This window comes from Bacillus paramycoides (assembly GCF_001884235.1).
Taxonomy (GTDB): domain Bacteria; phylum Bacillota; class Bacilli; order Bacillales; family Bacillaceae_G; genus Bacillus_A; species Bacillus_A paramycoides.
Genome location: NZ_MAOI01000023.1, coordinates 57,246 through 114,357, shown reverse-complemented (window position 1 = coordinate 114,357; position 57,112 = coordinate 57,246). Strand labels below are relative to the sequence as shown.

General features: G+C 36.0%; 64 protein-coding genes and 3 riboswitches (2 of these 67 only partly in view). Of the genes, 41 read left to right on the top strand and 23 right to left on the bottom strand.

Annotation, left to right across the window (positions count from 1 at the left end):
- From BAU28_RS04035 to kdpDN, 15 genes are all read left to right on the top strand, one after another.
- Positions 1-983, top strand: partial view of an ABC transporter substrate-binding protein gene (locus BAU28_RS04035; protein ID WP_071717824.1) — the 3' portion only. The gene continues 19 nt to the left of window position 1, outside the view; the window shows 983 of its 1,002 coding nt (coding positions 20-1,002); its start codon lies beyond the left edge, outside the window; its stop codon occupies positions 981-983.
- A gap of 10 nt (positions 984-993) precedes the next feature.
- Positions 994-1,614 carry a thiazole tautomerase TenI gene (gene tenI / locus BAU28_RS04030; protein WP_071717823.1) on the top strand — a complete coding sequence of 207 codons (621 nt, stop codon included), beginning with the start codon at positions 994-996 and terminating at the stop codon, positions 1,612-1,614.
- Positions 1,607-2,716, top strand: coding sequence for a glycine oxidase ThiO (gene thiO / locus BAU28_RS04025; RefSeq protein ID WP_071717822.1), 1,110 nt, complete (start codon positions 1,607-1,609; stop codon positions 2,714-2,716). The genes tenI and thiO overlap by 8 nt, the downstream gene beginning before the upstream one ends.
- A gap of 15 nt (positions 2,717-2,731) precedes the next feature.
- Positions 2,732-2,935: a sulfur carrier protein ThiS gene (gene thiS / locus BAU28_RS04020; RefSeq protein WP_002170446.1), complete on the top strand. Its 204-nt coding sequence runs from the start codon at positions 2,732-2,734 to the stop codon at positions 2,933-2,935.
- Positions 2,936-2,937: 2 nt separating this feature from the next.
- Complete coding sequence (thiG, locus tag BAU28_RS04015; RefSeq protein WP_071717821.1) at positions 2,938-3,708, top strand: thiazole synthase; 771 nt, start codon at positions 2,938-2,940, stop codon at positions 3,706-3,708.
- Positions 3,701-4,720, top strand: a complete 1,020-nt coding sequence (locus tag BAU28_RS04010) for a thiazole biosynthesis adenylyltransferase ThiF (protein ID WP_071717820.1) — start codon at positions 3,701-3,703, stop codon at positions 4,718-4,720. The genes thiG and BAU28_RS04010 overlap by 8 nt, the downstream gene beginning before the upstream one ends.
- A gap of 6 nt (positions 4,721-4,726) precedes the next feature.
- Complete coding sequence (gene thiD / locus BAU28_RS04005) at positions 4,727-5,548, top strand: bifunctional hydroxymethylpyrimidine kinase/phosphomethylpyrimidine kinase (protein ID WP_116500284.1); 822 nt, start codon at positions 4,727-4,729, stop codon at positions 5,546-5,548.
- Positions 5,549-5,632: 84 nt separating this feature from the next.
- Positions 5,633-5,780: riboswitch (cyclic di-AMP (ydaO/yuaA leader) on the top strand.
- A gap of 93 nt (positions 5,781-5,873) precedes the next feature.
- The gene (locus tag BAU28_RS04000; protein WP_048373688.1) at positions 5,874-6,260 is read left to right on the top strand and encodes a hypothetical protein; all 387 of its coding nucleotides are present in this window, start codon (positions 5,874-5,876) and stop codon (positions 6,258-6,260) included.
- Between the two features lie 17 nt (positions 6,261-6,277).
- Complete coding sequence (locus BAU28_RS03995) at positions 6,278-6,508, top strand: hypothetical protein (RefSeq protein ID WP_025150201.1); 231 nt, start codon at positions 6,278-6,280, stop codon at positions 6,506-6,508.
- A gap of 258 nt (positions 6,509-6,766) precedes the next feature.
- Positions 6,767-6,912, top strand: a riboswitch (cyclic di-AMP (ydaO/yuaA leader).
- A 99-nt stretch (positions 6,913-7,011) separates the two neighbouring features.
- Positions 7,012-7,116: a SipW-dependent-type signal peptide-containing protein gene (locus tag BAU28_RS03990; RefSeq protein ID WP_002170453.1), complete on the top strand. Its 105-nt coding sequence runs from the start codon at positions 7,012-7,014 to the stop codon at positions 7,114-7,116.
- Positions 7,113-7,193: a K(+)-transporting ATPase subunit F gene (kdpF, locus tag BAU28_RS03985; protein ID WP_000972378.1), complete on the top strand. Its 81-nt coding sequence runs from the start codon at positions 7,113-7,115 to the stop codon at positions 7,191-7,193. Before BAU28_RS03990 ends, kdpF begins: the two co-directional genes overlap by 4 nt.
- Before the next feature lie 19 nt (positions 7,194-7,212).
- Positions 7,213-8,880 (top strand): potassium-transporting ATPase subunit KdpA, encoded by a 1,668-nt coding sequence (gene kdpA, locus BAU28_RS03980; protein ID WP_071717818.1) that lies wholly within the window; start codon positions 7,213-7,215, stop codon positions 8,878-8,880.
- Between the two features lie 13 nt (positions 8,881-8,893).
- Entirely contained in the window at positions 8,894-10,984 is a 2,091-nt protein-coding gene (gene kdpB, locus BAU28_RS03975) for a potassium-transporting ATPase subunit KdpB (RefSeq protein WP_071717817.1), read from the top strand.
- A 17-nt stretch (positions 10,985-11,001) separates the two neighbouring features.
- A complete protein-coding gene (gene kdpC / locus BAU28_RS03970) occupies positions 11,002-11,583 on the top strand; it encodes a K(+)-transporting ATPase subunit C (RefSeq protein WP_002170456.1) in 582 nt (193 codons plus the stop codon).
- A 56-nt stretch (positions 11,584-11,639) separates the two neighbouring features.
- A complete protein-coding gene (gene kdpDN / locus BAU28_RS03965; protein ID WP_081806860.1) occupies positions 11,640-12,794 on the top strand; it encodes a KdpD-like non-kinase potassium sensor in 1,155 nt (384 codons plus the stop codon).
- A gap of 187 nt (positions 12,795-12,981) precedes the next feature.
- On the opposite strand, the gene BAU28_RS03960 is transcribed toward kdpDN, so the two are convergent.
- Positions 12,982-13,869, bottom strand: coding sequence for a DMT family transporter (locus tag BAU28_RS03960; protein WP_025150205.1), 888 nt, complete (start codon positions 13,867-13,869; stop codon positions 12,982-12,984).
- A 301-nt stretch (positions 13,870-14,170) separates the two neighbouring features.
- Between BAU28_RS03960 and BAU28_RS03955 the strand changes: the two genes are divergently transcribed.
- From BAU28_RS03955 to BAU28_RS03945, 3 genes are all read left to right on the top strand, one after another.
- Positions 14,171-15,025, top strand: a complete 855-nt coding sequence (locus BAU28_RS03955; protein WP_071717816.1) for a patatin-like phospholipase family protein — start codon at positions 14,171-14,173, stop codon at positions 15,023-15,025.
- Positions 15,026-15,206: 181 nt separating this feature from the next.
- Positions 15,207-15,419, top strand: a complete 213-nt coding sequence (locus BAU28_RS03950; protein WP_116500290.1) for a hypothetical protein — start codon at positions 15,207-15,209, stop codon at positions 15,417-15,419.
- A 75-nt stretch (positions 15,420-15,494) separates the two neighbouring features.
- Entirely contained in the window at positions 15,495-15,767 is a 273-nt protein-coding gene (locus BAU28_RS03945) for a sugar ABC transporter ATPase (protein WP_071717815.1), read from the top strand.
- Positions 15,768-15,794: 27 nt separating this feature from the next.
- On the opposite strand, the gene BAU28_RS03940 is transcribed toward BAU28_RS03945, so the two are convergent.
- The 4 genes from BAU28_RS03940 to BAU28_RS03925 form a co-directional block, all read right to left on the bottom strand.
- Positions 15,795-16,790: an ABC transporter permease gene (locus tag BAU28_RS03940; protein WP_071717814.1), complete on the bottom strand. Its 996-nt coding sequence runs from the start codon at positions 16,788-16,790 to the stop codon at positions 15,795-15,797.
- Positions 16,774-18,261 (bottom strand): sugar ABC transporter ATP-binding protein, encoded by a 1,488-nt coding sequence (locus BAU28_RS03935; protein WP_071717838.1) that lies wholly within the window; start codon positions 18,259-18,261, stop codon positions 16,774-16,776. The genes BAU28_RS03940 and BAU28_RS03935 overlap by 17 nt, the downstream gene beginning before the upstream one ends.
- The gene (locus BAU28_RS03930; protein ID WP_071717813.1) at positions 18,258-19,370 is read right to left on the bottom strand and encodes a sugar ABC transporter substrate-binding protein; all 1,113 of its coding nucleotides are present in this window, start codon (positions 19,368-19,370) and stop codon (positions 18,258-18,260) included. Before BAU28_RS03930 ends, BAU28_RS03935 begins: the two co-directional genes overlap by 4 nt.
- Before the next feature lie 88 nt (positions 19,371-19,458).
- Positions 19,459-19,564, bottom strand: a riboswitch (SAM riboswitch).
- A gap of 93 nt (positions 19,565-19,657) precedes the next feature.
- Positions 19,658-20,959 carry an NCS2 family permease gene (locus BAU28_RS03925; RefSeq protein WP_002170465.1) on the bottom strand — a complete coding sequence of 434 codons (1,302 nt, stop codon included), beginning with the start codon at positions 20,957-20,959 and terminating at the stop codon, positions 19,658-19,660.
- A gap of 223 nt (positions 20,960-21,182) precedes the next feature.
- Between BAU28_RS03925 and BAU28_RS03920 the strand changes: the two genes are divergently transcribed.
- From BAU28_RS03920 to BAU28_RS03910, 3 genes are all read left to right on the top strand, one after another.
- Positions 21,183-22,049 (top strand): SDR family oxidoreductase, encoded by an 867-nt coding sequence (locus tag BAU28_RS03920; RefSeq protein ID WP_071717812.1) that lies wholly within the window; start codon positions 21,183-21,185, stop codon positions 22,047-22,049.
- A 68-nt stretch (positions 22,050-22,117) separates the two neighbouring features.
- On the top strand, positions 22,118-22,879 hold the full coding sequence (locus BAU28_RS03915; protein ID WP_071717811.1) for a L,D-transpeptidase: 762 nt from the start codon (positions 22,118-22,120) through the stop codon (positions 22,877-22,879).
- A 102-nt stretch (positions 22,880-22,981) separates the two neighbouring features.
- A complete protein-coding gene (locus BAU28_RS03910) occupies positions 22,982-23,233 on the top strand; it encodes a hypothetical protein (protein WP_071717810.1) in 252 nt (83 codons plus the stop codon).
- A 32-nt stretch (positions 23,234-23,265) separates the two neighbouring features.
- On the opposite strand, the gene BAU28_RS03905 is transcribed toward BAU28_RS03910, so the two are convergent.
- The 9 genes from BAU28_RS03905 to BAU28_RS03865 form a co-directional block, all read right to left on the bottom strand.
- Positions 23,266-23,481 (bottom strand): DUF1540 domain-containing protein, encoded by a 216-nt coding sequence (locus BAU28_RS03905; protein ID WP_002170469.1) that lies wholly within the window; start codon positions 23,479-23,481, stop codon positions 23,266-23,268.
- 63 nt (positions 23,482-23,544) lie between these two features.
- Positions 23,545-24,003: a thioredoxin family protein gene (locus tag BAU28_RS03900; RefSeq protein ID WP_071717809.1), complete on the bottom strand. Its 459-nt coding sequence runs from the start codon at positions 24,001-24,003 to the stop codon at positions 23,545-23,547.
- Positions 24,004-24,015: 12 nt separating this feature from the next.
- Positions 24,016-24,435 (bottom strand): disulfide formation protein C, encoded by a 420-nt coding sequence (locus BAU28_RS03895; RefSeq protein ID WP_025150219.1) that lies wholly within the window; start codon positions 24,433-24,435, stop codon positions 24,016-24,018.
- A 166-nt stretch (positions 24,436-24,601) separates the two neighbouring features.
- Positions 24,602-24,850: a YhdB family protein gene (locus BAU28_RS03890; RefSeq protein WP_001195459.1), complete on the bottom strand. Its 249-nt coding sequence runs from the start codon at positions 24,848-24,850 to the stop codon at positions 24,602-24,604.
- A gap of 120 nt (positions 24,851-24,970) precedes the next feature.
- On the bottom strand, positions 24,971-25,480 hold the full coding sequence (locus tag BAU28_RS03885; RefSeq protein ID WP_071717808.1) for a PCYCGC domain-containing protein: 510 nt from the start codon (positions 25,478-25,480) through the stop codon (positions 24,971-24,973).
- A 54-nt stretch (positions 25,481-25,534) separates the two neighbouring features.
- Entirely contained in the window at positions 25,535-26,635 is a 1,101-nt protein-coding gene (locus BAU28_RS03880; protein ID WP_071717807.1) for a GerAB/ArcD/ProY family transporter, read from the bottom strand.
- Between the two features lie 12 nt (positions 26,636-26,647).
- Positions 26,648-27,730, bottom strand: coding sequence for a spore germination protein GerYC (gerYC, locus tag BAU28_RS03875; protein WP_071717806.1), 1,083 nt, complete (start codon positions 27,728-27,730; stop codon positions 26,648-26,650).
- The gene (locus BAU28_RS03870; protein WP_071717805.1) at positions 27,727-29,232 is read right to left on the bottom strand and encodes a spore germination protein; all 1,506 of its coding nucleotides are present in this window, start codon (positions 29,230-29,232) and stop codon (positions 27,727-27,729) included. The genes gerYC and BAU28_RS03870 overlap by 4 nt, the downstream gene beginning before the upstream one ends.
- A gap of 146 nt (positions 29,233-29,378) precedes the next feature.
- Complete coding sequence (locus tag BAU28_RS03865) at positions 29,379-29,984, bottom strand: hypothetical protein (protein ID WP_071717804.1); 606 nt, start codon at positions 29,982-29,984, stop codon at positions 29,379-29,381.
- 232 nt (positions 29,985-30,216) lie between these two features.
- Between BAU28_RS03865 and BAU28_RS03860 the strand changes: the two genes are divergently transcribed.
- Together BAU28_RS03860 and spoVR are read left to right on the top strand one after the other, a co-directional pair.
- Positions 30,217-30,777, top strand: coding sequence for a nitroreductase family protein (locus BAU28_RS03860; RefSeq protein ID WP_048373653.1), 561 nt, complete (start codon positions 30,217-30,219; stop codon positions 30,775-30,777).
- 116 nt (positions 30,778-30,893) lie between these two features.
- Positions 30,894-32,309, top strand: coding sequence for a stage V sporulation protein SpoVR (spoVR, locus tag BAU28_RS03855; protein ID WP_071717803.1), 1,416 nt, complete (start codon positions 30,894-30,896; stop codon positions 32,307-32,309).
- A gap of 60 nt (positions 32,310-32,369) precedes the next feature.
- On the opposite strand, the gene BAU28_RS03850 is transcribed toward spoVR, so the two are convergent.
- Positions 32,370-32,843, bottom strand: a complete 474-nt coding sequence (locus tag BAU28_RS03850) for a MarR family winged helix-turn-helix transcriptional regulator (protein WP_071717802.1) — start codon at positions 32,841-32,843, stop codon at positions 32,370-32,372.
- Positions 32,844-32,939: 96 nt separating this feature from the next.
- Between BAU28_RS03850 and BAU28_RS03845 the strand changes: the two genes are divergently transcribed.
- From BAU28_RS03845 to BAU28_RS03780, 14 genes are all read left to right on the top strand, one after another.
- Positions 32,940-33,524: a DUF3238 domain-containing protein gene (locus tag BAU28_RS03845; protein WP_071717801.1), complete on the top strand. Its 585-nt coding sequence runs from the start codon at positions 32,940-32,942 to the stop codon at positions 33,522-33,524.
- A gap of 135 nt (positions 33,525-33,659) precedes the next feature.
- Positions 33,660-34,244 carry a DUF3238 domain-containing protein gene (locus BAU28_RS03840; protein WP_048373637.1) on the top strand — a complete coding sequence of 195 codons (585 nt, stop codon included), beginning with the start codon at positions 33,660-33,662 and terminating at the stop codon, positions 34,242-34,244.
- Between the two features lie 310 nt (positions 34,245-34,554).
- Positions 34,555-35,055 (top strand): GNAT family N-acetyltransferase, encoded by a 501-nt coding sequence (locus tag BAU28_RS03835; protein WP_071717800.1) that lies wholly within the window; start codon positions 34,555-34,557, stop codon positions 35,053-35,055.
- Positions 35,056-35,409: 354 nt separating this feature from the next.
- Entirely contained in the window at positions 35,410-37,074 is a 1,665-nt protein-coding gene (gene cdr, locus BAU28_RS03830; protein ID WP_071717799.1) for a CoA-disulfide reductase, read from the top strand.
- 258 nt (positions 37,075-37,332) lie between these two features.
- On the top strand, positions 37,333-37,596 hold the full coding sequence (locus BAU28_RS03825) for a metal-sensitive transcriptional regulator (RefSeq protein WP_002170484.1): 264 nt from the start codon (positions 37,333-37,335) through the stop codon (positions 37,594-37,596).
- Between the two features lie 90 nt (positions 37,597-37,686).
- Positions 37,687-38,256 carry a sulfurtransferase TusA family protein gene (locus BAU28_RS03820; RefSeq protein ID WP_071717798.1) on the top strand — a complete coding sequence of 190 codons (570 nt, stop codon included), beginning with the start codon at positions 37,687-37,689 and terminating at the stop codon, positions 38,254-38,256.
- Between the two features lie 43 nt (positions 38,257-38,299).
- Positions 38,300-39,430 (top strand): MBL fold metallo-hydrolase, encoded by a 1,131-nt coding sequence (locus BAU28_RS03815; RefSeq protein ID WP_071717797.1) that lies wholly within the window; start codon positions 38,300-38,302, stop codon positions 39,428-39,430.
- Between the two features lie 38 nt (positions 39,431-39,468).
- The gene (locus tag BAU28_RS03810; protein WP_048373627.1) at positions 39,469-39,696 is read left to right on the top strand and encodes a sulfurtransferase TusA family protein; all 228 of its coding nucleotides are present in this window, start codon (positions 39,469-39,471) and stop codon (positions 39,694-39,696) included.
- A gap of 26 nt (positions 39,697-39,722) precedes the next feature.
- A complete protein-coding gene (locus tag BAU28_RS03805; protein WP_025150236.1) occupies positions 39,723-39,950 on the top strand; it encodes a sulfurtransferase TusA family protein in 228 nt (75 codons plus the stop codon).
- A 63-nt stretch (positions 39,951-40,013) separates the two neighbouring features.
- Positions 40,014-40,361, top strand: a complete 348-nt coding sequence (locus tag BAU28_RS03800) for a sulfurtransferase (protein WP_071717796.1) — start codon at positions 40,014-40,016, stop codon at positions 40,359-40,361.
- A 153-nt stretch (positions 40,362-40,514) separates the two neighbouring features.
- The gene (locus BAU28_RS03795; RefSeq protein WP_048373624.1) at positions 40,515-40,883 is read left to right on the top strand and encodes a rhodanese-like domain-containing protein; all 369 of its coding nucleotides are present in this window, start codon (positions 40,515-40,517) and stop codon (positions 40,881-40,883) included.
- Positions 40,884-40,899: 16 nt separating this feature from the next.
- Entirely contained in the window at positions 40,900-41,196 is a 297-nt protein-coding gene (locus tag BAU28_RS03790; RefSeq protein WP_002170491.1) for a rhodanese-like domain-containing protein, read from the top strand.
- Between the two features lie 66 nt (positions 41,197-41,262).
- On the top strand, positions 41,263-41,742 hold the full coding sequence (locus BAU28_RS03785; RefSeq protein ID WP_071717795.1) for a DsrE/DsrF/DrsH-like family protein: 480 nt from the start codon (positions 41,263-41,265) through the stop codon (positions 41,740-41,742).
- 33 nt (positions 41,743-41,775) lie between these two features.
- The gene (locus BAU28_RS03780; RefSeq protein WP_071717794.1) at positions 41,776-42,549 is read left to right on the top strand and encodes a sulfite exporter TauE/SafE family protein; all 774 of its coding nucleotides are present in this window, start codon (positions 41,776-41,778) and stop codon (positions 42,547-42,549) included.
- 187 nt (positions 42,550-42,736) lie between these two features.
- On the opposite strand, the gene BAU28_RS03775 is transcribed toward BAU28_RS03780, so the two are convergent.
- Positions 42,737-43,177 (bottom strand): hypothetical protein, encoded by a 441-nt coding sequence (locus tag BAU28_RS03775; RefSeq protein ID WP_000642362.1) that lies wholly within the window; start codon positions 43,175-43,177, stop codon positions 42,737-42,739.
- 139 nt (positions 43,178-43,316) lie between these two features.
- On the bottom strand, positions 43,317-44,606 hold the full coding sequence (locus BAU28_RS03770) for an LCP family protein (protein WP_071717837.1): 1,290 nt from the start codon (positions 44,604-44,606) through the stop codon (positions 43,317-43,319).
- Between the two features lie 227 nt (positions 44,607-44,833).
- Here BAU28_RS03770 and BAU28_RS03765 point away from each other — a divergent pair, with 227 nt between their 5' ends.
- Complete coding sequence (locus tag BAU28_RS03765) at positions 44,834-45,919, top strand: YhdH/YhfP family quinone oxidoreductase (protein WP_116500288.1); 1,086 nt, start codon at positions 44,834-44,836, stop codon at positions 45,917-45,919.
- A gap of 35 nt (positions 45,920-45,954) precedes the next feature.
- Here the strand turns inward: BAU28_RS03765 and BAU28_RS03760 are convergent, their stop codons facing one another.
- Together BAU28_RS03760 and BAU28_RS03755 are read right to left on the bottom strand one after the other, a co-directional pair.
- Complete coding sequence (locus BAU28_RS03760; RefSeq protein WP_071717792.1) at positions 45,955-47,610, bottom strand: Na/Pi cotransporter family protein; 1,656 nt, start codon at positions 47,608-47,610, stop codon at positions 45,955-45,957.
- 327 nt (positions 47,611-47,937) lie between these two features.
- A complete protein-coding gene (locus tag BAU28_RS03755; RefSeq protein WP_025150244.1) occupies positions 47,938-49,140 on the bottom strand; it encodes an MFS transporter in 1,203 nt (400 codons plus the stop codon).
- A gap of 320 nt (positions 49,141-49,460) precedes the next feature.
- On the opposite strand from BAU28_RS03755, the gene BAU28_RS03750 reads away from it, so the two are divergent.
- Positions 49,461-50,549 carry a DUF871 domain-containing protein gene (locus BAU28_RS03750; protein WP_071717791.1) on the top strand — a complete coding sequence of 363 codons (1,089 nt, stop codon included), beginning with the start codon at positions 49,461-49,463 and terminating at the stop codon, positions 50,547-50,549.
- A 193-nt stretch (positions 50,550-50,742) separates the two neighbouring features.
- Here the strand turns inward: BAU28_RS03750 and entC are convergent, their stop codons facing one another.
- The 4 genes from entC to BAU28_RS03730 all read right to left on the bottom strand — a co-directional run bounded on the left by entC (position 50,743) and on the right by BAU28_RS03730 (position 55,637).
- The gene (gene entC / locus BAU28_RS03745) at positions 50,743-52,122 is read right to left on the bottom strand and encodes a cell wall-binding protein EntC (protein ID WP_071717790.1); all 1,380 of its coding nucleotides are present in this window, start codon (positions 52,120-52,122) and stop codon (positions 50,743-50,745) included.
- 562 nt (positions 52,123-52,684) lie between these two features.
- Entirely contained in the window at positions 52,685-53,836 is a 1,152-nt protein-coding gene (locus tag BAU28_RS03740; RefSeq protein ID WP_420271350.1) for an ABC transporter permease, read from the bottom strand.
- Positions 53,837-53,862: 26 nt separating this feature from the next.
- Complete coding sequence (locus BAU28_RS03735) at positions 53,863-54,537, bottom strand: ABC transporter ATP-binding protein (protein ID WP_000609103.1); 675 nt, start codon at positions 54,535-54,537, stop codon at positions 53,863-53,865.
- The gene (locus BAU28_RS03730) at positions 54,534-55,637 is read right to left on the bottom strand and encodes an efflux RND transporter periplasmic adaptor subunit (RefSeq protein WP_071717788.1); all 1,104 of its coding nucleotides are present in this window, start codon (positions 55,635-55,637) and stop codon (positions 54,534-54,536) included. Before BAU28_RS03730 ends, BAU28_RS03735 begins: the two co-directional genes overlap by 4 nt.
- 211 nt (positions 55,638-55,848) lie before the next feature.
- On the opposite strand from BAU28_RS03730, the gene BAU28_RS03725 reads away from it, so the two are divergent.
- Both BAU28_RS03725 and BAU28_RS03720 read left to right on the top strand, forming a co-directional pair.
- Complete coding sequence (locus BAU28_RS03725; RefSeq protein WP_071717787.1) at positions 55,849-56,583, top strand: YwaF family protein; 735 nt, start codon at positions 55,849-55,851, stop codon at positions 56,581-56,583.
- 86 nt (positions 56,584-56,669) lie between these two features.
- A protein-coding gene (locus BAU28_RS03720; protein ID WP_071717786.1) for an ABC transporter permease subunit crosses the window boundary here: on the top strand, positions 56,670-57,112 show its 5' portion. 424 nt of this gene lie beyond the right edge of the window; only the first 443 of its 867 coding nucleotides appear in the window; the start codon lies at positions 56,670-56,672; its stop codon lies beyond the right edge, outside the window.

Sequence of the window (57,112 nt, the reverse complement as noted above, 5' to 3'; positions counted from 1 at the left end):
TCTTTGTGTTTACATTATTAGTTGCAATGATTGCAGGATGTTCGAGTAATTCAGCATCAAATAAGAGTAAAAAAGAGAAAGAAATAACAGTAATGCTGGATTGGTATCCGAATGCGGTACATAGCTTTATTTATGCCGCAATTGAAAAAGGATACTTTAAAGAAGAAGGAGTAAAGGTGAATATTAAATTCCCTTCTAATCCGACTGATCCATTAACATTAGCAGCTGCCGGAAAAGTGACAGTTGGTTTGTATTATCAGCCAGATGTTGTGATTGCAAGAGCAAATGAAAACATTCCAGTGAAATCAATTGGAGCTGTCGTGCGTTCGCCGTTAAATCATGTTGTATCGCTGAAATCAGCAGGTATTCAGTCACCTAAAGACTTAGAAGGAAAAACAGTTGGATATTCTGGAACACCTTTAAGTGAAATGTATTTAAAAACGATGGTAAAAGAAGATGGTGGTAATCCAGATACAGTGAAAGTAGTCGATGTTGGATTCGATTTAGTACCAGCATTAATTACGAAAAAAGTAGATGCTGTAACAGGGGCATACATTAACCATGAAGTTCCTGTTATGCGTCATGAAGGTCATGAACCAGCTTACTTTAATCCAGCTGACTACGGGGTGCCGAATTATCATGAGCTTGTATTTGTAACAGGTGATAAAACTTTGAAAAAGGATAAGGAAGCGTTGCAAGCCTTTTTACGTGGGGCGAAAAAAGGCTATGATTTTATGAAGAAAAATCCAGATGAAGCATTAAATATTTTATTAAATCACCAAGAAAAAGAAAACTTCCCACTTGTACCAGAAGTTGAAAAAGAAAGTATGAAAATTTTATTAGAGAAGATGGAAACGAAAGATGAGCCATTCTTATCGGATTCAAAAGAATCATGGGAGAAACAAAATAAATGGCTGAAGGATAAAGGAATGACTAAAGAAATCGTTCCGGCCGATGAATTATTCGAAAACATTTTAAAGTAGGCGAATGAATATGAAAAATGAGCTTCATGTAATCTCAAATGGTCACATGTCATTCGAAGAGTTAGTGCATGTAGCGATGCAAATTGAGAGTGAGATTGATTATTTGCATATTCGTGAGCGTGAGAAAAGTACGAAGGAATTGTATGAAGGTGTGGAAAGCCTTTTGAAGAAAGGCTTTCCGGCATCAAAAATAGTGATAAATGATCGAATTGATATTGCTATTCTATTAAATATTCCACGTGTTCAGCTAGGATATCGAAGCGCAGATGTAAGGTCAGTGAAAGAAAAGTTTTCTTATTTGCATGTTGGTTATTCAGTACATTCTTTAGATGAAGCGATAGTGGCATTTAAAAATGGAGCGGATTCGCTCGTTTACGGTCATGTATTTCCAACGGCTTGTAAAAAGGGTGTGCCAGCAAGAGGATTAGAAGAAATTGCTCATATGGCAAGGTGTTTATCAATACCAATCACTGCAATTGGTGGAATCACTCCTGAAAATACAAGTGATGTTCTTGCAAATGGTATAAGTGGCATTGCTGTTATGTCTGGGATTATAAGCAGTAGTAATCCGTATAGCAAGGCGAAATCTTATAAGGAATCAATAAGAAAGTGGGCGGAAAAGCATGTGTAAGAAGTATGATGTAGCGATTATTGGCGGAGGTGTAATTGGTAGTTCAGTTGCACACTTCCTAGCAGAAAGAGGATATAAAGTAGCGATTGTAGAGAAGCAAAGAATTGCATCTGAAGCTTCGAAAGCAGCTGCTGGTTTGCTCGGTGTTCAGGCAGAATGGGATGAATATGATCCGTTGTTTGAGCTTGCTAGAGAAAGCCGTGCTATATTTCCACAACTTGCAGAAGTTTTACGTGAAAAAACAGGCATCGATATTGGGTATGAAGAAAAGGGCATTTATCGCATTGCCCAAAATGAAGATGAGAAGGAAAGAATTCTTCATATTATGGATTGGCAACAGAAAACAGGCGAAGATTCCTACTTTCTAACAGGGGAGCATTTGCGGAAAAAAGAGCCATTTCTTTCCGAGTCAATTATAGGGGCGGTATATTACCCAAAAGACGGTCATGTTATTGCACCAGAGCTTACGAAAGCATTCGCACATTCCGCGGCATTTTCTGGAGCTGATATATATGAACAGATAGAAGTGTTTGATATTCAAATTGAAAACAATACGGTGACTGGAATTGTTACAAGCGAAGGTGTAATCATATGTGAAAAAGTCGTTATCGCTGGAGGTTCATGGAGTACGAAATTACTACATTATTTCCAAAGTGATTGGGGTACATATCCAGTTAAAGGAGAAGTTGTTGCAGTAAGAAGCAGGAAACCTCTCTTGAAGGCTCCTATTTTCCAAGAGCGGTTTTATATTACGCCAAAGCGCGGTGGCCGTTATGTAATTGGGGCAACGATGAATCCTCATACGTTTAATAAAGCTGTGCAGCCAGAAAGCATAACTTCTATATTAGAGCGTGCTTACACGATATTACCTGCTTTAAAAGAAGCTGAGTGGGAAAGTACGTGGGCTGGGTTAAGACCGCAGTCTAATCATGGAGCTCCTTATATGGGAGAGCATGAAGAAATAAAGGGTTTATATGCTTGTACTGGGCATTATCGAAACGGTATTTTATTAAGTCCTGTTTCCGGTCAGTATATGGCTGATTTAATAGAAGGAAAGCGCGAAAATCATTTGCTAGATTCATTGCTTTCTAAATCGGTTTAGAAAGGGGATGGAAGTTTGAATTTAAAAATTAATGGTAAGCAAATTGAAATACCAGCGAGTGTAAAAACAGTAGCTGAGCTACTTACACATTTAGAATTAGATAAGAGAATCGTTGTAGTGGAGCGTAATAAAGATATTTTACAAAAAGATGATCATAAGGATACATCTGTTTTTGATGGAGACCAAATTGAGATTGTAACTTTCGTAGGAGGCGGTTGATTATGTTAAACATTGGACCATTTTCATTTCATTCTAGACTTTTATTAGGAACAGGGAAATTCTCTGATTTTGATGTGCAGCAAAAGGCAATTGACGTTTCTGAAGCTGAAATTTTAACATTCGCAGTACGTCGTATGGATATATTTGATGCGAAGCAACCTAATTTATTAGAGAAACTTGATGTGAAAAAATATACGTTACTACCAAATACAGCGGGAGCAAAAAATGCTGAAGAAGCTGTTCGAATTGCAAAATTAGCAAAAGCTTCTGGACTTTGTGACATGGTAAAAGTAGAAGTTATTGGTGATGATAAAACGTTATTACCTGATCCAGTAGAAACATTGAAGGCATCTGAAATGTTATTGGAAGAAGGATTTATCGTTCTTCCATATACATCTGATGATGTTGTATTAGCACGTAAATTACAAGAACTTGGCGTACACGCGATTATGCCGGGAGCATCACCAATTGGCTCAGGACTTGGTATTGTAAATCCATTAAATTTAAGTTTCATTATTGAACAAGCGACAGTACCAGTTATCGTTGACGCTGGTATTGGTAGCCCAGCTGATGCGGCATTTGCAATGGAATTAGGGGCAGATGGTGTGTTATTAAATACAGCAGTTTCTGGAGCAAAAGACCCTATTAAGATGGCACAGGCAATGAAGTTAGGTATTGAGGCAGGGCGCTTAGGCTTTGAAGCGGGTCGTATTGCACGTAAGCGTTGTGCAACAGCAAGTAGTCCTTTAGAAGGAATGAGCGTAGTTGAATAATCGATATTCTCGCCAAGAGCTATATTCTCCAATTGGAGAAGAGGGACAACAAAAGATAGGGGAAAAGCATGTACTTATTATCGGTGCAGGCGCACTAGGTAGTGCAAATGCAGAGATGTTTGTAAGGGCTGGTGTTGGTAAGGTGACAATTGTTGACCGCGATTATGTGGATTGGAGTAATTTACAAAGGCAGCAATTGTACGCGGAGCCTGATGTAGAGAATAATCTTCCGAAGGCTATAGCGGCAAAAAAACGTCTAGAAGAGATTAATAGTGAAGTAAGAGTCGAAGCTCTCGTTCAAGATGTAACGGCTGAAGAATTAGAAGAACTCGTTACAAATGTTGATGTAATAATTGATGCAACTGATAATTTTGAAACACGTTTTATTGCGAATGATATATCGCAAAAATATTCTATTCCGTGGATTTACGGAGCGTGTGTAGGTAGTTACGGTCTTTCTTACACAATTCTTCCTGGTAAAACGCCATGTTTATCTTGTTTATTACAATCGATTCCGCTTGGCGGGGCGACATGTGATACAGCGGGGATTATATCACCTGCTGTATCTCTTGTCGTTTCTCATCAAGTAACAGAAACACTAAAACTGTTAGTAGAAGATTATGAATCACTTCGAAATGGACTTGTGTCGTTTGATGTATGGAAAAATGAATATTCATGTATGAATGTGCAAAAGCTTCGGAAACATAATTGTCCTTCATGTGGTGAGGATGCATTATATCCGTATTTAAATAAAGAAAACACTTCAAAAACAGCAGTTTTATGCGGGAGAAATACAGTTCAAATTAGACCACCTCATAAAGAAGAAATGGATTTTGAACAATATAAAGAATTGCTGAATGATCGCGTGAATGATTTGAATGTAAATCCGTATTTATTATCATTTTCTGTTGGAGAAAAGAGATTAGTTGCCTTCAAAGATGGCCGTGTACTTGTGCATGGAACGAAAGATATAAGTGAAGCAAAAACAATTTATCATCGCTATTTTGGATAGAAAAGGATGAGTGAGATGAAAGTAAATAAAGCTTTAACGATTGCAGGATCTGATAGCGGAGGCGGCGCTGGAATTCAAGCAGATTTAAAAACTTTTCAAGAGCTTGGTGTGTATGGAATGACAGCTATTACAGCAATTACTGCTCAAAATACGCTTGGCGTTCAAGGGGTATATCCTGTTTCTTTAGAAGGAATTACGGAACAGCTGAATTCAATTGGTATGGATTTAACACCAGATGCTGTGAAACTAGGAATGCTATTTAGCAGTGAAATTATTCAAATTGTGGCAGAACACATTAAGAAATTTGGCTGGAATAATATTGTGCTAGACCCTGTTATGATTGCAAAAGGTGGGGCTTCATTATTACAACAAGAAGCAGTACACGCATTAAAAGAATATTTATTGCCATTAGCTACTGTTGTAACGCCGAATGTTCCTGAAGCAGAAGTGTTAACAGGTCTAGAGATTCATAATATAGAAGATAGCAAAAAAGCTGCGAAAGCATTGCATGAATTAGGAGCTAAATATGTTCTTATGAAGGGCGGGCATGCAGAATACCAAGGTAATGAAGTAATCGATTTGCTCTTTGATGGTGAGCAGTTTATCGAATTTAGAAGTGAACGAATTCCTTCGAAGCAAACGCACGGGAGCGGGTGTACATTCGCATCTGCAGTTACGGCAGGGCTTGCGAAAGGATACTCAATTGAAGAGGCAGTTCAAGAAGCAAAACGATTTATTAGTATAGCAATTGAAGAGCCATTGAATATTGGTAGTGGTCATGGACCAACGAATCATTTTGCATATAAGTTGAATAAAACAAGAGCATAGAAAAAGAAAAGCTAGTTTTATAACTGGCTTTTTTTCTGTTTACTTTTTCCAAATACAGGAGTAATATATCAGCCAGAATACATTTTTTGTAATACGCTGAGTCCAGATTTATGGAGCGGAGGAACCAATTTGTGCGTCGTCACTAGGGGTGAATCTTTCAATTTTGAAAGTAGGGCTACTCTCAAAGCCCGAATCCGACAGCTAACTTCGTAAGCGTCTTGAGAGAGGACGGTGCCATGATGGATACATCACTTCATCGGTCTGATTAGTATAGGAGAATATCAATCTATGTTTAGATTCTTTTATGCTAAGGAGGATGAGGTATATGGAATTAACGCTTATTTGTGTTGGAGAAGAAAATAAAGTAAAGAGTTTAAGAGAGCTAGTAGCATTTCAGCATGAGTTAATTATTTTTACAGCAAATGAAGAGATAGCAGCTGAAGTTAGAAACTATGGATTTGATTCGACTTATAGCTGTAATAAGGAGCAGGATTTTACTAGTATTTGCGAGTGTATTAAGAAGGTGATTTTGCTCGGAGATGAGCTTTCAATAGTTAGTTTCTTCACAGAACGTATTCGTTTTTCTTTTCAAGCGCCTATTACTGTTGTCACAAGAAATAAACGATATCCGGCCAGGCTCTATGAAACAATTGGAGCTAAATTTGTCGTGTTTACAAACTGTGATAACATTTCGTTTTTATTTTTTGAATAGGGCGGGAGGAAGCGAAGATGAAAGTATTACTACTTGGAGATATAGCGAATCGTTGGGCGGTATCGGTAGAGCGAGTTCAAGAATTGGTAGTGCTCGATCCGATTTTTCCGAGGCCATATATAATATTGCCATCGAAAGATGCTTTATATTTAAAAACAGATATTATCGAATATGAGCAGCTACATGCAGAATTGTCACAAGTTTATATTCGCGGGAGAAATTTACGTGCATTTTTACGAGGAGATTAAGCATTGAATAAAAGAGCGAATGCTGAGTGCAACAAGCTATGCACTTCATGTAATTCGCTCTTTTTATTTCATATTTAAAAGATCATTTCTATGAAAAAGAAAGAAAAGACAAGAAAATAGATGAAAGAACATTAATAACGTGTAATGTAAGCGTTTAAATAATAAAATATTTTCTTATTTAAAGTAATTTGCCTCTTTACAAGTTAAATATAGAGGAGTATATTTACTCTCATAAATCATTCATAAAATTTCCAAAAAAACCTAAAATCGCTGAGTTCCAGAAATGGAGCGGGGGAACCAATTTTGTGCATCGTCACTTGGGGTGAATCTTTCAGTTTTGAAAGTAGGGCTACTCTTTAGGCCCGAATCCGACAGCTAACCTCGTAAGCGTTTAGAGAGGAGGTTTACTTTTTGTTGTTCATTTTTTGAACACTGAGTAGAGCTCAGTGTTCTTTTTTAATATTTTGATGGTAAATTTTTACAAAAAGAAGTGGGGGATAGCTATGTTAGATGTTGTAATGGTCGGGATATTTGTTGTATTAGTTGCATCGATGGCAAGCCTGGCAAGTTGGTCAGATAAAGTTGTGAAAGAAGGGAAGCAATCATGATGATTGCCTTATCGGTTATTGTTGCAGCGATTACGGTGTACTTAGTGTACGCATTATTAAATCCAGAAAAGTTTTAATTAGGGGGAATCATTCATTATGATTTGGGTTGCAGTTGTTATTACAATGCTCTTGTTTATTTTAGTAGCAAAGCCAATGGGGATTTATTTAGAGAAAGCCTTTCAAGGTAGCAAGACGCTAGATAAAGTATTCGGGCCTTTTGAAAAACTTATTTTTAAAATTACGGGTGTAAAAGCATACAATCAAACTTGGAAACAGTACGCATTATCATTAGTATTACTCAATGGATTTATGATTGTCGTTGTATATTTCATTTTCAGATTACAAGGTGTGCTGCCGCTAAATCCAGCGCATATTGCAGGGATGGAGCCTACGCTCGCGTTTAATACAGCAATTAGTTTTATGGCCGATACAAACTTACAGCATTATAGCGGTGAAAATGGTTTGTCTTATTTATCACAATTAATCGCCATTACGTTTTTAATGTTTGCAGCACCAGCAACGACTTTAGCGATTGTTATGGCATTTATAAGAGGGCTTGCTGGAAAAGAACTTGGGAACTTCTTCGTTGATTTTACGAGAGCTTTAACGAGAGTTTTTCTTCCAATTGCATTTGTTGCGGCGTTAGTCTTTGTCGCACTTGGTGTACCACAAACGTTAGACGGGGCAGTTACAGCACATACGATTGAAGGGGCAAAACAAAGTATATTACGTGGACCAGTTGCATCATTCGTTTCAATTAAGGAGCTTGGGAATAATGGTGGTGGTTTCTTCGGAGCAAACTCAGCGCATCCATTTGAAAATCCAGGTCAAATCAGTAATATTTTACAAATGATGCTTATGATGTTACTGCCAACAGCACTGCCATTTACGTACGGACGAATGGTAGGAAATAAAAAGCAAGGACGTATCCTTTTTGTGTCGCTGTTCATGGTCTTTTTACTAGGGTTTATAACGATTACGACATCCGAATTACATGGGAATCCAGTGTTGAACCAAATGGGTATTGAACATGTGCAAGGAAGCACAGAAGGAAAAGAAGTACGATTTGGAACCGTATTTTCTTCACTTTATGCGACAGTAACGACAGCTGCTGAAACAGGGGCGGTTGATACGATGCATGATACGTTAACACCAATTGGTGGTTTAGTTCCACTCGTAAATATGATGTTGAATACAGTGTATGGCGGCGTTGGAGCAGGCTTTATCAATATTATCATGTATGCAATTATTGCAGTCTTTATATCTGGATTAATGGTCGGACGGACACCAGAGTTTTTAGGTAAAAAGATTGAAGGTAAGGAAATGAAATTAATTGCAGTAACGATATTATTTCATCCATTGCTCATTTTAGGATTTTCAGCATTAGCTCTTTCAACAAGCTTAGGAACGGATGCCATTTCTCATTCAGGTTTCCATGGTTTAACGCAAGTTGTATATGAGTATACATCGTCAGCTGCGAATAACGGATCTGGATTTGAAGGCTTAGGGGATAATACACCGTTTTGGAATATTACGACTGGTTTAGTTATGTTTTTAGGACGCTATTTCAGCTTAATTACGATGCTAGCTGTTTCTGCTTCACTGAAGGAGAAAACGGTCGTACCAGAAACAGTCGGAACGTTCCGTACGGATAATAGTTTATTTGGTGGTATCTTCATCGGAACGATTGTAATCGTCGGTGCGTTAACATTCTTCCCGATGTTAGTATTAGGCCCAATTGCAGAATTTCTTACATTGAAGTAATGGAGGGTAAATGATGAAGCCGGTAGTAGTAAAAGAAAAGCAAGTGAACGAGTCACAAATACATGTTATAGAAGATGAGGTTAGACAAGCGAAAACGCTGGATCGTGATATCGTGACGCATGCGATGAAACAATCCTTTGCGAAATTGAATCCGAAAGTAATGATAAAGAATCCTATTATGTTCATTGTAGAAATTGGATTTATAATTACGTTACTTTTATCCTTTCTTCCAAGTAGTTCGAGTAGCGTACCAGGGTGGTTTAATATAACAGTTTCTCTCATTCTATTATTTACAGTTTTATTTGCTAACTTTGCAGAAGCGTTAGCAGAAGGGCGTGGTAAAGCGCAAGCCGATTCTTTAAAACAATCGAAGAAAGATGTGTTTGCAAATGTTGTAAAAGAAAATGGAGACATCGTTCAAGTTTCAGCAACTGAGCTGAGAAAAGGTGACGTTGTTATTGTAAAACAAGGAGAAATGATTCCAAATGATGGTGAAGTAATTAAAGGATTAGCGTCTGTAGATGAATCTGCAATTACAGGGGAGTCAGCTCCTGTTATAAAAGAAGCAGGTGGCGATTTTTGTTCAGTAACAGGCGGAACGATGGTCGTAAGTGATGAGATTACAATTGTAATTACAAGTAATCCTGGTGAATCATTTATTGATAAAATGATTTCTTTAGTAGAAGGAGCTGCTCGTCAAAAAACGCCGAATGAAATTGCTTTAAATACAGTATTAACGAGTTTAACTCTAATTTTCTTAATCGTTGTTGTGACGTTGCCGATCTTTACAAATTATTTAGGATTTCAAATTGATACAGCTGTACTTGTGGCATTGTTAGTTTGTTTAATTCCAACGACAATTGGTGGGTTATTATCAGCGATTGGTATTGCCGGGATGGACCGCGTGACAAAGTTTAATGTATTAGCAATGTCAGGGAAAGCAGTAGAAGCTGCGGGCGATATTAATACAATCATTTTAGATAAAACAGGTACGATTACTTTCGGGAACCGGATGGCACATACACTACTCCCTGTAGGAAATGAAACGATTGAGCAGGTAGGGAAATGGGCTGCGATTAGTTCTGTTTTAGACGAAACGCCAGAAGGTCGATCTGTTATAGAGTATGTGCAAGCAAAATCAATATCATATAATAGAGAACTTGCAGAACAAGGTGAATTTGTTCCGTTTAAAGCAGAAACGAGAATGAGCGGTGTTGATTTACAGGATGGAACGAAAGTGAGAAAAGGTGCTGTTGGTGCCGTTATTGAATGGGTTCAATCACAAGGCGGAACGATTCCAAAAGATGTGAATCAAAAAGCAGATTTAATTTCAAAAGAGGGTGGAACACCACTTGTAGTTGCAGTAGATGATCGTATTTACGGTTTAATTTATTTAAAGGATACAGTAAAACCTGGTATGCGTGAACGTTTTGAACAATTGCGCCAAATGGGGATTAAAACGGTTATGTGTACAGGTGATAACCCATTAACAGCAGCAACAATTGCAAAAGAAGCAGGGGTAGATGAATTCGTTGCCGAGTGTAAACCAGAAGATAAAATTGAGGTTATTAAAGCAGAACAAGATAAAGGGAAACTTGTAGCAATGACAGGTGATGGTACAAATGATGCTCCGGCATTAGCGCAAGCCGACGTTGGATTAGCGATGAATAGTGGCACAACAGCTGCGAAAGAAGCAGCAAATATGATTGATCTAGATTCGAATCCAACGAAAATTATTGAGGTTGTAGGAATCGGTAAGCAATTGTTAATGACACGTGGTGCGCTAACGACGTTTAGTATTGCGAATGATATTGCGAAATATTTCGCGATTATTCCAGCGATGTTTACACTTGCGATTCCGCAAATGGAAGCATTAAATATTATGAAATTAACATCACCGCTTTCAGCAATCTTATCAGCATTAATATTTAATGCAGTTATTATTCCGTTACTAATTCCGTTAGCGATGAAAGGTATTGCATATAAACCGATGAGTTCTAATGCACTGCTTAGCCGAAACTTACTCATTTACGGGCTTGGCGGAGTTATCGTTCCATTCATTGGAATTAAAGTAATTGATATGATTGTCGGCTTGTTCATATAAGGAAGAGGGGAAGAAAGATGGCGAAAAAACAAAGTATACTTTCACCAATTATTCGTATTACTTTTACATTTTTAGTCTTGTGTGGACTTGTATACCCGCTAATTGTAACTGGTATTGCGCAAGCGGTAATGAAGGATAATGCGGATGGAAGTCTTATATATAATGATAAGAATGAAGTAGTTGGTTCAAAATTAATCGGTCAAAATTTCACAGATCCACGTTATTTTCATGGGCGTGTCTCTAGTATAGAATATAAAGCAGAAGCATCAGGATCTAATAACTATGCACCGTCTGATCAAGATTTAGCGAAACGAGTAGAGAAAAGTATTGCAGATTGGAAGGTACAAAATCCAAGTGTGCCAGTTACAGAAGTACCGATTGATTTAGTAACAAATTCAGGTTCAGGACTTGATCCGGATATTAGTCCACAGGCAGCTTACGTACAGGTGGATCGTATCTCGAAATTAACAAATATTCCGAAAGAAAAGCTTGATCAGCTTATTAAAAATCAAACAGAAGGTGCTGCACTCGGTTTATTTGGAGAGGACCGTGTAAACGTCTTAAAGTTAAATTTAGAATTACAGAAACTAATAAAATAGTAACAGTGCTACCTCAATCTAATGGATTGAGGTAGCGTTGTTTCAAAAGAAAGGTTGTGCGTGTCTTGTATGCAGATGACTATAAACCAACGTTTCAAAGGCGAACACCGGAAGAGTATTTAGAATACATTCGTCAGCAAAATCGCGGAAAGCTAAAGCTATACGTAGGGGCTGCTCCAGGAGTAGGGAAAAGTTATAAAATGCTCTTTGATGCTAGAGAAATGCAAAAAGATGGTATTGATATTGTAATTGGTTTAATTGAAACACATGGAAGAAAAGAGACGGAAGAAGCAATTGCTGATTTAGAAAAAGTTCCTTTAAAAGAAATAGATTATAAAGGGAAAGTATTTTATGAACTGGATGTAGAAGGAATTATAAAGCGAGCACCACAAATTGTTGTTGTTGATGAACTCGCGCATAGTAATATTCCTGGTTCTAAACATAAAAAACGGTACATGGATGTTCAAGAATTGCTAGAGGCTGGTATATCAGTATTATCAGCGTTTAATATTCAACATTTAGAAAGCGTTCATGACATTGTAGCTCAAATTACGAATGTCAAAGTACGAGAACGTATTCCGGATTTTATTTTGCAAAAAGCAAATGAAATTCAACTCGTTGATGCAACACCTGAGGTATTAAGGAAGAGATTAATAGATGGAAAGATATATAAGGAAGAAAAAATTCAGCAAAGCTTACAAAACTTCTTTACGCTTAATAATCTAGGGGCACTAAGGGAATTATCGCTTCGTGAAGTTGCAGATGATATGGATGAAAAAATTAGTCAAACAGTTATAGAGCCGATTGGCGTGAAAGAAAAAATTCTCGTTTGTGTACAATACAGTTCAACAGCAGAGAAATTAATAAGAAGAGGATGGCGCATGGCTGATCGGTTAAACGCTGAATTGTATGTCTTAAATGTAGAAAGGGAAAATATAGATTCTATTTCAGCAGGGAAAAAGCAAACAATTGAAGAGTGGAAATCCTTGACGAATCAATTTGATGCGAGCTTTGTATTAGAAGAAGCGAAAGGGAGAAAGCCAGCTGATGTTATTATTGAAGTCGCGAACAGACTACAAGTAACGCAAATTTTACTCGGGCAATCAGCAAGAACACGGTGGGAAGAAATAAGAAAAGGTTCTATTGTAAATGAAATTATGAGACAAACGAAGCATATTGATATCCATATCGTTGCTGATCAAAGAGCTTAAAATAGAGACATCCTTTCGGGAAGTCTCTATTTTGCTTTTTACTTATTTTCTTTTTTGTAGAGTATGGGGATTTTATTCCCGTGAGAGAAAGACATTCACTTAGAAGTAGACCTAGGTTAAGAGAATGAAAATAATATAAACGAAGCCCCTCAACGTGGATGTATATTTATCTATCTTGGCGAAATATCTATTCCATATTTTTCTTGTAATTGAGTTTTAATAAACTTTTAAAATCTAACTCAGCAATTAATACACTTAATAATATGAGAGTTGCACCTAAGTAGCCTTTAAGTGTGAGTGTTTCACCCGTGAAAAAGAAGGCAAAACCTGCGGAAAAAACAGGTTCTAATGAAAAAATAAGACCTGTATGTGTGGGAGTGGTGTATTGCTGGGCAATAACTTGAACAATGAATGCGACTGCTGTGCAAAATATACTTAAGGCTAAGGTGATTAGCCATGAGTCAATAGTGCTTGGAAGTTTTGGGGTTTCTATAATGAATGAAAAAATAAGACTAAATAGGCCAACAAAGCCGAGTTGTATTACCCCAAGAGCAATTGAATTCACATGTTTCGTTACTGTGCCCGTAATGATGACGTGAATCGCATAAAATAAAGCAGACAATATGCAAAATATATCGCCGTTACCGATCTTAAATTCACTATTTAATGTTAATAATCCGATTCCTATTATCGTTAAAACAATTCCTAATATAACTTTCTTTTCAGGAATGTGCTTTAAAAATATAGATGATAATATTGGAATGAAAATGACAGTGAGACTTAGTAAGAAACCTGCATTAGAAACACTTGTATACTTTGTACCGAAAGTCGCAAAGATATAAACTATAAATAAAACAGAAGCTAATATAAAAGCATATTTTACAGTTTTAAAATCAATTTTGAATAAGTGTTTGTAAAATATTAAACCTGATAAAAGAAAGGCAATAATAAATCGTAATGCGATTAAATTATATTCTTCTATGTCATCAAGGCCAACCTTTGTAAGTAGGATGGATGCACCCCAAAAAAATGTAACCAGTAGTAGCATTAAATCAGCTTTTAATTGTAATTTCATCCCTATTCCCTCGTTATCTATAATTTGTAATTTCATCCCCATCATCTTATTATATATTTTAATTTCAATTCTGAATATTTAAAATTAAAAAAATCTGGGATTATTTATAATAATTCATTTAAAGAAGTCGTAGGGATATTTTGTTAGCCTGATAGTGATGTGGTGCTATCGTTAGGAAGAAGAAATTCTTTTTCTCAAGCCTTTTGAATATTGTTTCTGAAAGAACTCATATATAATAGAAAAAGATACTTAACATAGTGAATAATTAAAGAGTCAATATATAGAAAGAGGAGAGAGTAACATGCTTGAAAATACGGGCTTAGTATTAGAAGGCGGCGGTATGCGCGGAGTATATACTGGTGGGATACTAGAATACTTTATGGAACAAAATTTATATTTTCCATATGTAATCGGTGTATCAGCTGGTGCTTGCCATGCAGCGTCGTATCTTTCCAGACAAAGAAATAGAAATAAAACAGTAAATATTGATTATGCATCACATCCACAGTATTTATCGTATAAAAACTTATGGAAAAAGCGTCAATTATTTGATATGGATTTCATTTTTCATGAAATTCCAGAAAAGCATGTACCGTTTGATTTTGAAACATACTTTAATAGTCCAGAGCGTTTCCTTGTAGGAACAACAGATTGTGAAACTGGACAACCTGTTTATTTTGAAAAAGAGGGAACGAATGATGATGCGTTAAATTTATTGCAAGCGTCTAGCTCATTGCCATTTATTGCACCGGTAGTAGACTACCGAGGTAAGCAATTATTAGATGGCGGGATTTCTGATCCGATTCCAGTTCGTAAAGCACAGGAAGATGGATTTAAAAAATCAGTCGTTATTTTGACGAGAAATCATGGTTACGCGAAGAAAAAATCAAAGTTTGGCTGGGTTGCAGCAAAGGCTTATAAAAAATATCCCAACCTTGTAAATACGATGTTGACTCGTTATGAAGTATATAATGAAACACTTCACTACATTGAAAAAGAAGAACAAGCGGGTAATTTATTTGTTATTCGTCCAGAAGTGCCGCTTCAAGTAGACCGTATGGAAAAAGATACAGCAAAACTACAAAATCTATATGAGCAAGGCTATGAAGATGCGAAGAGACAATTTGCAGATTTACAGGCGTTTTTGCAAAAATAATAATTAGGCTGTGGAGAAGGGGTTCTCTGCAGTCTTTTTTGTATTACTTTGGTGCCTATACGTTACTTTTTTTATGTATAAATGTTTAAGTGTTTAAAGAGTTTGTAAAACATATGGGTTTCTTATTGAGGAGAATTTGCTTGAATTATATGGTATAATATGGATAAAAGTACGTGAAGGAATGATACATATGGAAAATGTATATAAAGGACTTAGACATACTGGATTTACTGCAATGCTTATTTTTGGCGGCGTATTTTTACTTCGCTGGCTTATTCATGATGAAATGCTATTAGATCAGCTTATTGGGTTTAGTGTAGGGATCGTGATGGTTATTTCATCAGTTTTCATTCAAAAGTATAGTAAAGAATTACAGGTAGATGAGAAGTATTAACAAATTGTAAGCTCCCTTTATATTTGGAGGGGGCTTTTTATAGTTAAGAGGTTTGAATATAGAGAAGGCGTTTGGATGATTTTCTTATTTGCGGTGTATTTTGTTTTTATTATGACGTTGTTAGTTACATTTCTTCTTTCTAAAAAAGCATATAAGAAGCCTCCTGTTAAATATATACCAACGTTAATTTTGTTTATTTTGGCTTTTATTTCTTCTATTGTGTTTGTAATTAATAACGGAATGGGAGAGCTGATGATAGCAGTCTTCTTAGGACTTGTAGCAGTAGCGAACCTTCTCTTACTACTTGCGTTAAAAGTAGTTCGTACGATTGTTGCAAAAGGAAAGTAGCGCATCGGAATTCGATGCACTACTTTTTTATTTAACCTTCTTTTTAATAAATGAAAAGGCTAAAGCTGTAATTAAAATACTGCCTTTAATGATATCTTGTGCAAAATAAGGAACGTTCATCATTGTGAGTCCATTTAATATGATACCAATTAGTATGGAGCCGAGAAATGTTCCGATGACATTTGGTTTCTTGGCACCGAACATTGCATAACCGATGTAGGCAGCTGCGACTGCATCCATTAATAATGGGGCACCAGCTGAAACTTGTCCTGTTCCAACGCGGCTACATAGAATAATGCCGCCAATAGAGGCTAGTAAACCGCTAATCATATAAGCATATACACGGTAACGATCGGTAGGAATACCCGCTAATCTAGCAGCTTCTCGATTCCCACCTGTCATATAAAAGAAACGACCGTATGTTGTTTTTTCTAAAAAAAGATGTGCAATGAAAACAACGATAAGCATGATAATGACAGGGACTGGAATCCCTAAAACGGAGCCTTGACCGATAAATAAAAAGGATGGAATAAAATGTCCTGTGGCCCCAGACATTCCTTCATAAATAGAAGATCCTTTTGAGAATGTTAAGTGTAGTCCATTCACGATATACATGATACTTAATGTAGCTAGCAAATCTGGTAGTTTAATTCGGATAACGAGTAGTGCATTTAAGAATCCAACTAATAGACCACAAAGAATAGGAATAAGAAGTGTGACTAATAGTTCTTGTCGATATAAAACGAGACAGGAGGCGGCCGCAATTGTTGCTAAACTAGCGGTAGAGCCGACTGATAAATCAAATCCATCTACAATTAATGTAAAGGTAACACCGATTGCAAGTAACGTTACAATAGAAATGGAACGTAAAATATCACTAATATTGTTGTAGGTTAAAAAAGAATCGTTGACGATAGAGAAAAAAATTGTAACGCCTATAATGATAGCGATTGTGCTAAATTGATAAAAAAGATGGGTAGGTAAATATAATTTCTTAGTTTTAGTTTTATGAACGAGATTCAATGGAATAGCTCCCTTCAGATAAATGTAAAAGCTGTTCAGGAGATAGGTCATTCGGCAAGTACTCGCCTACAAATTCGCCGTTTGCTAGTATAAGAATACGATCGGCGATATGTAGCGCTTCATCTTGTTCTCCTGTGAAATAAATTACGGAATTTCCGTCTTCTGTAGTGTTGCGAATGAATTGAAAAATGTCTTGTTTCGCAGCGACGTCTACACCTTTAGTTGGCTCGTCCAAAAGAAATAGATTAGGTTTGAATCCATCCCACTTTGCAATCGAGACTTTTTGTTGGTTTCCTCCGCTAAGTGAATGAATAAATACTTTTGGATCATTTGGTGAGATGCTGAAAGTAGTAATTGCCGCAGTAGCATTATGTAATTCGGGTTGTTTTCGTCTCCAACCAGATTGGTGTAAATTTGTGTGACTTATAATATCTTCTGAAAGAAATAAGCCCTGTTTTCTTCTTTCTTCTGGTACAAGTGCGATTTTCGCTTTAATTGCATCTCGCGGTGTTTTAATCGTTATATTTTGGCCGTTTATTTTTGCACGATAAGTATGGCGAGCACCAAATAAAGTTTCAGCAAGCGTTGTTTTTCCGCTTCCAATTAATCCGTATATCACAACAGTTTCTCCTTTTCGTACTGTAAGAGAAAGGGGAGAATGGTCTTTGTGTAATTGAAGCTCTTGTACTTTTAATATTTCTTCACTCCCGAATTTTGGTGCTGTATTAATAGGAAGTAAGAGTTGTTTTCCAGTCATTGCTTCAACAATTTGTTGATCTGTAATCTTTGTAATAGCTTCAGATAGTGTAACCTTACCGTTATGTAATACAGTTACCTCATCCGTAAATTTTCGAATCTCGGATAAACGATGAGAAATCAAGATGATACCAATACCTTTTGATGTTAAATCTTTTAAGAGATTCCCAAAGGTTTCCACTTCTTTTGGCCCAAGAGAAGAAGTTGGCTCATCTAATAAAAGATAATTTGTATTGTTAGATAGGGCTCTTGCGATGAGAAGTAATTGTTTTTCATGTAATGAGCAGTTTGAAACATCTTCCGAAACATTTAAATCTACCTGTACAGCTTGCAAATATTGTTTCGCGAGTGCTACTAATTTTGATTTTGAAAATAGTACTTTATTTTGCATTGTTAAATGATCGATTAGTACATTTTCTAATACAGATAATCCAGGAATAAGTCCGTGATCCACTTCTTGTGTTACGAAAGAAATACCATGCTTTTTCGCATCTCGTGGCGAAGTAAAGGAAATAGGCTGATTATCAATTTTTATGTCCCCAGCAACTGGCTGAATTTCACCAGTTGCTATTTTTAGTAAAGTACTTTTTCCCGCGCCGTTCATTCCTAGTAAAGCGTGAACTTTTCCTTTTTGTATGTTAATAGAAACATCTTCTAGTACAGGGGTAGCGATGTGATAAGAATGTGTAATGTTTTGAAGAGAGAATGTCATCATTTTTTCTCCTTCTCTAATTTTTTCATCCAAGGGGAATATGCATCTTTCGAGTCTCCCCAACCGTTTATATGTTTTGATAATTGATCCATTGTTATATTTTCTTTTGGTAAACTATCTTTCTTTACTAAATAAGGTTCTAGTGAGTAAATATCCGGCGTTTGTTCACCAGCGATTTTTTTGTATAAGAAGCGCACTTGAACTTTACCGACTTCAGCCGGATCAGTTGCAGCCGTAGCAGTCCAAGGTGAATTTTCTTTTTGCATGAGTTGTAAATCTTCATTACTTAAGTCAATGCCGTATACTTTTATATCTGTACGATCAGCTTGTTCGAGTGCTTTGACGGCCCCTTTAGCAAACTCATCCCACGAAGCGAAAATAGCTTGTAAATCCCCTTTTTTCGGATATTTCTTTAGTAAAGCTTCTACTTGTGTTTGTGTATCAAGTGGTGTGTTATTACTAGCAGTACCAAAGCGTGCAACTTCTTTTATATTTGGATAACGTTTATAAAAAGCATCGATGATAACATTGCGACGTTCCATTGGAGCAAATCCGCCAACCCATACGACGGCGATATTCCCTTGTCCATTCAAATCTTCCGCTAACGTTTTTAATGATTTCCATGCGAGACTATAGTCATCTTGATCAATAATCGTTACGCCTGGTAAGCGTAGGTCGTTATCAAATGCTACTACAGGAATGTTCGCTTGTAATGCTTTTTCTACTCCGGGTTTTAGTGCTTCAGAGCGACCGTGATCAATTAAAATACCATCAACTTTTGAATTAATAGCAGTATCTAGATTTGCTGCCATTTTTGCTAAATCATTATCAGAATTGTAGACTTGCACACTGCCACCGAATAGCTCAACTTGTTTTTTGACACCCTCAATATATTGAGAGGAAAAAGTTCCGATGGACATTTGCATAATTAATGCGATTTTTAATGGCTTTTTTACTTGGCTTGGAATTTCTGTTTGTAAATGATGTTCTGCTGTAGTAGTCACTTTCTTCACCAGTTGTTGCATTTGTGAAGAGACAGCATCTTGTTCATTTGTGCAAGCTGTTAATGTAAGTACGAGAAAAATAAGTGCGATGGAACAAAATTTCTTCATAAAAAAATCCCTCCTAAACTAAGAAGAGAGGGGAGGGAGTGAAAATAAAAAACGCCTTTTCATATAGAAAAGACGTCTTATCATATTACTCTTATCTTTCAACACAATGTGTTGTAAGAATTAGCACCGTGCCCATAAATGGGTCGGTTGCCGGGCTTCGTAGGGCTCATCCCTCCACCTGCTCTTGATAAGACATCGAATATTTAACTATTTCGAATTATTCCATAACTACATACTATTGTCAAATGTTTTTTAATAAATAAAAAAACCCCTCACAACGAGGGATTTTAATGTGGTAAGAATATCAATTGATAAGCGAACAAGATTCCGAATAAATACACAAGTGGGTGAACCGAACGGAATTTACCTTTTGCCACTTTCATAAGTGGGTATGAAATAAATCCAAGTGCAATACCTGTTGAGATACTTGATGTAAGTGGCATGCTTAAGATTACTAAGAATGCTGGGAATGATTCATCAAATGCATCCCAATCAATGTGGCGAACAGAGCCCATCATAAGACTACCAACGATAATTAGTGATGGTGCAGTAATAGCTGATACACCAGAAATGGCACTTACTAATGGTCCGAAGAACGCTGCTAATGCAAATAGAACAGCTACTGTAACTGTCGTTAAACCAGTACGACCACCGGCAGCAACACCAGCAGATGATTCAATATAAGCTGTTGATGGTGTTGTTCCGAACATAGAACCGATTGTTGCTGAGAATGAGTCAGATAGAAGAGCTCGTCCTGCTTTTGGAAGCTTTCCGTCTTTCATAAATCCACCTTGTTGTGCAACGCCAAGTAATGTACCTGTTGTATCGAATAGTGTAACAAGGAAGAATGAGAAAACAACGCCGTATAATCCGTAGTTAATTACATCAGATACAGCAGTAATTGGATTTGAAACAATAATTCCTTCTGGTAATCCAGGCATTGATGTAACACCGTTTGAGAATGTTAATTGTCCTGTGAAGAAAGCGATAATACCAGTTAATAGCATTCCGATAAATAGCGCGCCATTTACATTTAAAGACATAAGGACAATTGTAATTCCAAGTCCAGCTAATGCTAGTAGTACTGGAGCAGAGTGAAGATCTCCAAGTCCAACTAAGTTTGCATCATTTTTTGTAACGATACCTGTTAAACGTAAACCGATAAAGGCGATGAAAAGACCGATACCAGCAGTAATTGCATGTCTTAAGTTTTCAGGAATTGCTTCCATTAATTTTGTACGGAAAGATGTAAATGATAACAAAATTAAAATCATACCTGCTACGAATACAGCAGAGAATGCAATTGCGAAAGTCATGCCTTCATGAGCTTTTACAACAGAGTAAGAGAAGTAAGCATTTAATCCCATACCTGGTGCAATTGCAATTGGTAAGTTTGTAAAAATTGCCATAAATAATGTTCCGACAACAGCTGCAATAATTGTCGCTGTAAATGCTTGTTCAAACGGAACACCTGCATCCCCAAGGATGACAGGGTTTACGACAATGATATATGCCATTGTTAAGAAGGTAATAATACCTGCCATAATTTCAGTTTTAATAGAAGTTTTATGTTTTGAAAGGTTAAACATATAAACATCCTTTCTTTTTACGAATAATTGCCACAACAGTTATATATAATATTCGTTTTTTATCTATTTTGCAATAGTTTTACATAAAAACTTTAGAACAATTCATATTTTATGTCTTAAATTCGAATATTAATCGTGAAGATGCGTGTGAATTACAGTTTTTTAATGTGTAAGTAGTTTTTATTATTGTGCACATTATAAGGAAAAGGAGTTGAAGGAAGTTATGCCACAGCAAAAAAACTTTTTAACAATGCCAGCGCAACATCAAAACAAACAGCCTGGTATTGAATCGTTAATGAATCCTCTTCCGCAATTTGAGGATCCAAATTATAAAGGAAGCGAAAAGTTAAAAGGAAAGAATGTATTAATTACAGGGGGAGATAGTGGCATTGGGCGAGCTGTGTCCATTGCTTTTGCAAAAGAGGGAGCAAATATTGCGATTGCTTATTTAGATGAGGATGAAGATGCAAACGAGACGAAACAACTTGTTGAAAAAGAAGGCGTAGATTGCATATTACTGCCGGGGGATTTGAGTAGTGAACAACATTGTAAAGATATTGTGGAAAAGACTGTTTCACAGCTGGGGAGTTTAAATGTTCTAGTGAATAACGTCGCACAGCAATATCCGCAGCAAGGGTTAGAGTATATTACAGCGGAACAGCTAGAAAAAACGTTCCGTGTTAATATTTTTTCTTATTTTCATGTTACAAAAGCAGCACTCTCTCATTTAAAGCAAGGGGATGTAATTATAAACACGGCATCTATCGTTGCGTATGAAGGAAATGAAACGTTGATCGATTATTCTGCAACGAAAGGAGCAATTGTCGCCTTTACAAGATCACTCTCTCAGTCCCTTGTACAAAAAGGAATTCGTGTAAATGGTGTTGCGCCAGGGCCAATTTGGACGCCGCTTATTCCATCAAGTTTTGATAAGAAAAAAGTATCACAGTTCGGGAGCAATGTCCCGATGCAAAGACCTGGTCAGCCGTATGAATTAGCACCTGCATATGTATATTTAGCGTCTAGTGATTCGGCTTATGTGACGGGACAAATGATACATGTAAATGGGGGCGTTATTGTAAATGGATAGTTTTCATTTATAAGAGCAAAGTAAAGCTAATTGCATTTATTATGATGTTAGTGCTAGGGAGGATTTAGATGAAGAAAGTCTGGTTTATCGCAATCTTATTTTTCTGCCTACCAGCTAGCGCTTTTGCTAATACAGATCATCTAATATTAGTTAACCTTACGACGAATCAGCTATCTTTTTTTGAAGATGGAAACTATACTAGGACATTTCCGATAACGACAGGAAGAGACAGTACTCCGACGCCTGAAGGGAATTTTTGTATTATAAGTAAATATAAAAATAAAGACTACCATCGAAAAAAAATAGCTGGGGGTGCACCGAATAATCCTCTCGGTACGAGGTGGCTAGGTTTGGATAAAAAGGAATATGCGATTCATGGAACAAATCGGGAATGGACGATTGGAAGCCGGGAGTCGAATGGTTGTATTCGCATGCATGATCGGGACATACAATGGTTATATGATCGGGTACAATTACAGACAAAAGTAATTATTTCTCGTTTTTATACGAGTCCTGAATATGAAGCGTATAAGCTTGGTTATCGTGTTGTGAGCTGGAATGGCCGTAAAGTAGAAGAGGAACAAATCGGGAATCTTACGTTAGTTGATCGTTTAAATATATATTGGCAAGAGCCAAATGGACAGCTTTCGAAAGTAAAAACAGTATTGCCAAATGAAAGATATGTAGTATATTCGAAACGGAAAAATGGAGTATATTATATAGGAAATAATTTGTATATAATAGATGAAACTGGAGAGAAAATTCGTTATGAACAATTACCGTATTCGATTTTGAGTAACATCTATAAAAGAAAATATAATGTCCCGTAATAGCTACCGTAAATAGACGGTAGCTTATTTGTGCTTTGATTTTAACTGCAACTATTGTTTTTTCATGAATATAATACAGTACGGATTGGGGGCGGTTATATTATGAAAAGTGAATTTGCATTTAAAATTTTCTTAGTAACGATTTGTTTATTTATCGTGTATTTGTATGCGTTACTCGTATTTTCCTTTTATGTTCCGTATATTGATTTAATATTGTTCTTCGGATTTATTTGGGCGTTTGTTAAAGCAAGGGAAGGAGAGAGGAGTATATATCGGCGTATCACTTTATGTGGGACGGTCATTCTCGTCGTTTTATACTTTTTTATGATGCATGATTCTTGGAGGGGAATGTAAAAAAGCATACGACTAATCGTATGCTTTTGTGTTTAATATTTTGGCTTGAATGTTTGACAACAAGTTTCTACACTCGTCGTTACAGAGCTTTCAAGCGTCTCATTTGTTAAAGTTGCGCTTGTATAAGAATCGTTTTCAATTTGATCTGCTTGTTGTGCATCGGGTTGAACAACGATTGCACTTGCTTGACAAAAGTTACCTTGTCCCCAAAATGAGCAATTGGAAACAGAGCATCTTACTTCTGGCATAAAACCCCCTCCTTATACATTAGTGTGGGATTTTACACCCATTTCATGTATAGAAGGAGTTTCCTATTCTTGTTTTGTTTTTTCGAACCATTTTGTAAATGCTTCTTTTGATTGTTCTCCGCTAACACGGCTCACTTCTTTACCGTCTTTAAAATGAATGATTGTTGGAGTGCCTTGAATTTTATAGTCATCCCAAGGAGCGTCCAATTTTTCGATATCCATAACTTTCATATCGATATTTAAATCTTTTGCAAGTGGTACGACAATAGGAGATATTTTTTGGCAATGAACGCAAGATGTTTGATAAAAGTATACTGTTTGCTCTTTTTTCTCTTCTAAATTTTTCTGAAGATCTGGAAGAGCGATTTTATTTGCATAGTAGTCCGTACCGTTTGTTTGGCTAGTACTATTATTATTAAGCTTTTGACTTGTCGATGCGTTTTTTTCTTCCATTTGTGTTACACCATAGATTGCTGCAAATAAGACGATAATAATACCGCCAAATATAAGCATTTTTTTCATTTTTTCAGCTCCTTATTTGTTTTTAATTACAATAAAGCTACAAATAGCGATTGTGATAAAGCCGATCAGTGCTAAAAACGGGATTGTCACAAAGCCGAACCAGTTTATGTATTCTCCCGTACAAGGTACGCGTCCGCAAGCTGCTCCTGCAGCTGATAGTGCTGAAATTTTTTGGATTGCATAGTGATATAAAGAAATACAAGCACCAATACTTGCAATTGGTAAGGAATAACTTGCAATACGATAATCTTTTTTTACTACAGCAATGCCGAGCCATAAAACGAATGGATACATAAAGATGCGTTGATACCAACAAAGGACACAAGGCTCAAATTTCATGATTTCGGAAAAGTATAGGCTACCTAGCGTAGCAATAAAAGAAGCTCCCCATGCAGTAAATAAAGCATATTCTTGCTTTTTTTCTCGTTCCATATTTTATACCTCTCTTATAATAGTTACATACTAAATTATAGTATGAAGTGGTAGAGAAAAGAAAGAGAAAATATGTTTATCAATAAAAGTTTTGTAAAAGGAAACTTTTATTGATATGAAAATGTTCAAAAAAGCGCCATTCTCTTAGAGAGAATAGCGCTATATTTTACATTTGGATTTGCTCTACTTCTTCTACATGTGACTTTTGTGATGCATGGTCAATATATTGAAATAGAAGCTGCAATTGTTTATCAACTTCAGGTAATTCTTTGCTATATTGGTAAGCGTGAAGGAAATGTTCAATACGCTTAGAAAATAACTGATCATTCGTTTGAACCATTAGAACGAGTAATTTATCCCAATTACAACAATACGTGTAATAGAGAGCTTTGTCATAGTCGTTATATGTTTGCACTGTGTACCCTCCTTACCGAGGAGTTATATATAGTGTGTGACAAGCAAGGAGAAATACACTTGAAAGAATTTGTTAAGAAAAAAGGTGAATGAAAAGAAAAAACGAGGTATCTCCTCGTTTTTAAGCTTTTGGCATTGGTGTAGGGGTTGGTCTTCCATATCCTTCTTTATATTTATTATCAATGTATTTACGAATTTCAAGCGTTGATTTTCCTTTTTGTTTCATCGAAGCGGATTCAACTGCAATTTCTAGGCAATTTACACAAGTTGTTGCATGGGAATCCCAAACAACTTCACCATTCTTTTTGATTTCACGAATAAAGCAATTTTTATTATTTTTATGTCCTACACTTTCGCCGCAACCGCAGTAACAAGGAATCCAATCTAATAATTCAGCATTTTGTCCAGCGACAGTGTAGATGTCTTTCATTTGTGGATCAAGTTTGTCTAGGAAGGTTGGGAGTGTGTCGACTCCTTTTGTCTTTTCTTGAATGTCAGTTTGCTGAGTATGTGATGCATGGTCATGCTCGTCTTTTGATTCAGAAGACTTTTTTTCATTTGTACCAGTACTCCCGCATCCAGTAAGAATTAGGCTCAGTACTGCAAGTAAAGAAAATACATATTTTTTCATCTGCTTGTCCCCTTTACAAATGTATTAATAAAATTGTATCAGACTGAAGCACACCTAGGGAGAAGTTTTTTTGGAACGATTTTTGAAGTGCCATCGCAGTGAATGGAATAGAAATAAAATCGGTATATAAACGTATACGATATATAAGCCAGCTTTTGATAGTACTGTATTTAATGTATTAATACTCTCACGGTTTGTGAAAAATAGGGATGAGATAAATACAGTTACAATAAAAAGTGGCAATGTAATTTTAAATGATATATGAAAAGAACGCTTAATAGTACGGCAAGAAGACCAAATCGTTAAACAAAGGTTAGGTAAAATAATAAGGAACCATACGAATATAATTATGTATTCAAATCGCTGAATAAAGGGGATTTTAATGATTTTTAGCATCGTTAATGTAGGCCAAATTGTGTGGTGCAACTGTCCTTGACTATAGTACATAAGGGAAACGATTGCTAATAATACGTATAAAATAGTTGTAAAAGCAATACCGCCATGTGCCCATCTCTTTAAAGACTTTCCTTTTTCGATAAACGGATAGAAGATAAGTAGTGCTTCAAATCCAAGAAATTCTAATGCAGAAGCTTTAGCTGAAGTTAGAATGTCTATGGGTGAATGGGTGAGAATAGGTAAAATGTTACGGAAATGTGCGTATTTCATTGGGAAAACTAAAAAGAGTACTACGAAAATAGGTATTATGACGCCCCAAAAACACATTCCTGTTACAGACCGGAATCCGCCTTTTATTACGTAGTAAGTCACGAGTAAAAATAATAAAGTTAATTTCCATGGTTTAATTGTAGGGAAGACCCAAACTTGAATGACTTCAATATATGTACGAAGAACAGTAAGACAAAATAATAGAAGATATGCGGCAAAGCATACGGAAAAAAAGGTCCCGATCCACTTCCCGAAACATGTCGTATGAATATTCATTAAATCATTATCTTTTTCTAACATTTTTAGCATGCAAAATAGCGCGATATGAGTCGCAATACCAGCAACAATAAGGGAAATCCAAGCGTCATATCCAGCATATTGCGCAATAATTCGTTGATATCCTAAAACACCTACTCCAATTTGAAGGGAGTGTAATAACAGAAATGCGAAATAGGGGGAAACAGTATTTGTTTTATTTTGCTTATCCATTTTAGCACCTCATTATTCTCCGATACCAGATTGTACGACATTAATTTGCACATTAACCGCAACGTCTAGGCTAGGATACATTTCTTGAATTTGTTTCATACTCCATTTTCTCGAGTGACTACGAATTTCTTCACGTAGACCTATCGGATCAATTTCTTTTTCTTGGAATTGTTTTATTAATTCGTTTAAATGTTTTTCAAGTGTTTTTTCGACATGTTTTTTGACGTAAGTTATATTTTCATTTTTCGATAAATCAAGCCAATCTGGTGCGTTTTTTATGAGTCCGTTTAGTTTTAAACGGATGTGAACTTTCGGGATATCACCATCTTGAGTAACGTCACAAACACTATCTCCAGATAAGTTTTGAGTGGCGATTAATCCTTTCTGTTTACCTTGGCGTATTGGAACTTCATAACGCCCATTTTTAGTGGGATTAATGAGTAATTTTAATAAAAAAGATCCTTTTTTATCTGTATACATAGCTACTTTATCCTTTTTTAAAAAAGCGAGACCTTTAATGGAAGCTGATTGGTCTTCATCCACTTGAATGTAAGGAAGAAATGAATCGCATCCTGATGAATAAAAGTTATATAGAAAAATATTTAAAGCGGTCCGAGGAATCGTCTCATTTTCTATATTTTGTTCAAGTAAATCAGAAAGATATAGTGATCCATTTGCTTTGACGTGTTTGAGAAGTTCTTCTGTTGAACCATCTACAAGTGCTAGCTGGACATCCCGGCCAATGTTAGGGTCACGCTGTAAGTTATTAATAACGTCACTAATTCCACGTTCACCAAATGATTTTCCAAATAGGACAACACGCATTTGACCTACAGCGACAGTATGTGGTGATTTGGCATTTAAGCGTGAAGATATTGTTTCAATTGTGTCTGCAGTTGTAGACTGAGTTTGTGGTTTTGATTGCACACCCTTTGTATAATCTGGATAGAGAATTGTCCCGCGGAATTGTTTATCTTTCGTTATATCGAATCCGCCTACATGAATAATTCGCTGCGTATCAACTATATTCGGTTGCGTACAACCTGATTGGAAAATAAAAATGATAATAGTAAAGCATAGTAAAAAAAATTTCATTTCTTTTCACCATCACGTTTCCTTTTTGCGTTGTTTGGATCATAGCGCCACTTCTTTTTCGGTCTCAGAAAAGAGGCACGCCCTGCAGTTTGGCTAAATGGTAAGCGCAGTAGTCCTTCTGCAGTACCTAAACCTCGAAATGGATATAACGGTAATAAATAAGGTGAGCCAAGTGATTTTAGACGAATTAAATGCGCTAAAATAAATACGAATCCGACAATAAGACCTAAGCCTCCAAATGCCCCGGCCAAAATAATGAGCGGAAAGCGCAATAACCGAATAGTAGAAGACATTTTTACCGTCGGTGTTGTAAAAGAAGCAAGTGCGGATAATGCAACCGCAATTAATAAAATGGTACTCGTTAAAGCAGCCTCTACCGATGCTTGTCCTATTACAATCCCCCCAACAATACCGATCGTTTGTCCAACTTTTGTCGGTAATCGTGCCCCGGCTTCGCGAAGTAATTCAATTGTAATTTCTAAAAAAAGAGCCTCTAAAACAGGTGGGAACGGTACGTTAGCTCTAGAATAAATAATTGGGCCAAGTAAATCAGCTGGAATCATTTGATAGTGATACGTTAATACAGCTGTATAAATAGCTGACGAAAATAAAGAGAATGCTGCTCCAAAAAAACGAACCATCCGAAGAAATGAGCCCGCTACCCATGGTAAATAATAATCTTCTGGAGAGACAAAGAAATCAAGTAACGTCGCTGGTCCAGCTAATGCGTAAGGGGAACCGTCTGTTAAAATGACAACCCCTCCATTAATGAGTGCATAAACAGAACGATCTAAGCGCTCTGTAGGTAGTAAAACAGGGAAGGGAGAGTTACTGTTATCGCTAATAAATTGTTCAATCATAGTCGCATCGAAAGGAACATCAAAGTCAATGTCTTGTAGGCGCTGCATTGCGGTATTAACGTGCTGTTCATTCGTAATGCCTTCGATGTAAGCAACTACGACCTTTGTTTTTGATATAGAGCCAACTACAACTTCTTTGAAAACTAATTGCTCCGTTACAATATTTCGGCGAAGTAAGTGTGTATTCGTATCAATATTTTCAACAAATCCGACTTTTGGACCAATTACACTATATTCATTTTCGGTATCGTTATATAATCGTGTACCTACAACTGAACTTTCGGCACGAATAAGTGCATATTCTGCTGAGCGAGAATCATTTTTTAGCTGTATGAGTACATACCCACTTAATAATTTTTCACGAATATCATCAATAGAAGGGCCGGTGATAATCTCCTCAAGTGTGACGATATTTGCTATGTCACTTATATTTTCAATGTGATCTAATTCTCTTTTTATAGGTGTTAAAATGAATCGATTAATGAGGAGTGATTCAGCTGTAGATTTATAATAAAACAAACATAACGTCCCATCTTCTACGATGTTATAAGAAACGAAATCACTAGACCCTTTCATAGTGTGGATAAATTCTGGAATGGAACGGATTGTTTTTTTATTCTTTTTAGACGAAGAACGAAACATTTTCTCACCTCTTACATACATCATTTACTTATGTTAGTTTTTGGGAAAGGCGGGAATTTATACTTGAAAATTAGAAAGAAAAATTAAAAGGAGCGGATTGATATAAAAAAAGGAAGGGTAATGAGTACCTCTTCCTTTTTGTCGTATTAATTTGTTTTCTTTTCTTTAATAGACTTCACTAATTTAATCATTTCTGGTCGTATATCTTCTTTTTTTACATTTAATTTTTCTGCAATTTGTTTAATGTTCATTCCATCTTTTTTCATTTTCAGTACATCATCGAGAGGGGTATTACTTTTTTGAGCGATGATTGTTAGCACCGCGAGATGACGTAAGCCGATGTTATACTCTTTCATTTTTTGTTTTAGCTGATCCGGTGTAGATTTGTGCATGTTTGCTAGCTCTTGTAGCAATGCTTTTTTCGTTTCTTTATTCATATGATGCTTTTTCAATTTACTTGGGTCTACACCGAAATGCTGTGCCGTTTTCTCCCAAGATTTATTTTGTTTATAGTAAGTTAAAACGTCTTTAATTTCTTTTTTGCTTATTCTTGCAATGTGTGCAGCTTTCCAAATTTCATGTTTGTTATAGCCGAGTTTTTCGAGCGACTTCATTTCTTCCTCTGAAATTGGTTTATGATGATGCATCATCGCTTCTTTTGATGGAACTGGCGTAGCAGCAGAAACAGGGAAGATAGATACTCCGCATAATAATGCTGCCATAGTCATACTTACTGCGATTTTCTTGTACATACAAACTCCTCCTAGATGGATAATGTGGAAAACTTCACACTTATCATTTCCATAAAATGTGAAAAACTTGTGAACAAGCTAAGTTTTTTTATTCACAGTAGAAAAAGAATTTTTTATAAGTTTTCCAACATAAAACATTGATTAATAGTAAAAAACTAGGTTATAATCGAAATTGAAAATCAATATCAATAATAAACTTATACATATAGATGAAAATAAGGGAGAGAAAAATATGACGACATATACTTCCATCGCAAACGTTATTAAAGAAAGACGTTCTGTTCGTACATTTACAGATAAAGCAGTAGAAAAAGAGCTATTAATTGAACTATTAAACGACGCAACATGGGCACCAAATCATAAACATCGTGAGCCATGGAATTGTAAATTATACATTGGAGAAGGCCGTCAGAAATTAGTAGACGCAGTATTAAACTCTTTCACAGAAGAAGAAAGAGCGAAACGCGGCAAAATTTTATCTGACCGTTTCTTAAGCACACCTGCACAAATCGTTGTTTACATTGATGAAGATCCACGTCAAATTCAACGTGACGAAGATTACGCTGCAACATGTGCATTTATGCAAAACTTCCAGTTGCTTGCTTGGGAACGCGGCCTAGGAAGTGTTTGGAAATCAGGTGGATTAAACTACAATCCACTATTTATAGAAGGAATCGGTTTAACAAGAGGCCAACGCATTGTTGGAATTCTTCATATCGGCTATTTCGATAAAGCACCAGAAGGAAAAGCGCGTACGCCGATTACGGAGAAGATGGAGATTATTGAAGGGTAATTGGAAAAAGGCATTCTCGTTTTTGCGGGGGTGTCTTTTTATTATGCAATCAATCCTCATGAAAGCTTGTTCCTCATCATACACTTTCTTAAGGGAAAGTGTAAGGAGGGAAAATAATGAGAGCAAGTGACGATAAAGCACTGCAATATGCGATTGCGGAAATTACTGAAATTGCGACTGGATTTGGGCTTGATTTTTATCCGATGCGTTATGAAATATGTCCAGCGGAAATTATTTATACATTTGGTGCATATGGGATGCCGACGAGGTTTTCACATTGGAGTTTTGGAAAGCAATTTTTCAGAATGAAATTACAATACGATTTGGGACTTAGTAAAATTTATGAACTCGTTATTAACTCTGATCCATGTTACGCCTTTTTATTAGATACGAACTCCTTAATTCAAAATAAACTAATCGTGGCGCACGTTTTAGCGCACTGTGATTTCTTTAAAAATAATATTCGGTTCTCTAATACGAAACGGGATATGGTGGAGAGTATGGCGGCAACAGCGGATCGTGTGAAAGCATATGAGCATAAGTATGGAAAAGCAGAGGTAGAAACATTTTTAGATGCCGTACTTGCCATTCAAGAACATATTGATCCGTCACTAATGCGTCCGAAACTTGCATGGAGTATTGAAGATTTAGAAGAGGATGTAGAAAAGAAAAAGAGATCACAGTACGATGATTTATGGAATTTAGATGATCGAAACAAAAAGAGAGAACGACCTAATATGCATAAAAAGAAGAAAATCCCTCCGCAACCAGAGAAAGATTTACTTCTCTTTATTGAAGAATATAGTCGGGAGCTAGAAGATTGGCAGCGCGATATATTAACGATGATGCGTGAGGAGATGTTATATTTCTGGCCGCAGCTTGAAACGAAAATCATGAACGAAGGCTGGGCTTCCTACTGGCATCAACGCATACTTCGTGAAATGGATTTAACATCTGATGAAGCAATTGAATTTGCGAAATTAAACGCAGGTGTCGTACAGCCATCAAAAACAAGTATTAATCCATACTACCTCGGTATTAAAATGTTTGAAGATATTGAAGAACGCTATAACAACCCGACAGAAGAAATGAAGCGACGCGGTGTAAAACCAGGTTCTGGTCGTGAGAAAATCTTTGAAGTACGGGAAATTGAATGGGACGTATCATTCCTAAGAAACTACTTAAATAAAGAACTCGTAATGCGAGAAGATATGTACTTATTCCAGCGCCAAGGAAAAGAATATAAAGTAATTGATAAAGAGTGGGAACATGTACGCGATCAACTCGTAAATATGCGCACAAATGGAGGTTTCCCGTACTTAGTAGTAGAAGATGGAGACTACTTAAAGAATGGAGAATTGTACATTAAACATAGCTACGAAGGAATTGAACTAGATTTAAAATACTTAGAAAAAGTATTGCCATACATTCATCAGTTATGGGGAAGAACGGTGCATATGGAGTCCAATGTGGAGAGTAAGGGCGTTGTGTTTTCTTATGATGGGAAGATGGTGCATCGGAAGTATGTGTGATGTAATAAAAAGGACGGACAAAGAATTTCTTGTCCGTTCTTTTTATTATACAGAGTTCGTTTACCAAACAGGTCGTATGCTCGATGCTAATTTACCTGTATTTTCTTTAGTAACGAATGTTGTTAAATCTTCTTTGAGCAATTGCATTCTTTCTGCACCTATGTTTTCAATCCATCGCTGCTCTATTTCAGCTACTATTTCTTCTTTTGCTTTCATTACTGACAAACCACGTTCGGTTAGAACAATGATTTTACCTCTTTTATCAGTAGGGTGCGTTTTGCGTGTAACGTAGCCACTATTCTCAAGAGAATCGACCATTTTACTTACAGCTTGCTTAGAAACCCCTAAATACTCAGCTAATTCTATACCTGTTGCTCCATTTGGAAGGATGCGTTTGAACATAAAACCATGTGCTGGTCTAATATCTTCAAATCCCAATTCACTTAATCTGTCATGTAGTTCAGTAATTAATGTACTGAATGATAATGATAAAAGTGAAGTAAGGTCTAATTCGTTAAATGTTTGATGATCCATGTATATAACCTCCTTGCTTATAGTCAATCAAATTGACTATATTGTAGTGCTAGAACAAATAATGATTTATTTAAATAGAAATAATGGAGGTTTCACATGGTTAATATCGTTAAAATTAGAGGGAGTGTATTTGCGCCGTATGCTTTGCTGAAACCTATTAAGGATCCTGCAACAGGAAGAGTTTTTGAATATGCCGGAGATGCACGTGAATTTACACCGTACGCTGTGAACACAAAGCGTTCAAGATTAGAGCAAGAAGTGAATATTGATTTTTATAAAAGAGAAATTTTCACATATGCAGATGCTTGTATCGTCACTGTGAAAATTACAAATCCAGATGGCTCAATTGAGTATCAAAAAGGACAAACAAGTACAGAAAACATTGTATGTACTAATATTGCATGGAGTGAGGATGAGGTTTCATTTGAAATGAGAGCAAGTGCCAGCAATCCGTTAGACGCGGCAGCACCTGCAGCTGATTATTTTTTGACTATACGAGTTAGTAAGAGTGGTGCTGTGCATGTTGAAGGTTTACATGATGGTTTCCCGTGCTATGAATTTTATAAACAAATAGACTTTGGTTCATTTGAATTAATATATACACATGATTTCAGAGAAACGGATGATACCCCAGCAGCATTAGCTGGAGAAATGGAATATAGCTTTAAAACGGCAATCTAGATATAAATATAGCGCTATTTTTAAGAAGGAAGTAGCAAACGTAAAAGAGAAAGCATTTGATTATGGGGCCGAAATGGTGGTCTGTTTTATTCAATCGTATGCAGTATCTAAAATAAAATTATAGAGGTGTTTCTTATGACGAATATCGTTAAAATTAGAGCTAACGTATTTATTCCAATGTCTTGGACAGAACCTAAGAAAGATGTACAAACAGGGAAAGTAATTCAATTCGAAGGTGATTCACGTGAATTTACACCGCATGCGGTAAATACTATGCGCTCTAGAGTTGAGCAAGAGGTAGTAGTAGATTTTTATAAAGAAGAAGTGTTTTCATATGCAAACACAGGTATTACGACGGAAAAGGTTACGAATCCAGATGGTTCTGTGAATAAAAGAACAGGAAAAGCAAGTACCGAAAATATTGTGTGTACTGATATTGTATGGAATTCTGACGGTGTACAATTCAAAATGAGTGCAAGCGCTAGTAATCCATTAAATGTATATGCACCTCCTGTAGATTATTTATTAACTGTATGTGTTAAAAAGGATGGTAGCATCGATATTCAAGGAGAACACGATGGATTCCCTTGTTTTGAATTTTATAAGCAGGTAGATTTCGGTTCATTTGAACAAATTTATAAACATGATTTTAGAGAAACTGGTGATACAGCTGCAGCGTTAGGTGGAGACATGGATTATAGTTTTGCAAAGAGATTATAGGAAGTATGACAAATTACTTCATTCGTAAATGAAATTCAGCCGTCAAAAATAAGTATTACCCCATACTACGTCGCCTTTAGGCATGGATTTAATCATACAGAAAGCTATAGAACTATACAGAAAAGAACTTGGGGATGTTTAAACAGACTATAATGAGAAGCGGATACTATGTCCAATATAAGGGCATATATGAGTTACTTCGGTAACTCTTTTTCTTATTCAACTAACGAAGCAGGATAGTTGAAGAAGGAATTTCTCTAAAATTTGAAGAATTTATATTCAAAAATATGTTAAGGGGCTTGTGAATTATATGGAATCCATTAGCAAAAGCGAAGTGAAGCTACGAGATATCACAGAGGAAGATCTTCCTATCTTTTATGAACAACAACTAGATTCAACGGCTAACTATATGGCTGCTTTTACAGCTAAAGACCCCACTGATAAGGACGCATTTTTTGACCATTGGACAAAAATTATCGCTGACGAGACCATCACAATTAAGACTATATTATTCAATGGCATTGTCACTGGACACGTCTCGAACTTTGAACAGTTCAGCGAACCCGAAGTAAGCTACTGGATTGGGAAGGAATATTGGAGTCAAGGTATTGCAACTAAAGCGTTGTCAGAGTTTCTGGAGTATATTAAGGTACGCCCGCTCTATGCTCGTGCCGCTAAAGATAACCTCGCCTCCATCAGGGTATTGGAAAAATGCGGGTTTAAAATCACCTCTGAAGATAAGGGGTTTTCCAACGCAAGAGGCAAGGATGTTGAAGAATTTATTTTGAAGCTTGAACCTTTTGATATGTAATTTAATACCGTAATACTATTGGAGTGGTTCTTGACTAAAAAACCTTCTGTTATTTAACTAACGGGTGCGTTAGTTAAACAAGAATCAAAAAGGATCTTCAACGGAAGATCCTTTTTGATTTCTACATAATATACATGAATATTTTGTTAGAGTCCTTATAAATTAAGATTTTTTTCAATTTAGGTCTTGATAAAGATGTCTAGGTTCTTTTTTTATTTGTTTCGAATTTGTGAAAGAAAGAGATATGTATTGAAAATAATTTTTGTGTATTTTATTATATACCCATACGGGTATGAGTTTTCTGTATGTGATACATGAGGAAATTAAATAATAAATAATATGGAGGTTTGAAATATGTCTAGAAAAATTGTTGTAGTAGGTGGAGTTGCTGGTGGAGCATCAGTAGCTGCAAGACTTCGTCGTTTAAGTGAAGAAGATGAAATTATTATGGTTGAGCGCGGTGAATATATTTCATTTGCAAACTGTGGATTACCATACTATATTGGCGGTGTAATTACAGAAAGACAAAAACTATTAGTACAAACTGTTGAAAAGATGTCAAAGCGTTTTAATTTAGATATACGTGTATTAAGTGAAGTCGTAAAGATTAATAAAGAAGAGAAAACAATTACTATAAAGAATGTAACTACAAATGAAACATATAACGAGGAATATGATGTTTTAATTCTTTCACCAGGGGCGAAACCAATTGTTCCACCTATTCCGGGTATTGAAGAAGCAAAGGCTTTGTTTACATTACGAAATGTACCTGATACAGATCGTATTAAAGCGTACATTGATGAGAAGAAACCACGTCATACGACGGTGATTGGTGGAGGATTTATTGGAGTGGAAATGGTTGAAAACTTAAGAGAACGAGGAATTGATGTTACTCTTGTAGAGATGGCAAATCAAGTTATGCCACCGATCGATTATGAAATGGCAGCATATGTACATGAGCATATGAAAAATCACAATGTTGAGCTTGTTTTTGAAGATGGTGTGGATGCATTAGAAGAGAACGGGACTGTTGTACGTTTAAAAAGTGGTTCAATAATAAAGACTGATATGATTATTTTAGCAATTGGTGTACAACCAGAGAGTAGTTTAGCGAAGGATGCAGAATTAGAACTAGGAGTTAGAGGAACGATAAAGGTAAATGAGAAATTTCAAACATCGGACCCACATATATATGCAATTGGTGATGCGATTGAAGTGAAAGATTTTGTTACAGAAACAGAAACAATGATTCCTTTAGCGTGGCCGGCTAATCGTCAAGGTCGCATGTTAGCAGATATTATTCATGGTCATACGGATTCTTTATATAAAGGTACGATGGGAACTTCTGTGGCTAAAGTTTTTGATTTAACAGTTGCTACGACTGGAGTAAATGAGAAAATATTAAAACGATTAAATATACCCTATGAGGTAGTACATGTACAGGCAAACTCTCATGCGGGGTACTATCCAAATGCTACGCCAGTGCTAATAAAATTAATATTTAATAAAGATAGTGGGAAAATTTACGGAGCACAGGCTTTAGGACGTGACGGGGTAGATAAGCGTATCGATGTTATTGCAACGGCAATGAAGGCAAATTTAACTGTAATCGATTTACCGGATTTAGAATTATCATATGCACCCCCGTATTCTTCTGCAAAAGACCCAGTAAACATGGTGGGGTATGTGGCAAGTAATATAGTAGATGGTTTTGTGGACACGGTACAATGGCATGAAATAGATCGTATTGTTGAAAATGGTGGGTATCTTATTGATGTTCGAGAGCCTAATGAACTAAAACAGGGAATGATTAATGGTTCTATTAATATTCCGTTAGATGAATTACGTGATCGTTTGGATGAAGTGCCAGTGGACAAAGAAATATATATTACTTGTCAACTTGGTATGAGAGGGTATGTTGCAGCGCGCATGTTAATGGAAAAAGGATATAAGGTAAAGAATGTAGATGGCGGCTTTAAATTATACGGAACAGTATTACCAGACCGTATTGTATATTGATGTTTATCCCGCATTAACGGGCAGTAAGACTCCCACCTCAAAATTCGGCTGTAAAGCAAAGGAGTTAGGTGGGAGATTGCTGCTCGTAAAATTCAGCTTTGTATAGGCTCAAAAAATAAGGATAGAAGTCTCACGATATGCTTTTTTCACATTTAGGTTAAAAAATTTAAATTAAGGGCTTTACAAAATACCCTACAGGGTATAATATATTGTCATAAGCTATAAATAGTGACATAATGGTAATGAGGTGATTATAGAATGGAATATAATCAAGATATAAAAAATCGATTAAAGCGTATTGAAGGGCAAGTTCGTGGTGTGCTTCGTATGATGGAAGAAGGAAAAGATTGTAAGGAAGTAATCACACAACTAACTGCTTCTCGTTCTGCATTGGATCGCTCGATTGGATTAATTGTGGGAACAAATTTGGAACAATGTTTACGTGAACAGTTTGAAAAAGGTGATGGTTCCAATGAGGATCTTATTAAAGAAGCTGTTCAATTACTAGTAAAAAGCCGATAATCTGTCAAACTTATTTGTTGACAGATTTTAAATAACATTTTAATATACCCGTACAGGTATATGTATATATACTTTGAGGAGGAAGTCAATATGAGTATAAAGGTAGATACACATTTAGATTGTAAAGGATTAGCATGTCCGATGCCGATTGTGAAAACAAAAAAGGCGATGGAGGCATTACAATCTGGGCAAGTGATTGAAATAGAAGCAACAGATAAAGGCTCTACAGCAGATTTACAAAGTTGGGCCAATAATGTTGGTCATCAATATATAGGTACAAAGCAAGAGGGAGATACCTTAAAACATTATGTAAGAAAAGCGAGTGCGCAAGAAATAAACGAATTAGTAAAATACGCTCATACAGTAACAAATGAGGAATTACAAGAAAAGTTACTAGCTGGCGAAGAATGCATCGTTTTAGATGTAAGGGAAGAAGCGGAATATACATTTGGACACATCCCATCTGCAATTTCAATTCCGTTAGGTGAGTTAGAAGAAAAACAAGGTGTTTTAAGTCAAACAAAACCAATATATGTTGTTTGTCGGACAGGAAATCGCAGTGATCTTGCTTGTCAACTATTGGAGAAGCAAGGGTTTAACAATGTTAAGAATGTTATTCCTGGCATGCTGCATTGGAATGGAAAGATAGAAAAAAGATAAGGAAAAAAATTTTAAGTATAAATATACCATAGGGGGTAATAGAATGAAGGTTAAACATTTAGCAGCAAAAGATGTTGCAGAAAAGGTTATGTATGAGGAGTTATTTATTTTAGATGTACGTAATGAAGCGGATTATGAAAACTGGAAAATTGAAGGGAAAGAAGTTACTTCAATGAATGTGCCGTACTTTGATTTATTAGAGGGTGTAGATCATATTGTAAGTGAATTACCTAAAGATAAAGATGTTTTAGTAGTATGTGCAAAAGAAGGATCTTCTATATTTGTGGCAGAGAAATTAACAGAGGCTGGATTAGAAAATATTTATTATTTAGCTGGTGGTATGAAGGCTTGGAGTGAATATGTAAAGCCTATAAAAGTTGGAGATTTAAAAGATGGCGGAAGTATGTATCAGTTTAACCGCCTTGGAAAAGGTTGCTTATCATATATGGTCATTTCTAAAGGAGAAGCAGCTGTTATTGATGCAGTACGAACAGTTGAGGCATATGAGGAATTTGCAAAGGAACAAGGTGCTGTAATTACAAATGTAATGGATACGCATTTGCATGCCGATCATATTTCAGGAGGTCGTAAGTTAGCTGAAAAAGTAAATGGGACGTATTGGTTACCGCCGAAAGATGCGGAAGAAGTTGTATTTTCTTACGAACCACTTGTAGAAGGTGCTGTAATTACTGTTGGGGAAACAAAGATTGATATCGAAGCAATCTATTCGCCGGGACATACAATTGGTAGTACTTCATTTATTGTAGATGATGAGTATTTATTATCAGGAGACATTTTATTCGTAGATTCGATTGGGCGTCCGGATCTTGCTGGGAAAGCTGAAGATTGGGTAAGTGATTTACGTAATACTTTATATAGCCGATATAAAGAACTATCTCAAAGTTTAATTGTGTTGCCGGCTCATTATTCAAAAATAAGTGAAATGAACGAGAGTGGGATTGTTAGCGCAAAATTAAAAGATTTATTTGAGTATAATGCAGGATTAAATATTGAGGATGAGGGAGAGTTTCGTAAAGTTGTAACAGAGAATTTACCACCTCAACCGAATGCATATCAAGAAATTCGTCAAACAAATATGGGGCAATTAAACCCAAGTCAAGAAGAAGAGCGTGAAATGGAGATTGGTCCAAACCGTTGTGCTGTTCACGACTAATTCGATTCTAAATGAAATGAAAAGTGGAGGTATATAAGATGAATGTGAAAGAAGTATTAGACGTAAAAGGATTAGCATGTCCAATGCCAATTGTAAAAACAAAGAAGGCGATGGAGGCATTACAATCAGGAGAAGTGTTAGAAGTACACTTAACAGATAAAGGTGCAATTAAAGATATTCCAGCATGGTCAAAAACAGGTGGTCATGAAGTGTTAAAACATACGGAAGAAGCAGGCGAATTAAAGTTCTGGATTAAGAAGGCTTAATTATAAAAAAAGCGGAGGTATGTAAGATGAATGTGAAAGAAGTATTAGACGTAAAAGGATTAGCATGTCCAATGCCAATTGTAAAAACAAAGAAAGCAATGGAAGCATTACAATCAGGAGAAGTGTTAGAAGTACACTTAACAGATAAAGGTGCGATTAAAGATATTCCAGCATGGTCACAAAAAGGCGGTCATGAAGTGTTAAAACATACGGAAGAAGAAGGCGAATTAAAGTTTTGGATCAAGAAAGCATAATATTTCAATGAAAAGTGGAGGGTATTCTCTGCTCATTATTAGAAGTGAAGAGGATCGTCATATATGTTTTATATGGTTATACCCATAATAGTATTGATAATAGGAAATATATTAAAACGTTACGTTCCTGTTTTACATGTTGCACATATTTCAATAGAGCAAGTAAGACAAAGTGAGGATGTTATTGTTATAGATGTGCGTGACTATACAGAGAGTCACGGTAATCATACTTCTAAAGTTATGTGTATACCGTATGCGTATTTAAAGCGGTACTATTATGAAATACCAAATAAACCGATACATCTTATTGTTCATAATAAAGTAGATCGAAATTTAAGTGTTCGGTTTTTAAACAAGAAGGGGTTTTGTATTCAAAGTTATAGTGTAGCGACGAATAAAGTGAAACTTTAATCAGTGGGGGTTTTGTTCATCCCCCACCAATCGGGCGTTTACGGGCAGTTGATCTCCCACCTAACTTCTTTGCTCTAGCCGAATTTTGAGGTGAGTGTCTTACTGCCCGTTAATGCGGGATAAAAAAATATAACAGAAAGAGGCTATCATTATATGGATGGAAAGACAATATTGAATATAATCTTAATTATACTTGTAACTTGGTTTATCATTTCTCGTTTCTTACCAGCTAGAGGAGTAAAAAATATTTCAGGAAAAGAATTGAAGCGTATGATGGGGCAAAATAATAAACAATTTATTGATGTACGTACACCTGGTGAATATAGAGGAAATAATATTAAAGGGTTTCGGAATATCCCATTAAATGAACTGGCTAATAAAGCGAAACAATTAGATAAAAGTAAAGAAGTTATTGTTCTTTGTCAAAGTGGAATGAGAAGTAAACAAGCAGCGAAAATGTTAAAAAAACTAGGATTTCAACATATTACAAATGTTTCAGGCGGTATGAATGCTTGTAATTAAGAAGGAGATGGGAAACATGAAAGAAATGACTGCAAAAGAATTAGAAGAAAAATTGTTACGTAAAGAAGCAGTAAATATCGTAGATGTACGTGAAGTAGAAGAAGTAGCTGAAGGGAAAATTCCAGAAGCATGTAATATTCCACTAGGGCTATTAGAATTTCGTATGCATGAGTTAAATAAAAATCAGGAATATATTATCGTTTGTCGTTCTGGCGGGAGAAGTGCAAGAGCAGTTCAATTTTTAGAGAGCTACGGTTTTCGAGCGATCAATATGGTAGGTGGTATGTTAGCTTGGGAAGGTAAAGTAGAATAGGGCGAAAATAAGCGATTTTTTATAGGGGTTTAAATACCCCTATAGGTAATTTGGAGGAGGAACAACATGGAGCAACAGAAGAAAACAACAATTGTCTTATTTAGTGGAGATTATGATAAAGCGATGGCAGCTTATATTATTGCAAATGGTGCAGCGGCATATGATCAAGAGGTGACTATTTTTCATACTTTCTGGGGCTTAAATGCCCTCAGGAAAGATGAGCATGTGGAAGTAAAGAAAACTTTTATAGAGAAAGTGTTTGGAAAAATGATGCCGCGCGGTGTGGATAAGATGGGATTATCAAAAATGAACTTTGCTGGTATGGGGCCAAAAATGATTAAAGGAATTATGAAGAAGCATAATGTGATGCCTTTGCCAGACTTAATTGATATGGCGAAAGAGCAAGGAGTTAAGCTTGTAGCTTGTCAAATGACAGTAGATTTATTAGGGTTAAAAGAGGAAGAGATTATGGAAGGGGTAGAGTTTGCAGGAGTAGGTGCATATTTAGCAGATGCTTCGGATGGGAATGTGAATTTATTTATTTAAATCACCTTCTTTTTAGAAGTCGGGGGATGAAATATGAGTTTAACAGTACTGCTTTTTATTATTGGGTTTATAGGATCGTTTATATCAGGAATGGTTGGGATTGGCGGGGCAATTATTAATTATCCGATGATCTTATACATTCCGGTATTACTAGGATTTGCTGGCTATACATCACATGAAGTGAGCGGTATTACAGCGGTTCAAGTGTTTTTTGCAACTTTTGCAGGTGCGTGGGCATATCGGAAAAGTAACGATATGGATAAAACGTTAGTTGTGTATATGGGAGCTAGTATATTAATAGGAAGCTTTGTAGGTAGCTTTAGCGCGAATCTATTAAATGAGCATACTGTAAATGTTGTTTATACAATATTAGCTACTATCGCGGCTATTATGATGTTTATACCGAAGCGAAACAACTGTGAGGATTCAGAAGGAACTATGTATAATAAATGGCTAGCTAGTATGTTAGCGTTTATTGTAGGCAGTGTTTCCGGCATTATTGGGGCTGGTGGTGCGTTTCTTTTAGTTCCGATTATGTTAGTTGTTTTAAAACTACCGATACGTACGACAATAGCAACATCTATCGCTATTACTTTTATTTCCTCGGTAGGGATTACTACTGGGAAAGTGATTACGGGACAAGTAGTTGTTATCCCAGCTCTTATCGTTGCGGTAGCAAGTTTATTTGCCGCTCCGCTTGGAGTGAAAGTAGGGAAGAGAGTGAATCAAAAAGTTTTACAATACGTATTGTCTGCTTTAATTGTAGGAACTGCGATAAAGATGTGGGTTGATATGATATCGAAATAAAAAGATGGTGCTGCTTGTAGCACCATCTTTTTATTTATCCCGCATTAACGGGCAGTAAAATTCCCACCTTAAAATTCGGCTGGAGCAAAGAAGTTAGGTGGGAGATCAACTGCCCGTAAACGCCCGATTGGTGAGGGCTGATAATCAGTGGGGGATGAACAAAACCCCCACTGATTATAGTTTCACTTTATGCCCAAATAACTTTCATTAAGTTCTTATATTCATCGTTCGCCAGTTTATATAGCATTCTCGTATGTTCAAAGACAAGTGCTGGATTAAAGTTTGGTTCTGAGAATGCAAGAGATGTTGAAATATCAATTGCATTTTGCTTGTTTAGTGTGAATTTTGCAAATCGATAAGATGTGTTTAATTCATTGATGACGTGTAAAATATCATTTGTTGATGTTGCATCAGGTACATGAGCAACATTGAAGCAGTATATATCCACAGTAGGATGTTCGTTTTGGAAAGCAGCGATAAGTTGAATTTTTGCGCCAGCTTCTGTCTCTAATCCTACTGAAAAATGAACAGAACCATCATTTTCATCTATATTTTCTTCCATGTATATGTCGTTGGATTTTAAGTAGTCTTTAAAATCTGAAATGTTATGTTTTACTGCAGCTTTCATATGTATGAGCCCCCTGGTAATTGGAATAGATTACTACTATTTATTATAATTTAAAAATATTAAAAAAGATAGTTAGAAAGTTCTGATTTTTATCTTAAAAAAGAAACCGCACTCTACCTCCATAGAGTACGGTTTCTTTTTATTCATTGTCATTAGACGATGTTTCTGTATCTTCACTGCTATTATCATTACGTTTGTTGTTACTTGATTCATGTTTGTTTGTATTCTCAGAGTCAGTTTCTTTCGTTCTCTCTGAGTTTGTTTTTTTCGAATCGGATGTAGATTCTTTTGTTTTCTCTGAGTTTGTTTTTTTCGAATCGGATGTAGATTCTTTTGTTTTCTCTGAGCTTGTTTTTTTCGAATCAGAGTCAGATTTTGTATATGCAGGTAGCCCAAGGTGACTACGAAGTTCGTTTGTAGTATTAGCTAAGTCTTTTTTATCTGGATTGTAGTAGTACGTTCGACCACCACCAGGAGATTTACTACATGTGTCATCACCTTTTGCCATGTAACAGTCTTCACCTTGAATTTGTAATTTTTCAATAGTAGAATCTGATCCATATTTATAGAATGAAAGCATATCGTCGAATGTTAAGTTTGTAACGAATTGGCCGTTAATATCATCAATGATGTTACCAACTTTTGTTACGGACCCAACGCTTGTTAGTTTCTTTAAAATGGCTTCAATAACGAGTTGCTGACGTTGTCCACGCATCGCATCACTATCAATGTGTCGTGTTCTAGCCAGAGCAAGAGCCTCTTCGCCATTTAACTTTTGAACACCTTTTTTCAGGTGAATGGCCTCAGCATTATCATTGCTATCTTGTTCAGTGAATTCAACTGGTACATCAACTTCAATACCGCCTAAGTCATCGACGATTTTTATAAATGATTTAAAGTTAAATTTTACAAAGTAATCGACAGGAACATTCATTAAATTTTCAACTGCATCAATGCTTGCTTGTGGTCCACCATCTTTTCCATTTTTAGTAGAACCGAATGCATGAGCGTGTGTAATTTTATCTTTTTTCTTTTCTACTGGAATATAAGTATATGTGTCACGTGGAATACTTAATAGTTTAACAGTTTTGCTATCTTTATTAAACGTTGCAAGTAACAGTGCATCTGTTCTTATAGCTTCACCATATTCTTTCCCACGGACATCACTTTCATCAACACCCATTATTAAGACAGAGACGTTATTTGTAATAGGTTTTACAGCTTTATCACGTAAATCAGATTTATCACCGCGCGCTAAATCGTGAGCGGCGTTTCGAACAGCAGAAGATGCTTTATTGACTAAAAACCAAGTATAACTGCCACCTACTATTAAAAATAATAGAATAACGCTTATAATAATTTTTGTTTTTTTCCTACTCTTATTCGGGTTGTTTCGTGTATTTTCTTGCAAAGATGGGTTTTGCTCCATTTCTTGTACTCCTTCATTTGGATTGAAATACGACACTCATATCCACTTATTATAATGAAATTTAGCGAAAAAAAACATTACAAATCATTTACATTTCGTAAAAATTCAATTTATTTATAAAAAGTCAGATTTTCTATATTTTATTTTTAGAATGTAGGATAAGTATAAGTTGTTTTAGTAGAAATGAAAATATGTATTGTGAGAAAGTGATAGAGAAGTAAGATTTGTTGAAATATAGTCAAGAAGAAATGAGTAGTCTTACTTATATTTTCTATATAATAAGGAAGAATTTTACGGATGAAGGAGAGAGCATAATGAATTGTACATCATTCCGAGCGATGGTCGTGAAAGAAAAGGAAAATAATCAATTTGAAAGAACTCTTGTTGAGAGAGAAATAAATAGTTTACCTGAAGGAGACGTATTAATACGTGTTCATTATTCTTCATTAAATTATAAAGATGCCCTTTCAGCTAATGGTAATAAAGGTGTAACGAGAACATACCCTCACACACCTGGTATCGATGCGGCAGGAGAGGTTGTTAGTAGTAGAAATGCCTCCTTTAAGGAAGGAGATCAAGTTATTGTAACCGGATATGATTTAGGTATGAATACTTCTGGTGGTTTCGGAGAATATATTCGCGTGCCATCATCTTGGGTCGTTCCTTTACCAGAAGGAATGTCTTTGAAGGAAAGTATGATGTATGGGACAGCAGGTTTTACAGCTGCTTTATCGGTATATAAGCTTATTAGAGCGGGAATTACGCCTAATATGGGAGATGTTTTAGTAACTGGTGCTACTGGCGGAGTAGGTAGTGTAGCAGTTAGCATTTTAGCGAAGCTAGGATATAACGTAGTAGGGGCAACTGGGAAAATGGAAGAGGAGCAGATGCTACTACGTCTAGGAGCGAAAAAAGCTATTCATCGTGAAGAATTGCATGATAAGTCTGGGAAACCGATGTTGAAGGGCGTATACGCAGGTGTTATCGATACAGCTGGTGGGAACATGTTAGAAAGTTCTTTAAAGGTAGTTAAGTATGGAGGTTGTGTAACGACGTGTGGTAATGTAGCAGGGCATGAGTTAAATACAACTGTATACCCATTCATATTACGGGGGATCAGCATTTTAGGAATAGATTCAGTTCACTGTCCGGTAGATGTGAGAAGAGAAGTGTGGGCATTATTAGCGAATGAGTGGAAAAATTCAAAGTTAGTACCTTATACAGAAGAATGTACATTAGAAAAATTAGATGAGAAATTTGCACTTATACTGCAAGGAAAGTTAAAAGGAAGAACAGTCGTGAATATGAAATGAAAAAAGAGACGCTAATTAGAGCGTCTCTTTTCCTATTATAATGATTGTTTTAATCCCATCTTACCTTGTTCGCCTAAAACACCATCAGCAATATTTACAGCGTGATCACCGATACGCTCTAAGTTACTTACCATATCAACGAAAATGATGCTTGCATCACCTGAACAGCTACGTTCGTTTAGACGTAATACGTGACGTTTACGAAGAACACGTTCCATTTGGTCAATTTTACGTTCTTTTGCAATAACAGTTTGAGCTAGTTCAGTGTCAAAGTTTGTTAAAGCTTCAACTGCGTCTTGTAATGTTGAAATTGTTAACTCAAGCATTTCATTTAGTTCAGCTAGTGCTTCATCTGATAGTGAAACACGGTTTGAAATTTGGAAATCTACAAGTTCTACAAGGTTTTCTACATGATCACCGACACGTTCAATATCTCCAACAACACCTGCTAGAACTGAATGTTTTTCAGAGTCTGTAGATGAAAGTGGTTTTTCTGATAGTAAAACTAAATACTCGGTAATTTTTTTATCTAAATTGTTAATAGCTCCTTCTAATTGAGTAGCCATGTTAGCGTGTTTTTTGTCTTGTGTATTTAAAAATTGGTTTGCTTCTTTTAATCCATGTAATGAAAACTCTGCCATACGGATAATTTCTTTTTGAGCTTCTGTTAATGCGATAGCAGGAGATTGCTCAATGAAAATCGGATTTAAATGTTGCGGTTTGAAATTAATAGCAGAATCTTCGCCGCGAATAATTTTTGTTACAATCCATGCTAATACAGCAATGAATGGGAATTGAATAATAGTATTTGTTACATTAAACGTTCCGTGTGCAAATGCAATTGTCATTTCTGGATTTAAGTTTAATGACGTTTGGAAGTATTGAATTAAATTTGTAAATGGTACTAATAAAATCGTAAAGATAACTGTACCGACGATATTAAAGATAACGTGAACTAATGCTGCACGTCTTGCTGCAATTGAAGTACCGATTGCTGCTAATACCGCTGTAATTGTTGTACCGATGTTATCACCGAATAATACAGGAAGAGAAGCTTGTAAATCGATTGCGCCTTGACCGAATAGTTCTTGTAAAATACCGATTGTTGCACTTGAACTTTGTACAATTAAAGTGAAGACTGTACCGACAACAATACCTAAAATTGGATTGTCGCTCATGCTAACCATTAATTCTTGGAATGACTCTAAAGAGCGAAGAGGCTTCATACCTGTGCTCATTAATTCTAAACCGAAGAATAACATACCAAAACCGAATACAACTTGACCTACAGAATGTACTTTTTTATTTTTAAAGAAGAATAATAAGATAGCTCCAACTGCCATAATTGGGAGCGCGTATTCTCCGATTTTAATCCCGATAATAAATGCAGTAACTGTCGTACCGATGTTTGCACCCATAATAACACCGATTGCTTGTCTTAATGTCATAAATCCGGCACTTACAAGTCCGACTGTTAAAGCAGTTGTTCCTGAACTTGATTGGATTAATACAGTAACTAACATACCTGCTAGTACACCCATAAGTGGGTTTGTTGTAAAGCGATCTAGAATATCGCGAAGACGATCTCCAGCTGCTTGTTGCAGTCCATCGCCCATGTATTTAATCCCGAATAAGAAAATACCTAATCCACCAATGAACTGGAAGATCATATCTTGAATATTGTATTCCACGCATTCCACTCCTTAAATTTCATGTACGATGTAATTATTAACTAAACCTTGAGGCACTGTAAACGGTTCACCTGTAAAATTTACACTAAATTTACAAAGGGGTGAAAAGTTTACAAATCTTTAAAGAAAAACCTGGATTTAATTGGTTTTCATATTCAATACACGATAATTTTGTTAAGAAGTCATATTTATCACACTATTTATAGGTAGTAAAAATAGGTGAGGAAAACTATCGATTAAAATTTCATTTTTCTACATATTTTTTGATGAAAGTTAAAAAAATATGTAGGACAATCAATGATGTTTTAAATTAAAAAAGCTGCCGAATTATCCAGCAGCTTTTTCATTAGTTTTATCCTTCTGTTTTTGTTTCCGTAAGTTTGTGATGTAAATGAAAAGGAAAGCGATAAGTAATAGGGAGGAATAACGATATACAGTTGCATAGTTGGTAAAGTGTGCAATGAATCCAAATATAATCGCTCCAGCACCAATTCCAAGGTCAAATGCTGAGAAAAATGTTGCTGTTGCTACTCCTCGTCGATGTGGTGCTACTCGATCAATCATCCATGCTTGTAGTGCTGGTTGAATTGCTCCGAAACCACTTCCATAGCACGCTGCCGCAATAATTAAGCTCGGAATTGTAGTTGTATACGACAGTAATATAATACCTGTAAACGTTATAATAACTCCTGGAATAATGACGAATGTATGACCTTTCGCATCATATAATTTTCCGGAAAATGGACGAGTTACAGCGATTGCAAGTGCGTTAAATAAAAAGAAGAGACTAATGTCAGCAATGCCAACTTCCGTAGCAAATAATGTGATGAAGCTCCCAATTCCTCCGTACATTAACGTAATACATAATATTAATAATGAAGGAAGTAAAGCTTTACGCTCAATAAATCCATCCAGAAAGGTACCAGATGTTTGCTGTGGTGGTTGCGGCGTTTTTTTGATTTGAAGTAGTTTCGTTAATATTAATGAAACAATTGTACATGAGAGTGCACATAAAAAAAGAATCGTGAAGTTATATGTTTGCATAAGCCAAAGTCCGATAAGTGGACCGAGTGCCATTGCAATAGTGCCAGAAAGACCGAAATATCCCATGCCTTCTCCGCGGCGAGCTTGCGGAATTAAATCTGAAACGACAGTTCCGTATGTAGTCGTTGTAATGCCGAACCCAGCCCCATGTAAAATGCGAACGGCAAGCAGGAGGAAGACGGTTGAAGCGAAAAGGTAGCTACCCATAGCTAATAAACAAATGGCAGTACCAATCATTAAAATGATTTTTTTATTAAATTTTTGCAAGGCGTTTCCAGTTAGCGGTCTAACAAATAGTGCCGCAACGGTAAACATGCCGACAACAAATCCGATATTTGAACTTGTGCCGCCAATTTCTTTCACATAAACAGGTAAAGTTGGAATTAACATTTGAAATCCTAAAAACATACATAAGTTTGCTAGAATTAACGCAATAAACTCTTTCGTCCATAACGGTTCTCGTTTTACGAGTACTGCCTCTCCCATATATTCATCCCCTATATAAAAGTTTTCTCTGTTCTTTCGAGTATATGTATTGGTCAATGTTACAGTCAAGGAAGGTGCATTGAAAACGCATAACAATTTTTAAGGCAGAAAAACTGACAAATTTGTGTAAAGGCTACACAACTATGAAAAAAAGATGTAAAGTATAGATGTATAGACTAGTATTTGTTATGAATGATAGAAATTGTTTTTTCTTTTCAGAAAGCGGATTCAAAAAGTGGTGAACGAGAAGGGGATACATACTTTTTCACTACATATATTTGAAAAGGTTTACAATATGATGAAGAAAGAGGCGTGTACATATGAGACGATTAGGTATTTCTATTTATCCAGAACATTCGACAGTAGAGAAAGATAAGGAATATTTAACATTAGCAAGTAAATACGGATTTACACGTGTATTCACATGTTTACTATCTGTAGATGGCGAAAAAGAGAGAATTGTAAAAGAGTTTAAAGAAACGATTTCTCATGCGAATGCATTAGGGTTCCAAGTATTGGTTGATATTAGTCCGTCTGTTTTTGAGCAACTAGATATTTCTTATAATGATTTATCGTTTTTCCATGAACTAGGTGCTTACGGTATTCGTTTAGATGTTGGTTTCTCTGGTTTAGAAGAATCGATTATGACGTACAATCCGTACGGCTTAAAAATTGAGATTAATATGAGCAATGGCACAAAGTATGTAGATAACATTATGAGTCATAGACCAAATCGTGAAAATTTAATTGGCTGTCATAACTTTTATCCACACCGTTATTCAGGGTTATCATACGATCATTTCATTAAATGCTCGAAGCAATTTAAAGATTACGGCATGAGAACGGCTGCATTTATTTCATCATTTGATGCAACATATGGGCCTTGGCCAGTAACAGAAGGGTTATGTACGTTAGAGCAGCATCGTGAATTGCCGATGACAACACAGGCGAAGCATTTGTTTGCGACAGAATTAATTGATGATGTTATTATTGCGAATGCTTATGCATCAGAAAAAGAACTAGAGGCACTTGGTGAATTAAATAAAGATAAGCAAACTTTTGATATAGAAATTTATGAAACGACAACAGAGTTAGAAAGAATTATCGTGCTAGACGAACCTCATTTTTATCGCGGGGATGTATCTGAATATATGATTCGTTCTACTCAAAGTCGTGTGAAATATAAAAAAGAGGAATTCAAACCGCATAATACGCGCGAGATTAAGCGGGGGGATCTTTTAATTGATAATGAACAATACGGTCAATATAAAGGTGAATTACAACTTGCCTTAAAAGATATGGTGAATACGGGGAAAACAAATGTAGTTGGCCGAGTTGTAGAGGAAGAAATTTTCTTATTAGATTATTTACAAGCTTGGGATAAGTTTGGATTTACACTAAAGAAATAAATTAATGTGGAATAAAGAAGGTAGGAGGGGATGCTATGGCATCCTCTTTTTTCTGTTGAAATAGTAGTCTATCGTATATAGAATTCAAAGGGATAGATTTTAACTTGGACGGGAGAGAAGTAGAAGGAAAGAATATAAGAATCATAAAAAAAGAGTCAGCCTCAACGTTGAGACTGACTCTTTTATATAGTAATTAGTTTAAAATTTTCACTTTAACTGTTTGGCGTCCCCAGTTACTTGATGAACCTTTATCTGGCATTAAAACGTCAATTTTATTTCCTTTAATAGCTCCACCAGTATCACCAGCGATTGCTACTCCGTAACCTTCAACCCATACTTTTGAACCTAATGGAATCACGCTTGGATCAACCGCAATTAGTTTCATGTTTGGGTTTGCTGTTAAATTATGACCCATAGATGATTTTACTAGGTCGCCTGCTTTGTAACCATTTTCAAGTGGATCTGCTGTATAAGCTGTTGCTACAACTGTGAACTCACGAGAAGAAGATGGTGCACTTGTTTCAGTTTCTTTTGCAACAGGTTGTTGTGTAGCTGGTTTTTGAGCTTTAGCTTTAGTTGCCTCTTGAGCTTCAGCCGCTTCACGAGCTTTAGCTGCTGCTTGAGCTTCAGCCGCTGCCTGAGCTTCAGCTGCTTCACGAGCTTTAGCTGCCTCTTTAGCTGTAGCTGCTGCTTGAGCTTCAGCTTCTTCTTGAGCTTTAGCTGCTTCACGAGCTTTAGCCGCTTCTTGAGCTTTAGCTGCTGCTTGAGCTTCAGCTGCCTCTTGAGCTTTAGTTGCTTCACGAGCTTTAGCCACTTCTTGAGCTTTAGCTGTTGCTTGAGCCTCAGCTGCCTCTTGAGCTTTAACTGCTTCACGAGCTTTAGCCGCTTCTTGAGCTTTAGCTGCTGCTTGAGCCTCAGCTGCCTCTTGAGCTTTAACTGCTTCACGAACTTTAGCTGTATCTTGAACTTTAGTTACTTTTTCAGCCTTAACTGCTGGCTGAACTTTAACTGGCGCTGTACCAGTTAAGTAAGGAACATGTACATAAGCTGTTTTGCCGTTATATTCAAATTGGATCCAATCATCTTGTACTTGGTGTGTTGTTTCGATTACATCATCTTTTTTCAACTTACCAAGAATCTCTGAATCTGTATTTGCTCCAGCACGTACGTTTAATACGTTTGCTGTTACGTAGTAAGTGTCTTTCGTATAGTCAGCGCTTACGAAAGCTTCTTTACCGTTATTTAATTTAACTTTTGACCATCCATTTTCTGTATGTAGAACATCTACTTTATATCCATCTAATAATTTACCGACAACTTTTGATTCAGTAGTTGGGTTTTCTCGTACATTCAATACATCAGTTGTTACGATAGTTTCTGCTTTAGCAGATGTTGTGAAAATCCCAAGACCAAAAACCGCTGCTGTTGCTATACCCATAAATTTTTTCATAATAGCCTCCATTGCATTTGTTTTCGTTGACCTCATTATAGCAACCATTATTTTCTTATTTGCGGAAAACACAAAACTACAAAGCATTCGTAACGAGGCATTAATATTCTGTAATAATTCCAGTAATATCCTGACAGCGTTTTCTTTGCGTTTTTCGGGGGATTAGAACATATGATTCATAAAATCAATACTTTTTTAATTACCAACGAATTAACAATGTGTCAATAATGTTACGCAGTAGTTTCTATGACGTTACAATAGAGAGGCGTTTAACTGTTTGAATCATAATGTAGTTATGAAAGTATAATGTTTTGGCGTGTAAAGTCATATATATAGGGTGAATTTTAATAAAATAGAGATATAATTGTTACAAAATAAATTGTGTTATGGAAAAAATTACGCCTTGAATTTGTTCTATTACATATTATTTTTGCAATAATATGATTGCATGATAGCTTTAGCAAGAAGTGAAAGTTTAAATGATAAAAAGATATTCGTAACATAAAATATATATAATAGAAGAAACATGATTTGAAGGGACGATATCGTTATTAATTGGTTCGTGAATCGCTGTAGATTTATATAGTAGAAGTTAGAGGTTCTTACTGCCCGTAAATGCGGATAAAATTGTATTTGTCTTCAACAAAATAAAAAACGTAGGAGTGTAAACTCCTACGTTTTTTATTTACTCGTATCGTAAACATTCAATTGGATCAAGTTTTGCAGCTTTGTTAGCTGGTAGTAAACCGAATGCAATACCGATTAGCATTGAAATACCTACTGAAAGAAGTCCAAGTTCTTTTGAGATAACGAGTGGCCATCCGGCAAAGATTGAGACGATCCAAGCGAAGAAAATACCGAGCATGAATCCGATGAATCCGCCGAGTCCCGTTAAAATACAAGATTCGATTAAGAATTGTGTTAATACTTTACCACGTGTTGCACCAAGTGCTTTACGAATACCAATCTCACGTGTACGTTCTGTTACGGATACAAGCATGATGTTCATTACACCGATACCACCAACAAGTAGAGAGATAGCGGCAATACCACCGAATACCATTTTCATCATACCGATTGATTCGTCTAGTTGCTTCGTAAATTCACCCATGTCTTGAGCTTCAAATTTATGCTCAAATTTAGGAGCTTTCATTTCGTTTAAAACGGAAACGGCTTGTTTTTCTACACTTTTACGCTCTGCTGGCGAATTTAGTATTAATTTTACAGAGTCATACTCAGTTACTCCTGAAATGACAGGAGCGTTTTCAAGTGATGTATAGCCTTCTGACATAGCCATTCCGAAATCGTTTTTTGTTTCATAAACACCGACTACTTTATACGGTTTCCCTTTTATGTCTGTATATAAATTTGATTCCCAACCGTTAAATAATTTATTGAAAGCTTCTTCATTTAAAATAACAGCAGGGATTGCTTGCTTTAATTCACTATCATTTAATTCACGACCGTGAACTAATTTTATTTTCGCATCTGTCATGAAGGCGCCTGTTCCACCTTTTAAATCAAGAGAGACATCTTTTGAACCAGATGATGCTTTTACTTTCATACTCACATCTGGGTAAACATCTTTAACACCTGGCACAGTTTGAAGACGTTTTAACATATCAGCTGTGATTTTGGCACTATTTGTTCCAAAATCAGGATTGTTGTAGTAAATCGTTACTTCAGTATCTTTTCCTTGGCCTAATTCTTTTTTGAACTTTGCATTTGTACCATCACCCATTGAAATGATAGTAATAATGGCGCTAATACCGATAATAATTCCTAGCATCGTTAATATAGAACGCATTTTATGAGCAAAGATAGAGGAAAGGGCCATGCGTATATTTTCACTCGTGTTCAAAATTAACCTCTCCAATCTTGGACGATATTTCCGTCACGAATTACAATTTGGCGGGCTGCAGCTTCCCCGATTTCACGGTCATGGGTAATCATAATGATTGTTGAGCCTTGTTTGTTTAATTCGTAAAAGAGGTCCATAATTTGTGTACTTGTTTTCGTATCAAGTGCACCTGTCGGTTCATCGGCTAAGATGAATTTCGGGTTATTTACGATTGCACGTGCAACCGCAACACGCTGCTTTTGTCCACCTGATAATTCATTCGGCAGGTGAGTAGCACGATCGGCCAAGCCTACTTTTGTTAAAGCAGCTAATGAGCGCTCGCGTCTTTCTTTTTTATCAACTCCAGCGTAAATAAGAGGTAATTCAACATTTTGAAGTGCTGTAAGTCTCGGTAGTAACATGAAGTTTTGGAATACGAAACCGATCTCTTTATTACGAACGCGTGCAAGTTCTGTTTCAGACATGTTTGAAATATTTTGCCCAGCTAATTCATATGTACCGGTCGTTGGTTTATCTAAGCAACCGATAATATTCATTAACGTTGATTTACCAGAACCAGATGGTCCCATTATAGAAGTGAATTCTCCTTGGTTCAGTGTTACGTCAATTCCGTGTAATATTTGAACTGACTCTGCACCATTTTGGAAGGACTTCGTGATGCCTTTTAAGTTAATCATTCAACGACAACCTCCATACCATCTTTTAAGTCTTTTTCAGGTTTAGAGATAATTTGTTCTCCTTTTTTCACTCCAGCAACCTTTGCTTCGCTATCCGTTTCGAATTCAACCGTAACAGCTTGTTCTTTCGCTTTTCCATCTTTTACAACGAAGACAACATTTTTGTCGCCTTTTTTCACAATACTGCTTTTCGGAACAATCGTACCAGTTGCTTCGCCTGATTTACTCGTTACGTATACGTGGAATCCGTTTTGTAATCCTTCACTATTATCTAATGTGACAGTGAATTGATAGTTAGAAACAGTTTTATTTTCATCCATGCTCTTTAATGGTGTAGAACCGATTTCTGTTACTTTTCCTGTCCAAGTCTTACCAGCGACAGTTTTTGATGAAACAGTTACTTCTTGCCCAACTTTTACACTAGCAAGTTCATATTCAGAAAGTTGACCTTTTACTTTAAATGGACCAGCGTGACGAAGAGTAATTCCGCTCATACCTGTTTTTTCGTCAGCAGTTTTTACGATATCATCAATTACGCCATCAGCAGGGCTCGTTACAGAAAGTGTGTTTACTTTCTCTTTTGCTGCTTTAATCATTTCATCAGATTTTTCAACTTCGAACTTTTTCATTTCAAGTTGCGATTCTAACTGTTGCACTTCAATTTCCGATGCTTTTAATGCTTCGGCAGGAAGGCCTGCATTTTTATCTTTTTGTAATTTTTGTTTCGCTGCATCAATTTGTTTTTGATACAATGTTACTTCTTTTTGTGCAATTTTCTTTTGCATTTCTGCTTCCGTTACGCCTTGTTTGGAAACTGGATCATTATATTTAAAAAGAAGCTGTCCTTTTTTTACTTCATCACCTTTTTTAACAGCTAATTCATACGTACCTTTTGTTGGATCGAATGAGATTGTTTCAATACCATTAGGGATAACTTCGCCGCCAAATTTTTGTGCGTTTTCAATTTGTTTTTCCGTAACTTTATAACCGCCATATGCCATTGCTACTTCAGATCCACCGCCAGCAAATGCGAAATATGATCCAGCTGCAATTCCGATTGCTACTACACTAGTAATTAACACTTTATTTTTCTTCTTCATCTATTTATCACCTTTTCGTTCGTTTTAGTATCTACATTAAGTATAGAAGAGGTAGAGAATCTGACAAATCGTTTTAGCTTACAATAACCTTACAGTTTTGTAAGGTATGAATATGTAGATGTAAGGTAGAGGTTGTACTATTTTAAGCAGATGAATTGACTCTTTGTTTCTTTCTTACAATAATATTGTATGAAGGAGAGGAGGAAGGAAGATGGAAGCTTATTTTAGTGCGCAGCCATTAAAACCATTTATTCCATACTCAAGGCAACATGCCATTATATTATGTATTATGTTGGTGGGGATATTTTTTTTATATCAATACCAAGATTTATTACGTCAAAGTGAGTGGAATATAACGGTTCGATATGCGATTGCATTTCTATTTATAGGAAGTGAAATTGGACTTCATATGTGGGAATGGAAAGCAGGTATTTTTGAGCTAGGCACTTCATTACCATTTGAGTTATGTACGATTAGTTTATTGTTAGCGTCAATTATGATTGTAACGAAAAGTTATCGAATATATGAGATTGTGTTTTTCACAGGAATTATTGGTGCATCACAAGCTATTTTAACGCCAAATTTGCAATATGCTTTTCCGCATTTTCGTTTCATTGAATTTTTTATCGCACATGTATTGCTCATTTGGGCACCGCTCTTTATGACTTGGGTGGAAGGATATCGTCCTACTTTGCAGTCTATTAAACGGACGATGATATTTTTAAACGTATTAATTCCTATCGTTTCGTTTGTGAATTACAAAACGGGTGGTAATTATATGTTTTTAGCTCATAAGCCAGAAACTGCGTCATTACTCGATATGTTAGGGCCGCATCCTTACTATATTATTTCATTAGAACTTGCAGCGCTTATTGGATGTTTTATTGTGTATATGCCGTTTGTAAAAAGAGAAAAACATGTGCATAAAGAATCGCTAGGATCATAACCTAGCGATTTTTTATTGTAAATATTTACAATTCAGAAAATTAAGAATAAAATTAAAGGATAAATTATATAGAGAGAAGGGAGAAAATGGTCAGAAAAGTTTTTTTGAATGGGATGGAAATGACGATTCAATTTATCATTTCAATTTTGGGTATTATTTGTTTAGGGGCGCTACCAAAATTATTTTATGGGTTTGAGCTGCATGTATCAGAGTACATAAAAAGTCTAAAAGAAGTATTTGCGAAATTAATGGATATTTCCAATATGCAATATGCAAGAGATAAATTTGTATTTCCTCAGTTGTTTGTCCATTATAAAGAAACAATGGTTATTTTTTTAGCTGCATTTTGCATTTCATTATTGGTAGCATTTTGTATCGTCTATATGATTATGAGTAGTTCACCGCGTATACAACATCGAATTAAATCGTTTCTCATCTTTCTAGAATCCATTCCAGACATTCTTCTTATTTTAGGATCACAAATTTTAGTTATATGGTTTTTTAAACAAACAGGTTTTTTACCTTTTAA

Excerpts from the sequence above, each read along its gene's own strand:
- BAU28_RS03860 (WP_048373653.1), top strand. The coding sequence starts at position 30,217 with ATGACGACATATACTTCCATCGCAAACGTTATTAAAGAAAGACGTTCT.
- BAU28_RS03815 (WP_071717797.1), top strand. The coding sequence starts at position 38,300 with ATGAAGGTTAAACATTTAGCAGCAAAAGATGTTGCAGAAAAGGTTATG.
- BAU28_RS03750 (WP_071717791.1), top strand. The coding sequence starts at position 49,461 with ATGAGACGATTAGGTATTTCTATTTATCCAGAACATTCGACAGTAGAG.
- BAU28_RS03845 (WP_071717801.1), top strand. The coding sequence starts at position 32,940 with ATGGTTAATATCGTTAAAATTAGAGGGAGTGTATTTGCGCCGTATGCT.
- BAU28_RS03870 (WP_071717805.1), bottom strand. The coding sequence starts at position 29,232 with ATGTTTCGTTCTTCGTCTAAAAAGAATAAAAAAACAATCCGTTCCATT.
- BAU28_RS03805 (WP_025150236.1), top strand. The coding sequence starts at position 39,723 with ATGAATGTGAAAGAAGTATTAGACGTAAAAGGATTAGCATGTCCAATG.
- BAU28_RS03755 (WP_025150244.1), bottom strand. The coding sequence starts at position 49,140 with ATGGGAGAGGCAGTACTCGTAAAACGAGAACCGTTATGGACGAAAGAG.
- BAU28_RS03725 (WP_071717787.1), top strand. The coding sequence starts at position 55,849 with ATGGAAGCTTATTTTAGTGCGCAGCCATTAAAACCATTTATTCCATAC.
- BAU28_RS03915 (WP_071717811.1), top strand. The coding sequence starts at position 22,118 with ATGAAGAAAGTCTGGTTTATCGCAATCTTATTTTTCTGCCTACCAGCT.
- BAU28_RS03740 (WP_420271350.1), bottom strand. The coding sequence starts at position 53,836 with ATGGCCCTTTCCTCTATCTTTGCTCATAAAATGCGTTCTATATTAACG.
- BAU28_RS03960 (WP_025150205.1), bottom strand. The coding sequence starts at position 13,869 with ATGAAATTACAATTAAAAGCTGATTTAATGCTACTACTGGTTACATTT.
- BAU28_RS03780 (WP_071717794.1), top strand. The coding sequence starts at position 41,776 with ATGAGTTTAACAGTACTGCTTTTTATTATTGGGTTTATAGGATCGTTT.
- BAU28_RS03835 (WP_071717800.1), top strand. The coding sequence starts at position 34,555 with ATGGAATCCATTAGCAAAAGCGAAGTGAAGCTACGAGATATCACAGAG.
- BAU28_RS03950 (WP_116500290.1), top strand. The coding sequence starts at position 15,207 with ATGATACATATGGAAAATGTATATAAAGGACTTAGACATACTGGATTT.
- BAU28_RS03900 (WP_071717809.1), bottom strand. The coding sequence starts at position 24,003 with ATGAAAAAAATGCTTATATTTGGCGGTATTATTATCGTCTTATTTGCA.
- BAU28_RS03880 (WP_071717807.1), bottom strand. The coding sequence starts at position 26,635 with ATGGATAAGCAAAATAAAACAAATACTGTTTCCCCCTATTTCGCATTT.
- BAU28_RS03905 (WP_002170469.1), bottom strand. The coding sequence starts at position 23,481 with ATGCCAGAAGTAAGATGCTCTGTTTCCAATTGCTCATTTTGGGGACAA.
- BAU28_RS03945 (WP_071717815.1), top strand. The coding sequence starts at position 15,495 with ATGATTTTCTTATTTGCGGTGTATTTTGTTTTTATTATGACGTTGTTA.
- BAU28_RS03995 (WP_025150201.1), top strand. The coding sequence starts at position 6,278 with ATGAAAGTATTACTACTTGGAGATATAGCGAATCGTTGGGCGGTATCG.
- BAU28_RS03810 (WP_048373627.1), top strand. The coding sequence starts at position 39,469 with ATGAATGTGAAAGAAGTATTAGACGTAAAAGGATTAGCATGTCCAATG.
- BAU28_RS03800 (WP_071717796.1), top strand. The coding sequence starts at position 40,014 with ATGTTTTATATGGTTATACCCATAATAGTATTGATAATAGGAAATATA.
- BAU28_RS03820 (WP_071717798.1), top strand. The coding sequence starts at position 37,687 with ATGAGTATAAAGGTAGATACACATTTAGATTGTAAAGGATTAGCATGT.
- kdpB (WP_071717817.1), top strand. The coding sequence starts at position 8,894 with ATGAAGCCGGTAGTAGTAAAAGAAAAGCAAGTGAACGAGTCACAAATA.
- BAU28_RS03990 (WP_002170453.1), top strand. The coding sequence starts at position 7,012 with ATGTTAGATGTTGTAATGGTCGGGATATTTGTTGTATTAGTTGCATCG.
- BAU28_RS03885 (WP_071717808.1), bottom strand. The coding sequence starts at position 25,480 with ATGAAAAAATATGTATTTTCTTTACTTGCAGTACTGAGCCTAATTCTT.
- BAU28_RS03895 (WP_025150219.1), bottom strand. The coding sequence starts at position 24,435 with ATGGAACGAGAAAAAAAGCAAGAATATGCTTTATTTACTGCATGGGGA.
- kdpC (WP_002170456.1), top strand. The coding sequence starts at position 11,002 with ATGGCGAAAAAACAAAGTATACTTTCACCAATTATTCGTATTACTTTT.
- BAU28_RS03790 (WP_002170491.1), top strand. The coding sequence starts at position 40,900 with ATGAAAGAAATGACTGCAAAAGAATTAGAAGAAAAATTGTTACGTAAA.
- kdpF (WP_000972378.1), top strand. The coding sequence starts at position 7,113 with ATGATGATTGCCTTATCGGTTATTGTTGCAGCGATTACGGTGTACTTA.
- BAU28_RS03935 (WP_071717838.1), bottom strand. The coding sequence starts at position 18,261 with ATGATGACATTCTCTCTTCAAAACATTACACATTCTTATCACATCGCT.
- BAU28_RS04000 (WP_048373688.1), top strand. The coding sequence starts at position 5,874 with ATGGAATTAACGCTTATTTGTGTTGGAGAAGAAAATAAAGTAAAGAGT.
- thiD (WP_116500284.1), top strand. The coding sequence starts at position 4,727 with ATGAGTGAGATGAAAGTAAATAAAGCTTTAACGATTGCAGGATCTGAT.
- BAU28_RS03920 (WP_071717812.1), top strand. The coding sequence starts at position 21,183 with ATGCCACAGCAAAAAAACTTTTTAACAATGCCAGCGCAACATCAAAAC.
- BAU28_RS03825 (WP_002170484.1), top strand. The coding sequence starts at position 37,333 with ATGGAATATAATCAAGATATAAAAAATCGATTAAAGCGTATTGAAGGG.
- BAU28_RS03850 (WP_071717802.1), bottom strand. The coding sequence starts at position 32,843 with ATGGATCATCAAACATTTAACGAATTAGACCTTACTTCACTTTTATCA.
- kdpA (WP_071717818.1), top strand. The coding sequence starts at position 7,213 with ATGATTTGGGTTGCAGTTGTTATTACAATGCTCTTGTTTATTTTAGTA.
- BAU28_RS03955 (WP_071717816.1), top strand. The coding sequence starts at position 14,171 with ATGCTTGAAAATACGGGCTTAGTATTAGAAGGCGGCGGTATGCGCGGA.
- tenI (WP_071717823.1), top strand. The coding sequence starts at position 994 with ATGAAAAATGAGCTTCATGTAATCTCAAATGGTCACATGTCATTCGAA.
- BAU28_RS03795 (WP_048373624.1), top strand. The coding sequence starts at position 40,515 with ATGGATGGAAAGACAATATTGAATATAATCTTAATTATACTTGTAACT.
- gerYC (WP_071717806.1), bottom strand. The coding sequence starts at position 27,730 with ATGAAATTTTTTTTACTATGCTTTACTATTATCATTTTTATTTTCCAA.
- BAU28_RS03770 (WP_071717837.1), bottom strand. The coding sequence starts at position 44,606 with ATGGAGCAAAACCCATCTTTGCAAGAAAATACACGAAACAACCCGAAT.
- BAU28_RS03775 (WP_000642362.1), bottom strand. The coding sequence starts at position 43,177 with ATGAAAGCTGCAGTAAAACATAACATTTCAGATTTTAAAGACTACTTA.
- BAU28_RS03925 (WP_002170465.1), bottom strand. The coding sequence starts at position 20,959 with ATGTTTAACCTTTCAAAACATAAAACTTCTATTAAAACTGAAATTATG.
- thiO (WP_071717822.1), top strand. The coding sequence starts at position 1,607 with ATGTGTAAGAAGTATGATGTAGCGATTATTGGCGGAGGTGTAATTGGT.
- BAU28_RS03840 (WP_048373637.1), top strand. The coding sequence starts at position 33,660 with ATGACGAATATCGTTAAAATTAGAGCTAACGTATTTATTCCAATGTCT.
- BAU28_RS03865 (WP_071717804.1), bottom strand. The coding sequence starts at position 29,984 with ATGTACAAGAAAATCGCAGTAAGTATGACTATGGCAGCATTATTATGC.
- BAU28_RS03930 (WP_071717813.1), bottom strand. The coding sequence starts at position 19,370 with ATGAAGAAATTTTGTTCCATCGCACTTATTTTTCTCGTACTTACATTA.
- BAU28_RS03910 (WP_071717810.1), top strand. The coding sequence starts at position 22,982 with ATGAAAAGTGAATTTGCATTTAAAATTTTCTTAGTAACGATTTGTTTA.
- BAU28_RS03735 (WP_000609103.1), bottom strand. The coding sequence starts at position 54,537 with ATGATTAACTTAAAAGGCATCACGAAGTCCTTCCAAAATGGTGCAGAG.
- BAU28_RS03785 (WP_071717795.1), top strand. The coding sequence starts at position 41,263 with ATGGAGCAACAGAAGAAAACAACAATTGTCTTATTTAGTGGAGATTAT.
- thiG (WP_071717821.1), top strand. The coding sequence starts at position 2,938 with ATGTTAAACATTGGACCATTTTCATTTCATTCTAGACTTTTATTAGGA.
- BAU28_RS03730 (WP_071717788.1), bottom strand. The coding sequence starts at position 55,637 with ATGAAGAAGAAAAATAAAGTGTTAATTACTAGTGTAGTAGCAATCGGA.
- spoVR (WP_071717803.1), top strand. The coding sequence starts at position 30,894 with ATGAGAGCAAGTGACGATAAAGCACTGCAATATGCGATTGCGGAAATT.
- cdr (WP_071717799.1), top strand. The coding sequence starts at position 35,410 with ATGTCTAGAAAAATTGTTGTAGTAGGTGGAGTTGCTGGTGGAGCATCA.